General features: G+C 58.3%; 70 protein-coding genes (3 of these 70 cut by a window edge). 36 read left to right on the forward strand and 34 right to left on the reverse strand.

All coding sequences use genetic code 11. The annotated features are described in order from the left end of the window. The 4 genes from ACR0NA_RS14370 to ACR0NA_RS14385 form a co-directional block, all read right to left on the reverse strand. Positions 1-575 carry the 5' portion of an SDR family NAD(P)-dependent oxidoreductase gene (locus tag ACR0NA_RS14370; RefSeq protein ID WP_480729891.1) on the reverse strand. Its footprint begins 274 nt before the window's first position, so 575 of the gene's 849 nt are visible here — the first part of the coding sequence; its start codon is at positions 573-575; the stop codon falls past the left edge of the window. A gap of 224 nt (positions 576-799) precedes the next feature. Continuing rightward, complete coding sequence (locus ACR0NA_RS14375) at positions 800-1981, reverse strand: carbohydrate porin (protein ID WP_480729893.1); 1182 nt, start codon at positions 1979-1981, stop codon at positions 800-802. Next, positions 1978-2718 carry a DUF3299 domain-containing protein gene (locus tag ACR0NA_RS14380; protein WP_480729895.1) on the reverse strand — a complete coding sequence of 247 codons (741 nt, stop codon included), beginning with the start codon at positions 2716-2718 and terminating at the stop codon, positions 1978-1980. The genes ACR0NA_RS14375 and ACR0NA_RS14380 overlap by 4 nt, the downstream gene beginning before the upstream one ends. Before the next feature lie 51 nt (positions 2719-2769). Beyond that, entirely contained in the window at positions 2770-4167 is a 1398-nt protein-coding gene (locus ACR0NA_RS14385; RefSeq protein WP_480729897.1) for an amidohydrolase family protein, read from the reverse strand. Between the two features lie 144 nt (positions 4168-4311). Here ACR0NA_RS14385 and ACR0NA_RS14390 point away from each other — a divergent pair, with 144 nt between their 5' ends. Beyond that, positions 4312-5316: a helix-turn-helix domain-containing protein gene (locus ACR0NA_RS14390; RefSeq protein ID WP_480729899.1), complete on the forward strand. Its 1005-nt coding sequence runs from the start codon at positions 4312-4314 to the stop codon at positions 5314-5316. 153 nt (positions 5317-5469) lie between these two features. Here the strand turns inward: ACR0NA_RS14390 and rpmE are convergent, their stop codons facing one another. From rpmE to ACR0NA_RS14405, 3 genes are read right to left on the reverse strand one after another with little or no spacing between them, the layout of a single operon-like run. Further along, a complete protein-coding gene (rpmE, locus tag ACR0NA_RS14395; RefSeq protein ID WP_480729901.1) occupies positions 5470-5691 on the reverse strand; it encodes a 50S ribosomal protein L31 in 222 nt (73 codons plus the stop codon). A gap of 11 nt (positions 5692-5702) precedes the next feature. Continuing rightward, the gene (gene rplS / locus ACR0NA_RS14400) at positions 5703-6086 is read right to left on the reverse strand and encodes a 50S ribosomal protein L19 (RefSeq protein ID WP_170654109.1); all 384 of its coding nucleotides are present in this window, start codon (positions 6084-6086) and stop codon (positions 5703-5705) included. After that, the gene (locus ACR0NA_RS14405; protein WP_480729903.1) at positions 6064-6480 is read right to left on the reverse strand and encodes a hypothetical protein; all 417 of its coding nucleotides are present in this window, start codon (positions 6478-6480) and stop codon (positions 6064-6066) included. Before ACR0NA_RS14405 ends, rplS begins: the two co-directional genes overlap by 23 nt. On the opposite strand from ACR0NA_RS14405, the gene ACR0NA_RS14410 reads away from it, so the two are divergent. Beyond that, the gene (locus ACR0NA_RS14410) at positions 6480-7289 is read left to right on the forward strand and encodes a glycoside hydrolase family 25 protein (protein WP_480451914.1); all 810 of its coding nucleotides are present in this window, start codon (positions 6480-6482) and stop codon (positions 7287-7289) included. The genes ACR0NA_RS14405 and ACR0NA_RS14410 overlap by 1 nt on opposite strands. A gap of 22 nt (positions 7290-7311) precedes the next feature. Here the strand turns inward: ACR0NA_RS14410 and ACR0NA_RS14415 are convergent, their stop codons facing one another. The 10 genes from ACR0NA_RS14415 to ffh form a co-directional block, all read right to left on the reverse strand. Continuing rightward, complete coding sequence (locus ACR0NA_RS14415; RefSeq protein WP_170654103.1) at positions 7312-7734, reverse strand: hypothetical protein; 423 nt, start codon at positions 7732-7734, stop codon at positions 7312-7314. 180 nt (positions 7735-7914) lie between these two features. Then, positions 7915-8721 (reverse strand): tRNA (guanosine(37)-N1)-methyltransferase TrmD, encoded by an 807-nt coding sequence (trmD, locus tag ACR0NA_RS14420; RefSeq protein ID WP_480729906.1) that lies wholly within the window; start codon positions 8719-8721, stop codon positions 7915-7917. 42 nt (positions 8722-8763) lie between these two features. Beyond that, positions 8764-9267, reverse strand: coding sequence for a ribosome maturation factor RimM (gene rimM / locus ACR0NA_RS14425; protein ID WP_170654099.1), 504 nt, complete (start codon positions 9265-9267; stop codon positions 8764-8766). Then, on the reverse strand, positions 9260-9409 hold the full coding sequence (locus ACR0NA_RS14430; RefSeq protein WP_170654097.1) for a hypothetical protein: 150 nt from the start codon (positions 9407-9409) through the stop codon (positions 9260-9262). Before ACR0NA_RS14430 ends, rimM begins: the two co-directional genes overlap by 8 nt. A 6-nt stretch (positions 9410-9415) precedes the next feature. Continuing rightward, a complete protein-coding gene (gene bluB / locus ACR0NA_RS14435; RefSeq protein ID WP_480729909.1) occupies positions 9416-10051 on the reverse strand; it encodes a 5,6-dimethylbenzimidazole synthase in 636 nt (211 codons plus the stop codon). 13 nt (positions 10052-10064) lie between these two features. Further along, positions 10065-10451 carry a 30S ribosomal protein S16 gene (gene rpsP, locus ACR0NA_RS14440; protein WP_170654093.1) on the reverse strand — a complete coding sequence of 129 codons (387 nt, stop codon included), beginning with the start codon at positions 10449-10451 and terminating at the stop codon, positions 10065-10067. A gap of 67 nt (positions 10452-10518) precedes the next feature. After that, complete coding sequence (locus ACR0NA_RS14445) at positions 10519-10815, reverse strand: chorismate mutase (protein WP_074737903.1); 297 nt, start codon at positions 10813-10815, stop codon at positions 10519-10521. Then, on the reverse strand, positions 10812-11354 hold the full coding sequence (locus ACR0NA_RS14450; protein WP_480729911.1) for a GNAT family N-acetyltransferase: 543 nt from the start codon (positions 11352-11354) through the stop codon (positions 10812-10814). Before ACR0NA_RS14450 ends, ACR0NA_RS14445 begins: the two co-directional genes overlap by 4 nt. Further along, positions 11351-11905, reverse strand: coding sequence for a GNAT family N-acetyltransferase (locus ACR0NA_RS14455; RefSeq protein WP_480729913.1), 555 nt, complete (start codon positions 11903-11905; stop codon positions 11351-11353). The genes ACR0NA_RS14450 and ACR0NA_RS14455 overlap by 4 nt, the downstream gene beginning before the upstream one ends. Then, the gene (gene ffh / locus ACR0NA_RS14460) at positions 11906-13414 is read right to left on the reverse strand and encodes a signal recognition particle protein (protein ID WP_170654087.1); all 1509 of its coding nucleotides are present in this window, start codon (positions 13412-13414) and stop codon (positions 11906-11908) included. Positions 13415-13676: 262 nt separating this feature from the next. On the opposite strand from ffh, the gene ACR0NA_RS14465 reads away from it, so the two are divergent. Continuing rightward, positions 13677-14207 carry a prolyl-tRNA synthetase associated domain-containing protein gene (locus ACR0NA_RS14465; RefSeq protein WP_480729918.1) on the forward strand — a complete coding sequence of 177 codons (531 nt, stop codon included), beginning with the start codon at positions 13677-13679 and terminating at the stop codon, positions 14205-14207. Positions 14208-14272: 65 nt separating this feature from the next. Here the strand turns inward: ACR0NA_RS14465 and ACR0NA_RS14470 are convergent, their stop codons facing one another. After that, positions 14273-14854 (reverse strand): FMN-dependent NADH-azoreductase, encoded by a 582-nt coding sequence (locus ACR0NA_RS14470; RefSeq protein ID WP_480729921.1) that lies wholly within the window; start codon positions 14852-14854, stop codon positions 14273-14275. Positions 14855-14975: 121 nt separating this feature from the next. Here ACR0NA_RS14470 and ACR0NA_RS14475 point away from each other — a divergent pair, with 121 nt between their 5' ends. Together ACR0NA_RS14475 and ACR0NA_RS14480 are read left to right on the forward strand one after the other, a co-directional pair. Continuing rightward, positions 14976-15854, forward strand: coding sequence for a LysR family transcriptional regulator (locus ACR0NA_RS14475; protein ID WP_480729923.1), 879 nt, complete (start codon positions 14976-14978; stop codon positions 15852-15854). Further along, the gene (locus ACR0NA_RS14480; RefSeq protein WP_480729925.1) at positions 15851-16753 is read left to right on the forward strand and encodes a DMT family transporter; all 903 of its coding nucleotides are present in this window, start codon (positions 15851-15853) and stop codon (positions 16751-16753) included. Before ACR0NA_RS14475 ends, ACR0NA_RS14480 begins: the two co-directional genes overlap by 4 nt. A gap of 3 nt (positions 16754-16756) precedes the next feature. On the opposite strand, the gene ACR0NA_RS14485 is transcribed toward ACR0NA_RS14480, so the two are convergent. Both ACR0NA_RS14485 and ACR0NA_RS14490 read right to left on the reverse strand, forming a co-directional pair. Then, positions 16757-17104, reverse strand: coding sequence for an ArsR/SmtB family transcription factor (locus tag ACR0NA_RS14485; RefSeq protein WP_480451930.1), 348 nt, complete (start codon positions 17102-17104; stop codon positions 16757-16759). Between the two features lie 10 nt (positions 17105-17114). Then, positions 17115-17528, reverse strand: a complete 414-nt coding sequence (locus tag ACR0NA_RS14490; RefSeq protein WP_480729929.1) for an NUDIX hydrolase — start codon at positions 17526-17528, stop codon at positions 17115-17117. Between the two features lie 275 nt (positions 17529-17803). Between ACR0NA_RS14490 and ACR0NA_RS14495 the strand changes: the two genes are divergently transcribed. The 6 genes from ACR0NA_RS14495 to ACR0NA_RS14520 all read left to right on the forward strand — a co-directional run bounded on the left by ACR0NA_RS14495 (position 17804) and on the right by ACR0NA_RS14520 (position 21415). Further along, entirely contained in the window at positions 17804-18136 is a 333-nt protein-coding gene (locus ACR0NA_RS14495; RefSeq protein ID WP_480451933.1) for an AtpZ/AtpI family protein, read from the forward strand. Between the two features lie 2 nt (positions 18137-18138). After that, on the forward strand, positions 18139-18894 hold the full coding sequence (locus tag ACR0NA_RS14500; protein WP_170654070.1) for a F0F1 ATP synthase subunit A: 756 nt from the start codon (positions 18139-18141) through the stop codon (positions 18892-18894). A 48-nt stretch (positions 18895-18942) separates the two neighbouring features. Then, positions 18943-19167, forward strand: coding sequence for a F0F1 ATP synthase subunit C (locus tag ACR0NA_RS14505; protein WP_005981269.1), 225 nt, complete (start codon positions 18943-18945; stop codon positions 19165-19167). Between the two features lie 86 nt (positions 19168-19253). Beyond that, entirely contained in the window at positions 19254-19805 is a 552-nt protein-coding gene (locus tag ACR0NA_RS14510; RefSeq protein WP_170654068.1) for a F0F1 ATP synthase subunit B', read from the forward strand. A gap of 5 nt (positions 19806-19810) precedes the next feature. Beyond that, positions 19811-20371 carry a F0F1 ATP synthase subunit B gene (locus tag ACR0NA_RS14515; protein WP_170654066.1) on the forward strand — a complete coding sequence of 187 codons (561 nt, stop codon included), beginning with the start codon at positions 19811-19813 and terminating at the stop codon, positions 20369-20371. Between the two features lie 183 nt (positions 20372-20554). Further along, positions 20555-21415 (forward strand): glycosyltransferase family 2 protein, encoded by an 861-nt coding sequence (locus ACR0NA_RS14520; RefSeq protein ID WP_480729932.1) that lies wholly within the window; start codon positions 20555-20557, stop codon positions 21413-21415. 9 nt (positions 21416-21424) lie between these two features. Here ACR0NA_RS14520 and ACR0NA_RS14525 read toward each other — a convergent pair whose 3' ends face one another. After that, the gene (locus tag ACR0NA_RS14525) at positions 21425-22195 is read right to left on the reverse strand and encodes a FadR/GntR family transcriptional regulator (protein ID WP_480729935.1); all 771 of its coding nucleotides are present in this window, start codon (positions 22193-22195) and stop codon (positions 21425-21427) included. 158 nt (positions 22196-22353) lie between these two features. On the opposite strand from ACR0NA_RS14525, the gene ACR0NA_RS14530 reads away from it, so the two are divergent. The 4 genes from ACR0NA_RS14530 (at position 22354) to ACR0NA_RS14545 (ending at position 28026) form a co-directional block, all read left to right on the forward strand. Further along, entirely contained in the window at positions 22354-23580 is a 1227-nt protein-coding gene (locus tag ACR0NA_RS14530) for an aminotransferase-like domain-containing protein (protein WP_480729937.1), read from the forward strand. A gap of 23 nt (positions 23581-23603) precedes the next feature. Next, positions 23604-24011 carry a hypothetical protein gene (locus ACR0NA_RS14535; RefSeq protein ID WP_480729940.1) on the forward strand — a complete coding sequence of 136 codons (408 nt, stop codon included), beginning with the start codon at positions 23604-23606 and terminating at the stop codon, positions 24009-24011. A gap of 140 nt (positions 24012-24151) precedes the next feature. Further along, the gene (locus ACR0NA_RS14540) at positions 24152-27607 is read left to right on the forward strand and encodes a chromosome segregation SMC family protein (protein ID WP_480730057.1); all 3456 of its coding nucleotides are present in this window, start codon (positions 24152-24154) and stop codon (positions 27605-27607) included. Positions 27608-27660: 53 nt separating this feature from the next. Beyond that, positions 27661-28026: a hypothetical protein gene (locus ACR0NA_RS14545; protein ID WP_480729942.1), complete on the forward strand. Its 366-nt coding sequence runs from the start codon at positions 27661-27663 to the stop codon at positions 28024-28026. A gap of 27 nt (positions 28027-28053) precedes the next feature. Here ACR0NA_RS14545 and ACR0NA_RS14550 read toward each other — a convergent pair whose 3' ends face one another. The 4 genes from ACR0NA_RS14550 to ACR0NA_RS14565 are packed head-to-tail and all read right to left on the reverse strand — an operon-like array spanning position 28054 to position 31870. Then, positions 28054-28749 carry a hypothetical protein gene (locus ACR0NA_RS14550; protein WP_480729944.1) on the reverse strand — a complete coding sequence of 232 codons (696 nt, stop codon included), beginning with the start codon at positions 28747-28749 and terminating at the stop codon, positions 28054-28056. A gap of 47 nt (positions 28750-28796) precedes the next feature. After that, positions 28797-29963: a lytic murein transglycosylase gene (locus ACR0NA_RS14555; RefSeq protein ID WP_480729946.1), complete on the reverse strand. Its 1167-nt coding sequence runs from the start codon at positions 29961-29963 to the stop codon at positions 28797-28799. 24 nt (positions 29964-29987) lie between these two features. Beyond that, positions 29988-30908, reverse strand: a complete 921-nt coding sequence (cbiB, locus tag ACR0NA_RS14560; protein WP_480729948.1) for an adenosylcobinamide-phosphate synthase CbiB — start codon at positions 30906-30908, stop codon at positions 29988-29990. Continuing rightward, a complete protein-coding gene (locus ACR0NA_RS14565; protein ID WP_480729950.1) occupies positions 30905-31870 on the reverse strand; it encodes a threonine-phosphate decarboxylase in 966 nt (321 codons plus the stop codon). Before ACR0NA_RS14565 ends, cbiB begins: the two co-directional genes overlap by 4 nt. Before the next feature lie 182 nt (positions 31871-32052). On the opposite strand from ACR0NA_RS14565, the gene ACR0NA_RS14570 reads away from it, so the two are divergent. Beyond that, entirely contained in the window at positions 32053-32415 is a 363-nt protein-coding gene (locus tag ACR0NA_RS14570; RefSeq protein WP_170654047.1) for a response regulator, read from the forward strand. Here the strand turns inward: ACR0NA_RS14570 and ACR0NA_RS14575 are convergent. Further along, positions 32397-33386 (reverse strand): glutathione S-transferase family protein, encoded by a 990-nt coding sequence (locus tag ACR0NA_RS14575; RefSeq protein WP_480729954.1) that lies wholly within the window; start codon positions 33384-33386, stop codon positions 32397-32399. The genes ACR0NA_RS14570 and ACR0NA_RS14575 overlap by 19 nt on opposite strands. 212 nt (positions 33387-33598) lie before the next feature. On the opposite strand from ACR0NA_RS14575, the gene ACR0NA_RS14580 reads away from it, so the two are divergent. Continuing rightward, the gene (locus ACR0NA_RS14580; protein ID WP_170654043.1) at positions 33599-33952 is read left to right on the forward strand and encodes a hypothetical protein; all 354 of its coding nucleotides are present in this window, start codon (positions 33599-33601) and stop codon (positions 33950-33952) included. A 4-nt stretch (positions 33953-33956) separates the two neighbouring features. On the opposite strand, the gene ACR0NA_RS14585 is transcribed toward ACR0NA_RS14580, so the two are convergent. Both ACR0NA_RS14585 and ACR0NA_RS14590 read right to left on the reverse strand, forming a co-directional pair. Then, positions 33957-34484 carry a L,D-transpeptidase family protein gene (locus ACR0NA_RS14585; RefSeq protein ID WP_480729956.1) on the reverse strand — a complete coding sequence of 176 codons (528 nt, stop codon included), beginning with the start codon at positions 34482-34484 and terminating at the stop codon, positions 33957-33959. Between the two features lie 5 nt (positions 34485-34489). Then, positions 34490-35662, reverse strand: coding sequence for a MalY/PatB family protein (locus ACR0NA_RS14590; RefSeq protein WP_480729959.1), 1173 nt, complete (start codon positions 35660-35662; stop codon positions 34490-34492). A 94-nt stretch (positions 35663-35756) separates the two neighbouring features. Between ACR0NA_RS14590 and def (ACR0NA_RS14595) the strand changes: the two genes are divergently transcribed. From def (ACR0NA_RS14595) to speB, 7 genes are all read left to right on the forward strand, one after another. Further along, complete coding sequence (def, locus tag ACR0NA_RS14595; protein WP_480729962.1) at positions 35757-36275, forward strand: peptide deformylase; 519 nt, start codon at positions 35757-35759, stop codon at positions 36273-36275. Further along, entirely contained in the window at positions 36272-36769 is a 498-nt protein-coding gene (def, locus tag ACR0NA_RS14600) for a peptide deformylase (protein ID WP_480729964.1), read from the forward strand. The genes def (ACR0NA_RS14595) and def (ACR0NA_RS14600) overlap by 4 nt, the downstream gene beginning before the upstream one ends. Continuing rightward, entirely contained in the window at positions 36766-37260 is a 495-nt protein-coding gene (gene def / locus ACR0NA_RS14605; RefSeq protein ID WP_170654033.1) for a peptide deformylase, read from the forward strand. Before def (ACR0NA_RS14600) ends, def (ACR0NA_RS14605) begins: the two co-directional genes overlap by 4 nt. A gap of 22 nt (positions 37261-37282) precedes the next feature. Further along, on the forward strand, positions 37283-38188 hold the full coding sequence (gene fmt / locus ACR0NA_RS14610; protein ID WP_480729967.1) for a methionyl-tRNA formyltransferase: 906 nt from the start codon (positions 37283-37285) through the stop codon (positions 38186-38188). A gap of 15 nt (positions 38189-38203) precedes the next feature. Continuing rightward, positions 38204-38440 carry a hypothetical protein gene (locus ACR0NA_RS14615; RefSeq protein WP_170654029.1) on the forward strand — a complete coding sequence of 79 codons (237 nt, stop codon included), beginning with the start codon at positions 38204-38206 and terminating at the stop codon, positions 38438-38440. 1 nt (position 38441) lies between these two features. After that, the gene (locus tag ACR0NA_RS14620) at positions 38442-38678 is read left to right on the forward strand and encodes a GlsB/YeaQ/YmgE family stress response membrane protein (RefSeq protein WP_480729969.1); all 237 of its coding nucleotides are present in this window, start codon (positions 38442-38444) and stop codon (positions 38676-38678) included. A 63-nt stretch (positions 38679-38741) separates the two neighbouring features. Continuing rightward, positions 38742-39563 (forward strand): agmatinase, encoded by an 822-nt coding sequence (speB, locus tag ACR0NA_RS14625; protein WP_480729971.1) that lies wholly within the window; start codon positions 38742-38744, stop codon positions 39561-39563. A gap of 24 nt (positions 39564-39587) precedes the next feature. On the opposite strand, the gene rnhA is transcribed toward speB, so the two are convergent. From rnhA to ACR0NA_RS14645, 4 genes are all read right to left on the reverse strand, one after another. Then, a complete protein-coding gene (rnhA, locus tag ACR0NA_RS14630) occupies positions 39588-40055 on the reverse strand; it encodes a ribonuclease HI (RefSeq protein ID WP_170654023.1) in 468 nt (155 codons plus the stop codon). Further along, the gene (locus ACR0NA_RS14635; RefSeq protein ID WP_480729973.1) at positions 40048-40635 is read right to left on the reverse strand and encodes a class I SAM-dependent methyltransferase; all 588 of its coding nucleotides are present in this window, start codon (positions 40633-40635) and stop codon (positions 40048-40050) included. The genes rnhA and ACR0NA_RS14635 overlap by 8 nt, the downstream gene beginning before the upstream one ends. Continuing rightward, complete coding sequence (gene ispH / locus ACR0NA_RS14640) at positions 40635-41585, reverse strand: 4-hydroxy-3-methylbut-2-enyl diphosphate reductase (protein ID WP_480729975.1); 951 nt, start codon at positions 41583-41585, stop codon at positions 40635-40637. The genes ACR0NA_RS14635 and ispH overlap by 1 nt, the downstream gene beginning before the upstream one ends. Before the next feature lie 207 nt (positions 41586-41792). Further along, on the reverse strand, positions 41793-42386 hold the full coding sequence (locus ACR0NA_RS14645; RefSeq protein ID WP_170654018.1) for a LabA-like NYN domain-containing protein: 594 nt from the start codon (positions 42384-42386) through the stop codon (positions 41793-41795). A 139-nt stretch (positions 42387-42525) separates the two neighbouring features. Between ACR0NA_RS14645 and folK the strand changes: the two genes are divergently transcribed. The 10 genes from folK (at position 42526) to rnc (ending at position 50376) form a co-directional block, all read left to right on the forward strand. Next, positions 42526-43095, forward strand: coding sequence for a 2-amino-4-hydroxy-6-hydroxymethyldihydropteridine diphosphokinase (gene folK / locus ACR0NA_RS14650; RefSeq protein ID WP_480729978.1), 570 nt, complete (start codon positions 42526-42528; stop codon positions 43093-43095). A gap of 93 nt (positions 43096-43188) precedes the next feature. Beyond that, a complete protein-coding gene (gene rpoZ, locus ACR0NA_RS14655) occupies positions 43189-43542 on the forward strand; it encodes a DNA-directed RNA polymerase subunit omega (RefSeq protein ID WP_170654014.1) in 354 nt (117 codons plus the stop codon). A gap of 26 nt (positions 43543-43568) precedes the next feature. Beyond that, a complete protein-coding gene (locus tag ACR0NA_RS14660) occupies positions 43569-45701 on the forward strand; it encodes a RelA/SpoT family protein (protein WP_480729982.1) in 2133 nt (710 codons plus the stop codon). A 16-nt stretch (positions 45702-45717) separates the two neighbouring features. After that, positions 45718-46416, forward strand: coding sequence for a DUF2062 domain-containing protein (locus ACR0NA_RS14665; RefSeq protein ID WP_480729984.1), 699 nt, complete (start codon positions 45718-45720; stop codon positions 46414-46416). Then, on the forward strand, positions 46409-47155 hold the full coding sequence (locus ACR0NA_RS14670; protein ID WP_480729987.1) for a pyridoxine 5'-phosphate synthase: 747 nt from the start codon (positions 46409-46411) through the stop codon (positions 47153-47155). Before ACR0NA_RS14665 ends, ACR0NA_RS14670 begins: the two co-directional genes overlap by 8 nt. Continuing rightward, positions 47152-47775 carry a LysE family translocator gene (locus ACR0NA_RS14675; RefSeq protein ID WP_480729989.1) on the forward strand — a complete coding sequence of 208 codons (624 nt, stop codon included), beginning with the start codon at positions 47152-47154 and terminating at the stop codon, positions 47773-47775. Before ACR0NA_RS14670 ends, ACR0NA_RS14675 begins: the two co-directional genes overlap by 4 nt. Continuing rightward, positions 47772-48392 (forward strand): LysE family translocator, encoded by a 621-nt coding sequence (locus tag ACR0NA_RS14680; RefSeq protein ID WP_480729991.1) that lies wholly within the window; start codon positions 47772-47774, stop codon positions 48390-48392. Before ACR0NA_RS14675 ends, ACR0NA_RS14680 begins: the two co-directional genes overlap by 4 nt. Beyond that, positions 48389-48808: a holo-ACP synthase gene (acpS, locus tag ACR0NA_RS14685; RefSeq protein WP_170654003.1), complete on the forward strand. Its 420-nt coding sequence runs from the start codon at positions 48389-48391 to the stop codon at positions 48806-48808. The genes ACR0NA_RS14680 and acpS overlap by 4 nt, the downstream gene beginning before the upstream one ends. Positions 48809-48865: 57 nt before the next feature. Then, a complete protein-coding gene (gene lepB, locus ACR0NA_RS14690) occupies positions 48866-49702 on the forward strand; it encodes a signal peptidase I (protein ID WP_480729994.1) in 837 nt (278 codons plus the stop codon). Then, positions 49699-50376, forward strand: coding sequence for a ribonuclease III (rnc, locus tag ACR0NA_RS14695; RefSeq protein ID WP_480729996.1), 678 nt, complete (start codon positions 49699-49701; stop codon positions 50374-50376). The genes lepB and rnc overlap by 4 nt, the downstream gene beginning before the upstream one ends. An 11-nt stretch (positions 50377-50387) precedes the next feature. Here the strand turns inward: rnc and ACR0NA_RS14700 are convergent, their stop codons facing one another. After that, positions 50388-51152: a hypothetical protein gene (locus tag ACR0NA_RS14700; protein ID WP_480729998.1), complete on the reverse strand. Its 765-nt coding sequence runs from the start codon at positions 51150-51152 to the stop codon at positions 50388-50390. Then, positions 51149-51913, reverse strand: a complete 765-nt coding sequence (locus ACR0NA_RS14705) for a hypothetical protein (protein WP_480730000.1) — start codon at positions 51911-51913, stop codon at positions 51149-51151. The genes ACR0NA_RS14700 and ACR0NA_RS14705 overlap by 4 nt, the downstream gene beginning before the upstream one ends. A 255-nt stretch (positions 51914-52168) precedes the next feature. On the opposite strand from ACR0NA_RS14705, the gene era reads away from it, so the two are divergent. Then, positions 52169-53076 carry the 5' portion of a GTPase Era gene (gene era, locus ACR0NA_RS14710; RefSeq protein ID WP_480730003.1) on the forward strand. The gene runs 1 nt beyond the window's last position, so the window shows 908 of its 909 coding nt (coding positions 1-908); it begins with the start codon at positions 52169-52171; the stop codon is cut by the window's right edge — 2 of its three bases fall inside, at positions 53075-53076. Beyond that, positions 53074-53076, forward strand: partial view of a DUF1491 family protein gene (locus tag ACR0NA_RS14715; RefSeq protein WP_480730005.1) — the start only. Its footprint extends 327 nt past the window's final position; the window shows 3 of its 330 coding nt (coding positions 1-3); it begins with the start codon at positions 53074-53076; its stop codon lies off the right edge, out of view. The genes era and ACR0NA_RS14715 overlap by 4 nt, the downstream gene beginning before the upstream one ends.

The following is a 53076-nucleotide window of genomic DNA, read 5'->3' on the forward strand; positions in this document are numbered from 1 at the left end:
GGAACAAACAGGTGTACGGAAATCTGCGCGCCTTCTTTCCGCAGGTCATGGGCCAGTTGCTCGCTAAGGACTTTCACGGCGGCCTTCGTTGCATTGTAGCCCGGATTGCCTGGCGGAGTGGTTATCCCCTGTTTGGATCCCGTGTTGATCACCACAGCCGGGCGACCGGCCTGTATCATGCGGGGCAGAAAGGCATGAACCCCTCGCATCACGCCAAAGAAATTCACGTCGAACATCTTTTGCCAGTTGGCACTGTTCTGCCAGCTGCCGGTTCGCATTCCGATCCCGGCATTGTTCATCAGGACGGCGACAGGGCCTGCGGCAAACGCCGTGTCTGCCAAAGCTTGAACATCTTCATCGACACTGACGTCGGTTGGGACGGCAATCACCTTTGCGTCCGGGGACGCGGCCAAGCGTACCTCGTCTGCGGCTTCTTCAAGTTGCGCGCCAGGAAGATCGGCCAGAATTACACCAAGACCGGCCTGCGCAAAGCGCAACGCCGCGACACGCCCAACACCGCTTGCAGCCCCTGTGACGACAGCAATTCCACCCGCGTCCAAAGCTTCTTTGTACATGTCTCTGCATCCCGTTTGAAATCTCTGCATCTTCATCTTACCTGACGGTGCTGAGCATTGTACATCAGGCGAAATTCACGCCATTTTCCGGCTGCTGATGAATTGCTGCGCAAATGGGACAGTGTCGTTCAGGCAGGGTTTCGAAAGACATGTCCGCCGTCGCGAGCGCTAATACATGGCCGTTCGTACACTGCCGCTTGCCTTCGCGCCTTGAAACACAGACCTCAGAACACAACCCGCGTTCGCAATCCGAACAGCGTAATATTTTTCTGGTTCGGGTTTAGCAGAGGATTGGAAATGAACTGTATAGATGGCGTGATCTGCAGGCCCGGTGACACCGAAAAACGATAGAAAGCCTCGACCGTGAACTGATCTTCGTCAATGCCTCGCGCTTCGGCCCAATTGAGACCCAGCCCGGCAAGATCGGTGTTTCGGCCGTAGTACCCCAGACCGGTAGACACAGACCGTTTATAAAGCGCGGCCGTTCCTTTAGCGGCACCGGCGCGAAAGAACGGCATCCACTTGTTGTTCACAAACCACGCGGCCGAGAACGCTCCGCCATAGTCTTCGGGTCGGCTGCCGTCGTCGGCTGCATCCGCATGCCAGAGGGTCAGATGGATATTGTCAAAGTAGATGCGGTCAAAACCGGAAGTATATCCAAGCTCGAGCGACTTAAAGAGATTGCCGTCACTGAAAACGTCAAAGTTCGGATCGGACGGATCGGCGTTGGCATCGGCAATACTGGCTACGGCGTACAGATTGTTGTTGAGTTTAATGCCCCCTGCAATTCCCAGTCCTGGGTTAGGGGCGTTGATGGTTGGGTTGGTATTGAAGGCGAGATTCTGAAATCCGGAGTAAGGGCTGACAAGCCCGTAGACATCAACAAAGTCAGTCACATCAATCTGACCAAACTGTAGCGTCCATGCTCCATCATCGGCCCTCTGTGTCCAGAACAGGTTGGTTAGCAGCAAGCCGGAGTCGTTGAATGCCGTCCCTGTGATCGACAGGGCACCACCATTCAGGCCAAGAAACTGCGGGGCAATATCCGTATAGCTGTGCCGGTGTTCGATCTTGAATGTCAAAGATCCGCGTTCGGCTGCCTGCCAACTACCATAAAAGCGAGCAATACCGCTGGCGGCTTCGCCACTGCCCTGATCTGCATTCGTTGATTGGCCCAGTGCCAGATAATCAATATTGAACCGAAACCCGTCCTCGGCCAGCCGGTCTTTCCAGTCGAACCAACGCGGCGCGATATTGCGTGGGAAGTCTGAACGGAATTGTGGATCGGTCAACCCATCACCTGGTTCAAGATCAGCCTCGACGGAAGACGGGCCAGACAAACCCTGAGCCCAGGCTGCATCGACGGATGCAATCGCCAGAAGGGCGGCGATCAGAAGTCTTATCATTCGGAAGCCTTCGCGCCGCCTGTCTTGCGGCTGCCCGCCGCACGAAGGCGTTCGGCAATACTTTGCGTCCACTCAAGCCGCTCGCCTTGCGTTTCAAGTGTCTCGACACTGTCGGTGTCCAGCTGGAAGGTTGCGCGCATGGGCATAAGGCCATCAACGACCATCATTTTGTGATCCGAAGGTTCGATGGACAGCGTTCCCGTTAGCCGTACGGGCTCGTGAAAATAGCTGGGTGCCCAATCATCGTTCAGCCGCACCCGGATCATCTGATTGGGTGGCGGTGGCGGCATGTGACTGCACATACCACGCTCGGGCACCAGATAGGCCACGGGCCGACCATCGGCGTCAGGTGGCGCCGGAATGGCAAATCCAGCCACCGTTACCATCTGGCCGTCAAACAGCGGGTTACCCGCGGTACCGGCGCGTCTTCGGCGTTCGGTCACGATCTGTCGTTGCTCCAGCAGCCAGTCGACATCAATGCCATCCGCCGCCAAGGCGTCCAGTGTCTCGGTCAAAAGCTTTTGCCATTTCTGACGCTCTTCGACGGTGCCTGTGTCTTGCTGCAGCCTGCCACGCAAGCGAACGACAAAGATCAGGTCATCGAATTGCTCGGGGGAAAGGTCGCGATAAGGATCATCAAAAACCTGAACGGACGGGTCGGGCAAGTCGGACCAATCAAGGATCTGACCCGTCGCGGCCATGGCTGACTGTCCGCACAAAGCCAGTACTACGATCATCGCTAAACGGAACTTTCGGCGTATCAACGCGTCTCACCTTCTTTGTCCGGATCAATCCAGTGTGTTTTTGTATATCACACCATCTTTCATGATCAGCCTAATCGTTTCGGGACTCTCCGGTCTTGGATCAGCACCGAACCACTGATCCCCTGTGCCGACCACCGAGAAATCCTCAAGAGGGTTTCCGTCGATCAAAAGGATGTCCGCATAGGCGCCTTCCTCGATCACTCCAAGCTTACCAGCGGTATAAGGGTTCGTGAAATCCCCTGACATTGCGACGACCTCACCACCCGTCGAGGTCAGCGTCACCATTGATGTATATGGTCCGAAGAACTCGCTATTCAGATGCTTCTCATACGCAATCTGAATGTTGCATGCTTCAACTGAACCAACACAATCGGTCTGAAATCCCCGCTTGACCGGGCATTCTTTCATGTTGTCGATATAGCCTGCAAACGTGGACGAAGCCGATTTTGCTTTAGCAAGGCTTGCGGGCACACTGGCCACCGCTGGAATCTCGAGTAGGCCGGGATCGAACGCTGTTAGATTCGTTGTGATGTAAGCCCCTTTCTCATTCATGACCTCGGCGATTTCGCAGTCGAATGCAAACCCGTGCTCAATCGACATTACGCCAGCGTCAAGGGCACCCAATATTGCCTCTTTGCGATAGGAGTGTGCCATAACGTAAGTGCCATACTCACTTGCTACCTGTACAGCGGCTCTGATTTCTTCAGGCGAACCGGCCAGCAACTGCCATGGGTCGAAAGCCGATACGACGCCACCGGACTGCATGAATTTCAACTGCGTCGCACCCATACGGAAGTTATTGCGGCCAAATTTATAGACATCGTCAACGCCGCTAACCTCCTGCGCCATGTTCAGGCGGCTCATATTTGTCTCGGAACCCGGCGGCGCGGTGAAATTCGCAAAGTCTGCGTGACCACCGCGCGTTCCGATGAACGCCCCAGATGGATAGAAACGGGGTCCGATTATTTGGCCCGTTTCAATTGCCCTGCGAAGCCCGCCATTGGCGCCACCTGCATCCCTTACCGTGGTAAAGCCCTGCATCAGATACATCTCGGCCATCCGCGCACCATGGATTGCAAAATCTTCCCAAGTTGTGTTGGCCTCCATCGCGGGCAACGAAGGCCCCATCAGCATTAGGTGCGAGTGCAGTTCGATAAACCCGGGGGTCAGTGTCCGTCCTTCTCCGTCAATGACTGTAGCATTAGGTGCATCTATCGCATCGGTTGATACGGCCTTAATCAGGTTCCCCTCGACCAATACGCTGGCATTCTCGATGCGCTGTTCGTTCAAGCCATCAAAGACATGCACATTGGTAAAAAGCGTTTGAGAGGGTTCTTCATCTTGCGCCAGAGCAGGGCAGGCAAAAGAACTAACCACCGCAACGAAGGCCGCGGACAAAAGGGAATTTCGCAAGTCGGACATCAGATACCTCGACACATTCAGATATCTTTAATGCTAGCCCGAAAAAATGTGACATGGTTGCCAGTTTTTAATTAGGGTGGCCGAATGTGACGCAAAAAGTGGCAACATCCTTTGGTGGGCCGCTTGAAACGAAGGCGGACAACCGTGCCATTCAATTCCTCCACTCAAGACCATAGCGAGGGCTTTATCAGGCTGGCTTTGGCAGCGCCGTTTCTGCAGTACCTCACTGATCGCAAGATCGACCCGCGACCAGCCTTGGATCAGGTTGGGCTGAAAGCTGAACTGTTGGGTGACCCATCAGTCTATGTACATTCAGAATTGGTTTACGGACTTTTGAATGCCTTTGCGGAACTGGCGGGCGACCGGTACCTCGGGCTTCATGTTGGGGAAACATTCGATCTGGAGGGCTGGCCGCCCTTTGCGCAGGCCCGGCAATCCTCAAAGACGCTCTTTGAGTTCTTTGCCAACTTTGTTCGACTTGTACCTCAAGAGTCCAGCTCAGTTCGGCACCGGCTTATCATTGATGCTGACAAAGCGACCTATTGGATCGAGCGGCAACAGGAACCCGCCGTCTTGCCGGTACAGGTTACGGGTTTCGGAGCCGCAATTTATATGAGGCTTCTGCAATCCGTGGTCGGTAATGCATGGGACCCATCCGTTGTGCGATGGGAAAGCCGGTACATCAATGGCTTGCCGATTGACTACAAAGGGATTGAGGTTGGTCTTGGGACCGATCCCGGAATGCGGTTCAGCTTCCCTGTTGAATGGTTGAGCCTGGATCAGATGTCAGCGGTTGAGCCCAGGCACCAGGCCAGCGCCAGCCATGACGAGGAGGTAACCGTCGTTGCCGCAATGAGGTCCGTGTTACGCGACAAACTGGACGAGGCGGATTTGGGGTCGCAGTCCGTGGCCAGTTTGCTGGGCATACAACCGGATCGGTTGCTTAAGGCCTTGCAGCAACAAGGCACAACGCTACCCCGCGAGATCAAACGGCTGCGGGTCGATGTTGCCAAGGAACATCTAAAAGAGCGCCGAATGACAATATCTGAAATCGGCCTCATGCTGGGCTATTCAGACAAGTCCCACTTCTCTCGTTTCTTTCGAGGTCAGACCGGTATGACGCCGACAATGTTCCGGCAGCGGTCCTAATCGTGCGAAAGCACCGGGTGCGGCAGATGCAGGCTAATTGGAGTTGGTGCGGGGAGTATCGCCTGCATAACCTTACGAATTCTGATCTCATTCACCTGCAAAAAAAAGGCCACCCAGATGGGCGGCCTTCTTTGAAACCAGAAGGGGATAGGATCAGAAACCCAGACCTTCGTATTTCTTCTTGAACTTGGATACGCGACCACCGGTGTCCATCAGACGCGCGCCGCCGCCGGTCCATGCCGGGTGCGAAGACGGGTCGATTTCCAGGGAAAGCGTGTCGCCCTCGGAGCCCCAGGTGGATTTCATCTGAATTACGGTGCCATCGGTCAGCTTGACGTCGATGAGGTGGTAATCGGGATGGATGTCGTTTTTCATGGATCCGCTCCTTACGCCTCGGCGCCAGCCTTGGGCTTGTAGTTGGTGACTTCTGCGATACGGGCGGATTTACCGCGGCGCGAACGCAGGTAGTACAGTTTGGCGCGGCGAACGCGGCCACGGCGAACAACAGTGATGCTGTCAATGTTGGTCGAGTACAGCGGGAACACACGCTCCACGCCTTCGCCAAACGAAATCTTGCGGACGGTGAACGAACCGGCGATGCCGCTGCCGTTCTTGCGCGAGATGCAGACGCCTTCATAGTTCTGCACACGGCTGCGCGTGCCTTCGGTCACTTTGTAACCGACGCGGATGGTGTCACCCGCTTTGAAATCGGGGATGTCTTTCCCCAGGGCGGCAATCTGTTCCGCCTCAAGCTGTGCGATCAAGTCCATCGCAGTTTCTCCTATCTGCTCGTGGTTGGTCCACGAAGTTGGCACGGCCTGAGAGCTCTTGGTCTTCACCGGGTCCTGCATGCAGCCCGCCAGAGGTCAGATCGAATGTTCCTTTGGTCCGGTTTTTTTTCGCAACGCATCCATGGCAGAAGAAAGCCTGGCGTGTAGTCGCGAAACAAACCAAAACACCGGAGTCGCACAAAACGATTCCGGATTGCGCTCGTTTAGGAAAAAAGGGGGCAGAGATCAACCCCGGAATCCGTTCCTTTGCAGGCGCGGCGCGAAGCAGCCGGAAATTCGTGCTGATAGGTTCTGCCGTTGCCTTCTGCGACAGAAACAGCATTTTGGTCGTCAGAGCAGATTTGAACATAAAAATTGAGGTGGAGCGGTTCAATGCGTTTTGCGCTGTTATTTCTTGTGACTTTGACCGTGCTGGTTTCCTGTGGAAGGCGTGTGCCGGAACCCCGGCCTGAACCGCAGTCCGGCTATGTTGCGGCAGCGGCCAGTCTTGTTACTTATCCCAAGTTCGACGACGCCGACCCGCATGAATGGGAAGGGCGCGGACCGCGGTCCTATCCTATCCACGGCCTCGATATTTCCCGCTGGCAAGAACCAGTGGATTGGCCGGTGGCAAAAGCGGCGGGCGTGAACTTTGTGTTCATCAAGGCGACTGAAGGCGGGGATTTTGCCGATCCGAAATTCGACTTGCATCGTCGTGGGGCTCAGGCTGCCGGAGTGCCGTGGGGCGCCTATCACTATTACTATTTCTGCCGACCGGCAGAGGAGCAGGCACGGTGGTTCATCCGCAACGTTCCGAAAGGCGCCGACCTTCCGCATGTGTTGGACATGGAATGGACGCCCCACTCCAGAACCTGCACGCTACGCCCCGAAGGTTCCAAGGTGCGGTCCGAGGCCAAAAAGTTCCTCGATATTCTTGAGGCGCATTATGGGCGCAGGCCGGTTGTCTATTCGACTGTGGATTTCTACCGCGATACCGAAATCGGTCGTCTGAGAGGAACCGAATTCTGGCTGCGTTCCGTGGCCGGTCACCCCCGAAAGGTCTATCCGGGGGCACGCTGGAGGTTCTGGCAGTACACCGGCACCGGACTGGTGCCCGGTGTGAGTGGACCGGTCGATATCAACGTGTTCCACGACTCGCCGGAAACCTGGCTGCGCTGGAAGGCGGGTGTAATTGCGCGCTGATGCTCAGCGCGCTGCCCCACCATCAAGCGGATGGCCGGCCAAAGGTTTCAAGGGTACCGCCACCGATCAGGTGATCCAGCTTTTGTTCGCGTTCTGACGGGTAGCTGTTGTTGAGCCAGAAGATTTCTCCCTCGGTCAGATCCCGGCGCTGGAACCCGCGTTTGGAGAGGCAGCGATCAACCGAGTCCACTTCGCCGCTGGCGCGAATATCGTCTTCGGTCGATGCGACGACCAGTGGGCCGACGATGACACCTGCCAGAATAATGCCGGTCACGTAGCCACCGGCCACCGCCACGTTACCGCCCCGATACGCATTGGTCGAACAGGCCTGAACGGCAGATCGGGCGGAGTGCAGATTGTGACCGGCCTGCATGGGAACGGACGGGCCGGGCACCTGCCCGCAGGCCGCCATTGCCATCATTGCGGCCAAAGCAACTTTTTTCATAATTTCCCCTGGAACTTTCCTGCAGCTTCAGAGGGATTAGAGGACACCAAGCGCAGCTTCAAACTGTAGTCGGAACTTGAATCCGCCGGTGCGGCCCTGTGGCAACAGCCCGGTCAGTTTGCCTGTTTCCGCACCACGTCATCACTTGGGTTCGCAATAAAAATTCGGGCGGAATACCGTCTATTCGGAAGTGGTCTTTGCCTCTTCATAGCATTGCCACAAATCGGGCCTGCGCTCTTTGGTGAGCTTTTCCGATTGCTCGTGACGCCATTCCGCGATGCGCCCATGATGCCCAGACATCAGAATCTCAGGAATCGGTTTCCCTTTCCATTCGGCGGGCCGGGTATATTGCGGGTGTTCCAGCAAGCCGGATGAAAAACTTTCCTCTTCCGCCGAGGCCTGATTGCCAAGAACGCCGGGGATCAACCGGACGGTTGCATCTATCAACGCCTGCGCCGCTATCTCACCGCCGGTCATGACGAAATCGCCCAGCGACACCTCCTGAATGCCGTACTGTTCGATTACCCTCTCGTCGACGCCTTCGAAACGTCCGCACAACATGGTCACACCATCGCATCGGGCCAGATTGCGCATCATCGTCTGGTCCATTCTGCGCCCGCGCGGGCTAAGATAGATCAGCGGCCAGTTGCCTCGAATGCCCGACATTGCATGATCGATTGCCGGACCCAGAACATCCGCGCGCAGAACCATTCCGGCGCCCCCTCCGGCGGGCGTGTCATCCACGTTGCGGTGTTTGCCGATGCCGAATTGCCGAAGGTCGATCGTTTCAAGTTGCCAAAGACCTTCCTGCAGGGCTTTGCCCGTCAGGCTTTCGCCCAACACGCCCGGAAAGGCCGAGGGGAACAGGGTTATGATCTTTGCCTTCCATACGCCGTGAAGGTCCGGCGTTGGCGTCATCAACTCGCGTGGCTTTATCGTCGGGCGGATGGCCTTTCGACCGTGGGATTTGCTGGGTGGCTGCGTCATGACAATCTGTTCCGGGCTTTGGAGATCTGCGATGCTGCTGTTTCAGAACAGGCCTTCTGGCGGATCAGCGACGATGCGGCCCGCTTCGAGGTCCACGGTTGGTACGACCGCAAGGGTGAAAGGCAGCAGCACAGTGGATTTCATCCCTTGCCCGTGGATTTCAAGAAGATCCGACGCGCCGTGGTTTTGTACTGATTTGACGCGCCCCAGCAAGGCCCCCCCAGTGTCGTAGACCTCCAGACCGATCAGGTCCGCGTGATAGAATTCGTCGTCGGGCAACGACGGCAGCTGATCCCGGCGTGCATAAAGCCGCAGCCCCTTGATCTCGTCGGCCTGCTCCTTGGTCTCGATACCGCCGATACGCGCGGCAAACCCGTTTTTGATGGCTCGGGTAATGATCAGCGGGTAACGCTCTGCTCCGGTTTCGTCGGTCAGCGGGGAAAATTCCTCAATATCCTCGGGCACGGCGCAATAGCTTTTTAGGCGGACCTCGCCGCGCACTCCGAACGAACCGGCAACGGTTCCGACACAGATCAGATCAGTCATTTGGCAATTCCGTCGTCAGGCACACGCCATCCTGCCAGTCACCGGACGGCAGGCAGGCTTCGCGCTGATTGTTGCGCTCAAAGAACACGCCGGCAATGAATGCAATCAGCAATAGGACAGGCAATCGTATCAATCCGAACATGGTGCCTCAGCGCGTTTCGACCGGCAGCGCATCCAGTCGGGTTTCCCAGCCAACGCGCTCCAGCTCAGGGGTGTCTGATACATCTTTGGGCCAGCCAACACAAAAGTAACCGATCAGACGCCATTCGCCAGGTACATCCAGATCACGGTGCAATTGGTCGGGATTCAGGATCGAAACCCAGCCGAGCCCCAATCCTTCGGCCCTGAGCCGCAGCCAGAACAAGGCGATTGCGGTCACGACCGAATATCGGCGCATTTCGGGCATGGTGCCCGCGCCCAGTCCCAGCCCCTTGTCCGTGGCGTCATCGCAGAACACCGCCAGTTGTACTGGCGCTTCCTGCATGCCGGACAGTTTCAGGCGACTGTAAAGCAGGGCCTTGTCGCCCGAATAGCCCGAAAGGGCCTCGGAATTTGCGGACTGGAAATTCTTTAGCGCAGCGGCCCGGGCCGCCGGACTTTCGACGCGGATTACGCGCCAAGGTTCGCTCAGCCCCACGGAAGGTGCCAGGCGAAAGGCTTCGAGGCAGCGCATCAGCACTGCCTCGTCCACCGGATCGGTGCGGAACCGACGCACATCGCGCCGGAGCCGCATCAGCAGATCGAACTGCGTGCGGAAATCTTCGCTGAAGGTCTGATCCTGCACGCGCCCGCCTTGCTTATTCTTCAGCAGCTTCTTCTGCCGGAGCGGCAGCGGCTTCGGCAGCTTCTGCGGCCTTGGCGGCTTTTTCTTCAGCGCGTTCCTGAGCTTTCTTGCCCGGGGTACCCTTGTTGGGGTTGTTGCGCTCGGCCTTTTCACGGGTGCCGGCTGCTTCCAGCATACGTGCGATACGGTCGGTCGGCTGTGCGCCCTGATCCAGCCAGTACTGGATGCGCTCCATGTTCATTTTCACGCGCTCTTCGCTGTCTTTCGGCAGCAGCGGGTTGTAGGTGCCCAGTTTCTCGATGAAACGGCCGTCGCGCGGCATGCGGCTGTCAGCAGCCACGATGCGGTAGAAGGGACGCTTTTTCGAGCCGCCGCGGGCGAGACGAATTTTCATTGCCATGGTGGTATCTCCTTTGAATGGCATCACGCCAGAGGCGTGTCTTTGTTAGAGCCGGGATGTGCCCGGTTTAGTTCTGGTGTTTCTTGTGGTGTCGGATGACTTCCTGAATGATGAAATTCAGGAAAGCCTTGGCGAAGTCGGGGTCCAGATCGGCCTCTTTCGCCAGGTCTTCTAACCGTGCGATCTGCGCTGCCTCGCGCGAGGGATCGGACGGGGGAAGGTCGTGTGCCGCTTTCAGCTTGCCAACGGCTTGTGTGTGCTTGAACCGCTCGCCCAGCGTATAGACAAGGATCGCGTCCAGCCGGTCGATGCTTTCGCGATGCTCTTTCAACAGCGTGGCAGCCTGTGTCACGGGGTTGGTCATTGGCCGGTCCTCTTGTCGGTCGTTATGTCGATCTGCGGGTGGCGCCAGATCTGGGCGCGTTTGCCCAACAGTTCGGCATTTTCAAGCTCCAGAGCGGCGCCAAGGCGTTTTGCCAAAGCGCGCGAACGGTCATTGGCATGGGCGATGTATGAGATCACTCCATTCAGTCCCTGACGCCGTGCCGCATAATCGCGCGCGGCCTGTGCGGCCTCAAAGCCCAGCCCTTTGCCTTCGGCCTCAGCCATCAGGGTCCAACCCAACTCGGGTTCCGCCCAGCCGGGAGCGTCGATCATGCCCGCCCAGCCAACGAATGCGCTGCTGGCTTTCTCGGTCAGGTGCCACAGGCCAAAACCCTTCAGCGCCCAATGTCCAAGGCGGCTGGCAAGCGAACTCCAGCTGCCCAATTCGTCCTTGGGCCCGCCCACCATGTGGCTGCGCTCGGTCGCAAAGAATGCGGTCATTGCGGGCAGGTCGTCCAGATGCGGGGCCCGCAGGATCAGACGATCTGTCTCGACGGTGGGGATGGTGAAGGAGGTCATGCGTAGGCCTCCATCCCGCCATTCACCAAATCAGCGGGGGCAGGGTGCCGCCAGATTTCGGTGGTGCCGAACTTGGGGTGTTCGTAATGGTAGTCGAATTTTGCACCCAGTCGTGTGGCCACGGCCTTGCTGGCATGATTATCCGGGTCGATCAGAGAGATCGCCGTGTCCCAGCCCAGTATGTCATAGGCATGGGTCCGCGCGGCCAGTGCAGCCTCGGTCGCATAACCTTTCCCGGTCGCGCTGTTCATAAGGGTCCAGCCAATTTCCGGCTCGGGCCAGCCATGCGGGAACCACAGGCCGACATGACCGACATACGTGCCGGTGTCTTTTTCCTCGACGCCCCAGAACCCATATCCGCGCAACTCCCAATGCCCCAACAGCATGGCAATCGAGCGCCATGTTTCGTCGGGGCGCAGTGGCCCGCCGACAAATTTCGAGGCATCGGAGGCGAAGAATTCAGCCTCGGCCTCGAAATCGGCCTCGGACGGCGCGCGCAGGATCAGGCGCTCGGTCTCAAGCCGTGGGATATGATGCGCAAGGGCGGTCACTTACTTTTTCTTCCCGAAACCGCTCAGACCCGGGGGTAGGGCCATGCCGCCGCCCATTCCGGGCAGACCACCAGGCATCTTGCCGCCCATCGCTTTGGCCGCCTGTTCCAGCGCCTTGGGGTCCATGCCTGCGGCCATTTCCTCGGGGCTGGGGCCGCCTTTGCCGAACATGCCCTTCATGGCCTGTTTCAGCATCTTGCCTTTACCCATCTTGCCCATCTTCTTCATCATGTCCGACATCTGCCGGTGCATCTTGAGCAGCTTGTTGAGGTCGCTGACCTCCATCCCAGAACCCGCCGCGATGCGTTTCTTGCGGCTTGCCTGCAGCAGTTGCGGGTTGGCGCGCTCGCGTTTTGTCATGGATTGGATCAGGGCGATCTGCTGGCGCAGGATCTTGTCGTCAAGGCCGGCCTGATCCATCTGCTTGGCCATTTTGCCCATGCCCGGCATCATGCCCATCATGCCCTGCATGCCGCCCATCTGGATCATCTGTTCCAGCTGCATTTTCAGGTCGTTCATGTTGAACTGACCTTTGACCATGCGCTTCATCATGCGCTCGGTCTGTTCCATCTCCATCGTTTCCTGGGCTTTTTCGACCAGGGCAACGATGTCGCCCATGCCCAGAATACGACCTGCGATCCGGTCCGGCTCGAAGGTCTCCAGCGCGTCCATCTTCTCGCCCAGACCGACAAAGCGGATCGGCTTGCCGGTAACCGCACGCATCGACAGTGCCGCACCACCGCGTCCGTCACCGTCCATCCGGGTCAGGACCACGCCCGAGATGCCGACCTTGGCGTCGAATTCCTCGGCCACCTCGACGGCAACCTGACCGGTCAGGCCGTCGACGACCAGCAGTGTTTCGCGCGGGTCAACCGCGTTGCGGACCTGCTCGACCTCGTCCATCAGCACTTCGTCGATGTGCAGACGGCCTGCGGTATCCAGCATGTAGACGTCATAGCCACCCAGCGTCGCCTGCTGCTTGGCACGCTTGGCGATATCGACAGGCTTCTGGCCCGGGACGATCGGCAGCGTATCAACGCCAACCTGTGTGCCCAGAACTGCCAGCTGATCCATCGCCGCCGGGCGGTAAACGTCCAGCGAGGCCATCAGGACCTTCTTGCCTTCTTTTTCTTTCAGGCGCTTGGCCAGTTTCCCGGTAGTGGTCGTCTTACCCGAGCCTTGCAGACCAACCATCAGGATCGGCGCGGGCGGGTTGTCGATCTTCAGCTTGCCAGGGTCTTCTTCGCCACGCAGCACGTCGACCAGCGCGTCATGCACGATTTTGACGACCTGCTGACCCGGTGTGATCGACTTGGTTACTGCCTGACCGGTAGCCTGATCCTGTACCTTCTTGACGAATTCGCGGGCCACCGGCAACGAGACGTCGGCCTCAAGCAGGGCCACGCGCACTTCGCGAAGGGCGGTCTTTACGTCTTCTTCGGACAGGGCGCCTTGTTTGGTCAGCCGGTCAAAGACGCCAGAGAGGCGTTCGGATAGATTTTCAAACATGCCTTCGGCCTCCTTCGCCGGTTATCTGGTGGCGCCCTTTATCTAAGGGCAGACGGTTCAATGCACAAACGCCCCCACGGGCGTAACACGCTGGTGGGGGGCGATCCCTGAATGACTCAAGGGACCGGAAGGTCTGACGCTTCCGGATGTTGCGCAGTCGTTATGTTGGATTTCGACCAGAGTCAAGGCAGACACGACAGGCAGGTCTTGAACCCGATGGCCTTTCCCTGCAAGAGCGGCAACAGGATAGCAGGAGGCTCTCATGGATGCATCATCGGTCTTTCAGGACTCATTGCCGCTCAGTTCCGATACGCTGTTGGCGCAGATGGACGATTGGGGGCTGACCTATCGCCTGCATACGCATGTGCCGCTGCGCACAGTAGAAGAGGCCAAAGCGGTCGAAGATCAGTTCATGGTTCCCGGCGAAAACGCGCTGCGGGTGAAGAATCTGTATCTGCGCGACAGGAAGAAACGGAACTATCTGGTGACGCTGGAACAAAGCCGCGAAATTGACCTCAAGGCGCTGGGCGCAGAGCTTGGCGTCGGGACCCTGTCCTTTGGTTCGGCAGATCGTCTGTTTCAGAACCTTGGTATTCGCCCCGGTGCGGTCAGTCCGCTGGCGATGATCAACGGGGTTGAGAATAATGTGCGGTTTTTCATGGATGCAGCAGCCAAAGAGGCGGATGTCATTTACGTGCACCCCTTGGTCAATGACCGGACCGTTGCGCTGGGTCGATCCGATTTTTTTGCGTTTTTTGACCGGATCGGATGTGAGGTAAGCTGGATGCCTTGAGGGTACGCGCCTTGCGGCGCGTACCCGTGGTGGAAGGTATTTTGAACAGAAGAAGGCAGCCGGGATCAGGCGGCCAGTTCGGTCACTGCGTTGCGCGCAGTGGTCAATGCGGCCTCAGGATCTATTGCCATCTGGTCAGCGGCAACAACGTCGACATTCCGGATGCCAACAAAGCCCAGCACGTGACGAACGTAGCCGGTTGCGAAGTCGATTTCCGAGTCGACGGCGGTTCCGCCCGAAGCGATGGCCAGAATCGCCCGCTTATCTTCCAGCAGGCCCGCCGGCCCGTTTTCGGTATACGCGAAAGTCAGGCCCACGCGGGCGACAAGGTCAATCCACGCCTTGAACGCGGCTGGAACCGAGAAGTTGTAGATCGGCAGGCCAATTACAACGGTGTCCGCCTGCTGCAGCTCATTGACCAGTTCATCCGAAAGGGCCAGCTGATCACGCTGCACTTCATCGCGCTGATCGGCAGGGGTGAAGTTCGCGTTGATCCAGTCTTCGGTCAGCAATGGCAATGGCGAGGCCAGATCGCGGCGGATAATGCGACCTGCGCCCAGATGTTTCACAATGCTGTCGGACAGTTCGCGCGTGGCAGACCCTGCGCGACGGGCAGAGGCATCGATGTGGAGGATCGTCTTGGTCATATTTCAGGGTCCTTTGATCGGAGGGAATCTGTTGGTGCTGTCAATATGATTGTTGCGCCTGCGAACAAAACTCGGATATATCAACACTGATTGTTGGAATTTGCACAACGGTGACATTCACATGGACAACTGGGACGAAGTAAGGACGGCATATCAGGTTGCCCGAATGGGTACTGTCAGCGGCGCCGCCGAAGTTCTGGGTGTGCACCACGCCACAGTGATCCGCCATATCGACGCGATCGAAATGCGGCTGGGGGTCAAATTGTTCCAGCGCCACGCCCGGGGCTACACGCCGACTGAGGCGGGAGAGGACCTCTTGCGTGTTGCGCAGGCAACTGAGGATCAGTTCAATCAACTGGTCGGGCGTATGAAAGGCCGTGGCGATGACGTATCCGGCGAATTGGTCGTAACATCGCTGGCGTCAGTGGCACCGCTGGTTGTGCCCACATTGAGTGAGTTCCAGCGCATGCATCCCGATCTGATCGTGCGTTACCTGACCGGGGACCGGTTGTTCCGGCTGGAATACGGTGAGGCGCATGTTGCCATTCGGGCCGGTGCGGCACCGGATCAGCCGGACAACGTGGTCCAGCCATTCGTCGCGCAGGAAGTCGGACTATACGCCAGCAAGGAATATGTCGCCCGCCATGGCAAGCCAAAGGGCGTCGATGACTTTGCCAATCACCTCTTCGTCGGCAATGACGATGAAAATAGTCGTGCGCCTTTTGCCCAGTGGTTGCGTGCAAACGCGCCGTCCGAGGCCATTACGTTCCGGTGTACCAACAACTTTACGATGCGCGAAGCGGTGCTGGCGGGGGCCGGTATCGGGTTTATGGCGCGATGGGAAGCGGCGCGTCAGCCCGAGCTTACAGAGGTCATGGAGCCCTTGCCCGAATGGTCGGGCAAGCTGTGGCTGGTTACACATGTGGATTTGCATCGAACCACCAAAGTTCAAGCCTTTCTCAAGTACCTAAAAGAACAATCGCGGGACTGGCTGCCGTGAGTCCTCAGGCCCGCGGCCATCTGGCCATGCTTACATTTTCGGCGTTGGTGGCGGGAAGCTTTTCGCTTGGCTCCATGATCGCAAATGAGATTGCGCCCGCTGCGTTGAACGCGGCAAGATTTGCCCTCGCGGCGGTTGTGATCGGCGTGGCGGCTTTGGCTACGACTGGATTGCCCAAAAGTGCCGCGCAGGCACCGTGGCGGTATTTTGTTTTGGGGGGTCTGTTTGCCACCTATTTTGTGCTGATGTTCGAGGGGCTCAAGACCGCGCCGCCGGTCAGTGCGGCGGCCGTTTTCACCCTTACCCCCGTGATGTCGGCCGTTGCGGGTTGGGTGCTGCTCAGGCAGATCACCACCTGGCACATGGCGACTGCGCTGACGATCGGGGCGATCGGCGCGTTATGGGTGATTTTTCGGGCTGACTGGCAGGCTTTCCACGCGTTCGAGATTGGTGTGGGTGAGATCGTCTATTTCTGGGGCTGTGCCGCGCACGCGATCTATACGCCGATGGTGCGCAAGCTGAACCGGGGTGAACCCGCGGTCGTGTTCACCTTTGGGACCTTGCTGGCGGGGTGTCTGGTCCTGACTGTGTTCGGCTGGTCCGATATTCTGGACACCGATTGGGCGAACCTGCCGATGATCGTCTGGATCGGGCTGATCTATGTGGCGGTTTTCGCAAGCGCCGCAACCTTCGTGCTGCTGCAATACGCAACTCTTTGCCTGCCGTCAGCCAAGGTCATGGCCTATACTTATCTGACGCCCAGTTGGGTCATTCTCTGGGAGATTGCGCTTGGCAACGGTGCGCCGACAGGGTTCGTACTGATCGGAATTGCCCTGACAATCGTTGCGCTGCTTATGCTTCTCAAGCCCGAGGAAACGCAGCGCGCCAACGCGCACTGACGTTCACTTGGATGCTTCGGTCTCGTCGCCGCTTGGCAGTTCCACCGCCAGAAATCGCTCGAACGCGTCCAGATTGACGGGTTCGAATTGGCCAAAGCCTTGCATCCAGATGGACGCTGCACGCATCGCGTCCGGCTCCAGCTTGCACCACTTCACTCGCCCGCGCTTTTCCTGAGAAATCAGCCCCGCCTTGGTCAGAATGACCAGGTGCTTCGAGATGGCGGCCAGTGACATATCGAACGGCTCGGCCACATCTGTCACAGCCATATCATCCTCCAGCAGCATCGCCAGAATGGCGCGTCTGGTTGGATCGGCAAGGGCGGCGAAGACGGTATCGAGATCATTGGACATCATCAGCACATTAATCGTCGGCACACGCGTTGGAAAGGCGAGTGAACAGCGCCGGGTATTCGTTTAGGGCAAGATCCGGCAGCGCGGACGCCTGTGAAAATGGAAACCATCCTAACTCGGTGTGCTCGTGGTTACATATTGATGGACTGCCAACCCAGTCGTCGACAATGTAATAATGGTAGTTGGGCGGGGACGCAGGGTTGATCGCCTGATCTTTCAACGTCGTGAAATAGCGTCCCCGTTGTGGGTTAATGCCGATTTCCTCACCTAGTTCGCGCCTCAGGGTATCTTCGAGTGTTTCCCCATCTTCGACCTTTCCGCCAATCACATCCCATTTGTTGGGATAGGTTTTCCGATACGGCGCGCGACGGCCCAGCAGCACACATCCATTCTTGATTATCAAAGCGCAGGCATAGTCAGCCATGTCAGGTCTCCGGCCCGGAAATGTTTTTGCCGAGGAAACCTCATACTGCGGCAGCCGCAAGTGGAAACTTGAAAATCAACCATTTGGTTGAATATGCAGAATCCATGCATTTGGTCGTGCTGGCCGGAAGGCTTGGAATTTTGCGCGTAGAGCCTCAGGGTTAAAACGACTTAAAATCAACTGTTTGACCTGCGTCAATTCGGTTGTGCAACGGCGTTGACTCTGCGCCCCATGCCCCTTAGCACCCTACCCAAGACTGTACGAGGGAAACGCCCGTGACCGATGATGACCAAAAGCAGCGTATGGCGCAGCTGGAGGCCAAGATCGAAGCGGCGAAAAAGGCGAAAGAGCCGAAGCCTCGTGCGGATGCTGACGTGTCCGGGGGCGAGCTTGCCTGGAGGATGGTCATCGAAATGGTATCCGGTCTGGGGATCGGATTTGGCATCGGATACGGGCTGGACAGCCTGTTCGGGACGATCCCGATCTTTCTGGTGCTATTCACATTGCTGGGCCTTGTCGCGGGCGTGAAGGTTATGCTCCGCAGCGCGAAAGAGGTCCAAGAGAAACAAACGGCGGCTCAGGCCACCGATAAGGACGAGAGGGACTGAACGTGGCGACTGAGACCACCGCAGCAGAAGGCAGCAGCCTGGTTTTCCACCCGATGGATCAGTTTATCGTCAAGCCGCTGTTCGGCGGTGAGATGGCTTGGTACACGCCGACCAACGTGACCCTGTGGCTGTTCCTGGCGATTGCCGCAATCTTTGGCCTGCTGGTTCTCAGCACCTCAAAGCGCGCCATCGTGCCGACCCGCATGCAGTCGATTGCCGAACTGGCTTATGGCTTCATCTACAAGATGCTCGAAGACATCTGCGGGAAAGAGGGCGTCAAGTTCTTTCCGTATGTCATGACCCTCTTCATGTTCATCGTGACGGCGAACTTCCTGGGTCTGATCCCGACCTCGTTCACCACAACCTCGCACTTTGCGGTCACCATTCCGCTGGCTCTGGCCGTGTTCCTGACCGTGACCGTTCTGGGTTTCGTCAAGAACGGTGCCGGGTTCCTGGGCCTGTTCTGGGTCTCCAGCGCGCCGCTGGCGCTGCGCCCGATCCTGGCAATCATCGAACTGATCTCGTACTTCGTGCGTCCAGTCAGCCACTCCATTCGTCTTGCCGGTAACGTCATGGCAGGCCACGCGGTTATCAAGGTTTTCGCAGGCTTCGCCGCGATCTCGGTGATCTCGCCCGTGTCCGTTCTGGCGATCACCGCTATGTATGGTCTTGAGGTCCTGGTGGCCTTCATTCAGGCCTACGTATTCACCATTCTGACCTGTGTTTACCTGAAAGATGCGCTGCATCCTTCGCACTAAGGTCCGATACCCCAACATCGAAACTTCCAATTCGTAAGGAGATACATCATGGAAGGCGATCTCGCACACATCGGCGCAGGCCTGGCAGCAATCGGTTCCGGCGCAGCCGCAATCGGGGTGGGCAACGTTGCAGGCAACTTCCTGGCCGGCGCCCTGCGCAACCCTTCGGCGGCTGCTTCGCAGACCGCAACCCTGTTCATCGGTATCGCATTCGCAGAAGCCCTGGGGATCTTCGCATTCCTGGTCTCGCTGCTGCTGATGTTCGCCGTCTAATCTGCGGAACCTGATCCTTACGCGCAGGTGGGCCCAAGCCATAGCGGCCCACCTGTTGTAAAGACAACGTTCCGACGGAGGACATCATGGCGACTGAACCCATTTCAGAAGAAGTAGTTGGCTCGTGCGTCGACTCGCATGGCTCTGCCATTGGGATGCCGCAGCTCTGCTTCGATTGGTTCCCCAACCAGATTTTCTGGCTGGTCATTACGCTGGTCGTCATCTTTCTGGTCCTGTCCCGCGTGGCTCTGCCCCGCATCGCGGCAATCCTGGCTGAACGTCAGGGGACCATTACAAATGACCTGGCTGCGGCCGAAGATCTGAAGGCCAAAGCGGTCGAGGCCGAAGAGGCCTATAACAAGGCGCTGGCCGATGCCCGTTCTGAGGCACAGCGTATCGCTGCCGAAGCACGCGCCGAAATCCAGTCTGGACTGGATGATGCGATTGCCAAGGCGGATGCGGAAATCGCTGCAAAAGCGGCTGAATCGGAAAAGGCAATTGCCGAAATCCGTGCCGGTGCGCTGGAAAGCATTCAAGTAGTTGCCAAGGATACGGCGGCTGAACTGGTCACCGCACTGGGCGGCGAGGCGGATGCCGACGCTATCTCCGGTGCCGTCGAAGCGCAGATGAAAGGATAAGTGATATGCGGAATACTCTTGCCCTTATCCTGACCGTTGGCGCGGCCAGCCCGGCACTTGCCGCAAGCGGCCCGTTCTTCTCGCTTGGCAACACAGATTTTGTGGTCCTGCTGGGCTTTATCGTGTTCATCGCGGTTCTGTTCTATTTCAAGGTTCCGGGCATGATCGGCGGGGCTTTGGACAACCGCGCCGAAGGCATCAAGGCCGAGCTGGACGAAGCACGCGCCCTGCACGAAGAAGCCCGTGGCCTGCTGGCCTCGTATGAGCGCAAGCAGCGCGAAGTTCAGGATCAGGCTCAGGCCATCGTGGCCGCTGCCAAGGATGACGCGGTTCTTGCTGCCGAACAGGCCAAAGCCGATCTGGAACGGTCGATTGCCCGTCGTCTGGCCGCTGCCGAAGATCAGATTGCCTCGGCTGAGGCGTCTGCTGTGAAGGAAGTTCGCGATCAGGCTGCCAACGTGGCCGTGTCCGCAGCCAATGCTGTTCTCAAGAAACAGATGACTGCTGCGCAAGCCAACAAGCTGATCGATGCGGCTATTGCTGACGTTGGTGCCAAACTGCACTAACCGAGAATAATGCTTCAACCCGGCAGAAATTGCCGGGTTGAAACGTCTATTTGATCACCTCTGAACTTAGAGTGTGATCCGCAAGAAAAGCACGTTTGTGCTGTTTTGCTTTCAACCGATTAATTTTCGGCACATGCTTTACCCGGTGACGCCGGTGACTGACGGATTTGTTGAGAACGTTAAATGAAAAACCTACCAGTCATCAGTTTAGTGATTCCGAACCTGAACTGCGCGGAGTTTCTGGAACGTACAATCATGTCCGTACTCGCGCAGAATTATCCCCGACTGGAACTGATCATGTCCGACGGTGGCAGCACGGATGGTTCCATGGAAATCGTCAACCGCTATCGGGACGCCTTTGCACATGTAATATCTGCTCCAGATACCGGTCAGGCCAATGCGGTGAACAACGGCTTTGCGGTGGCAACCGGTGATGTCATGGGGTGGATCAATTCGGACGACATCCTCATGCCGGGTGGGCTTGATCTTGTCGGCTCTTTGTTTGCCGCCAATGACGATATGGAATGGTTGTCGGGCAGGGTCACCTGCATCGACGAGGAAGATCAGCAACTCAGCAATCACAGACCAAGAGTCGTTTCACACTTGCGGTTTCTGGCTGGTGATTATCAATGGATTCAGCAGGAATCCACTTTTTGGCGAAAAGACCTGTGGCAGCGCGCGGGTGGTGGCCTTGATGAGTCTCTGAAGCTGGCGGTGGACGGAGAGCTCTGGCTTCGGTTTTCCCGACATGCCGATATGATTCCTGTCCATGCCCAGATCGGTGCGTTTCGATACCGCAAGGGGCAACGCTCCGAAGCTCAGGACGCCTATCACTCCGAACTGTTGCACATGATCGAGCTGGAGCGGCAGAAAACCGAAGTCACAGATGAATTGACCAGGAAAATTCTGAGTACTCCTTTGAAACTCAGATCACGGAAAGAGACCAATAGCACTTTTCCCGAATTGCTGAAGTCTGATCCCAAGCCGCTTAAGCGATTGCAGCTTTGGAAACACAAACTGTTGCATGGTACGCGGAAAACCTGACCCGCTTCCCTAGTTCTGGCGGGTTTCATGCTCCAGCCGTTGCTGCGCAATAGCCTCGTTCTTGATTGCCTTCAGATGGTCGGCCATGCAGCGTTCAACAAAATTCAGATGTTCTTCGACCGCAGTTCTTGCTCCAACCGCATCGCGCGACTGCAGGGCGGTGTTGATCGCCTGATGCTGTAGAAGGATCGCGTTTCGTGTCGTGCGTTGGTGAAACATGATCTGCCTGTTGTAGAATACACCCTGCCGCAACAGATCGAACATCGAGCGCATCATGTGCAGCATCACGACGTTATGGCTGGCTTCGATTATCGCCATATGAAACTGGGCGTCCAGATGTGCCTCTTCATCGGTTGCCTGCCGGGAATGGGCACTTTCCATTTTGGTGAAAATGGTCTGGATCACCTGCAGATCACTGTCCGATCCCAACCGCGCCGCGCGTTCCGCTGCCAACCCCTCCATATCGCGGCGAAACGAGAGATAGTCGAACATGGCCTCGTCATGACTGCTGAACAGCCGGATCAACGCCGGAGAAAACGCAGACCCCAGAACTTCGGCCACGTAAATGCCCGAACCGGCCCTGGCGGCCAGCAGCCCCTGTTCTTGCAGCTCGGAAATTGCTTCACGCAGGGATGGTCGTGAAACACCCAGCCGCTCCGCCAATTCGCGCTCGGATGGCAGCCGCTCACCCGGCCGCAAAATACCGCGCAATATCAATAGCTCGATCTGGCGGATCACCGCGGTGGACAATTTTTCGGGTTGGACTTTCTGGAAAGGCATTTGTGCATTCGTTCAGATTGGTCAAATCATATGACCACGTATCCGGAATGGCTGCAAGATGGCCGGGTTGCGCAGAAAGGTTGAAACAAAAGGTCAGCAATATTGACATTAATGCACTTCTGCCTAGGCTGCTTCGTCAGGCAGCCAGAGGAGTAGCCATGTCGTTGGATCAGCTATTTGCAACGCGCGCATCGCGTATGAAGGCATCTGAAATCCGGGAGCTGCTCAAGCTGTTGGATCAGCCGGGGATCATTTCATTTGCAGGAGGGATCCCCGATCCCAATCTGTTTCCGGCCGAGGACTTTAGCAAAGCATTCACGCATGTTTTGGATCCGGCGCACCAATCCCAGGCCTTGCAATATTCGATAAGCGAAGGATACCACCCGCTGCGGCGCTGGATCGTTTCCGAAATGAAAAAGATTGGGGTGCCATGTGATGTCGACAATGTCCTGATAACCTCCGGGTCCCAGCAGGCGCTGGACTATCTGGGCAAGCTTTTTCTGACCGCTGGGGATACCGCGCTGGTGGGATGGCCGACCTATCTGGGCGCATTATCCGCATTTAACGCATATGAGCCCCGATTTGACCAACTGAGCGTGAACGGCAACCGGGATGCCGCCGAATATCAGGCTGCGGCAAAAGCGGAAGGAGGCAGGGTCAAATTCGCCTATCTCTCGGCCGATTTTGCCAACCCGACGGGGGAGACAGTAGATCGCCGCGGGCGTGAATACCTTTTGGATCTGGTGGATGAACTGGACTGTGCCTTGATTGAGGATGCTGCCTATCAGGCCCTGCGGTTTGATGGTGAAGATGTGCCACCCATTCTGGCGCTTGAGATCGAACGCAAAGGGTCGATTGAACATTGCCGCACGATCTATTGCGGGAGCTTCTCCAAAACGTTGTCTCCGGGGCTGCGGGTCGGATGGGTTGTTGCTGCGAAACCGGTTATCGCGCAGATGGTGCTGTTGAAGCAGGCCGCCGATCTGCATTCATCAACAGTCAACCAGATGGCCATTTTTGAAGTCGCCGACCGTTGTTTCCAAGACCACGTTCCAAAACTGCGCGCGGCCTATCGGCAGCGAAGGGATGCGATGTTGTCCGCCCTGTCTGAACACATGCCCGATGGTGTGCAATGGACCAGACCCGAGGGTGGCATGTTCATCTGGCTTACACTTCCTGCGGGGTGTGACGGCGCAGCACTTTTGGCGCGTGCGCTTGAGTCAGTGGGGGTCGCGTTTGTTCCCGGACAAGCGTTCTTTGCCGATGGGTCCGGTGCCAACACGGTTCGCCTGAGCTTTTCGTGCTCGGACGTGCCGACCATTCACGAAGGCATCAGACGGCTGGGCGAAGTTCTTGTACACGAACAGGACGAAAGGACCTGTTAACCAAATCCTGCCAAAGCTTGCGCATGGTGCGTGTTCTCCTTTTTCTTTTTCTGGCGGCCTGTTCTGCTGCAACGCCCGAGTTCAGGGGGGTACCTGCAACCCGGGTTGCTGTGAATGGCAGTGTGTTTGACGTGCGCGTGCGTGGCCATCTGGCCGAGGCCGTGCGCGTCAACACGCAATATGCGCCCCGACTGGGGCCAATCCGGGAGAGGGCGGCGCTTGCAATGGCGCAGGTGTCCGGGTGTCCGGTGCTGGATGTATTGGGGGATGCGGCGGTAACGACCGGAGTGTTGGGATGTGATCGCGCCGCCGGGGAAAGGCTGTTGCTGACCGCGATATCCGTACCGAATTACGAATGCATCGATTACGGCATTTTTGAAAACGGGGATCGCGATACCGGTTATCAGGTATTCGAGTGCTCGCCTTATTGAAAAGGGCGGGTTTGGCGCCTCATGTGGCAAGATATTGTGGATAACTCGCCTTGTTGGGCCATATCCTGCGCATCCACGTTGACTCGACCCCCATCCATTGCGCAGACTTCAAGGCCATAGGAATCACGGATGGCAGCCTTTTGCGGTTTTCCAAACTCAGACTGACCGGCTTCAAAAGCTTTGTTGACCCGACCGACCTGATTATTGCGGACGGGCTGACCGGAGTCGTCGGTCCAAATGGCTGCGGCAAGTCCAACCTTCTTGAGGCTCTGCGCTGGGTTATGGGTGAAAACCGCCCCAAGGCGATGCGTGGCGGCGGCATGGAAGACGTGATTTTCGCCGGTGCCGCTAGCCGACCGGCCCGCAACTTTGCCGAAGTGATGCTGACACTGGACAATTCCGAGAGGCTGGCACCCTCGGGGTTCAATGAAAGCGACCAGCTTGAGATCGTGCGCCGGATCACACGCGATGTGGGCAGTGCTTATAAAACGAATGGCAAGGACGTTCGGGCGCGCGACGTTCAGATGCTGTTCGCTGACGCGTCGACTGGTGCACATTCACCCGCTCTGGTCCGGCAGGGGCAGATTGCCGAACTGATCAACGCCAAGCCCAAGGCCCGCAGGCGCATTCTGGAAGAGGCGGCGGGTATCTCGGGCCTGTATCAGCGGCGGCACGAGGCCGAGCTGAAACTGAAGGGCACCGAAACGAACCTGACCCGCGTGGATGATGTGTTGGAGCAGTTGGGTGCTCAGCTGGCGCAACTGGCGCGTCAGGCACGGCAGGCGGCCCGTTATCGCGAGATTGGTGAGCAACTGCGCAACGCCGAGGGCATGTTGCTTTATCGCCGCTGGAAAGAGGCGGATATCGCCCGCCTGCAAGCCGAGGACAAGCTGCGCGAGCGGACAACCGAAGCATCGCGGGCCGAGGTTGAGGCCAGACAGGCCTCGACACAAAGAACGAAACTGGAAGAGGCCCTGCCGCCCCTGCGCGAGGAAGAGGCGATTGCGGCAGCAGTCCTTCAGCGCCTGCAGGTTCAGCGGGACGCGATGAACGATCAGGAAAGTCGTGCCCGCCAGACCATCGAAACCCTGACGGCACGAATTCAGCAGCTTGGCCGCGATATAGATCGTGAAACCGGCCTGAACCGCGACGCGGACGAGATGATCGAGCGGTTGGAATGGGAAGCGCGCGAACTAGCCAAGGCGGCGGAAGGCCACGGGGACAAACTGTCCGAAGCTGCCGAAATTGCACACGAAGCCGCTGCTGTCCTGCAGGAGCGCGAACAGCACCTGTCGCAAGAGACCGAGGATATGGCGCGGCTGGTTGCCCGCCACCAATCCGCTCAGCGTCTGGTCGAAGACAGCCGCAAGACACTGGCTCGTTCGGAAGGTGAAGAGGAAAAAGCCCGTGCGGCTGTGGACGAGGCCCGTGCCGCGGTGACCCGCGCAAGCGAAGGCTTCGAAACAGCGCAGGAGGCCGAGGAAGAGGCTCGTGAAGCGGCTGAAGCCGCCGAGGAAGCTCTGGCTGCTGCCGACGAGTTGCGCAATGACACCCAGGCGCGCGAGGCTGAAGCCCGTGCCAAGCGGTCCGAGGCCGAAGGTGAGCTGGGGGCGATCCGGGCCGAGACCACTGCATTGTCCAAGCTCGTCGAGCGTGACACGGCCGAGGGCGGGCAGGTTCTTGATCTGCTGCGGGTCGAACCGGGGTTTGAAAAGGCGCTTGGCGCTGCTCTGGCCGATGATCTGCGGGCACCTCTGGTCGAAGGCGACGGTCCGTCGGGATGGACGCAGGTTCCGGCCTATGACGCCGATCAGCCCCTGCCGGACGATGTACAGCCACTGGCGTTGCATGTCTCGGGTCCCGATCGGCTGAGCCGCAGAATTGCCCAGATCGGGCTTGTCGATGCCGATTTGGGTGCCCGTCTGCAGCAGCAGTTGAAACCTGGCCAGCGCCTTGTTTCCCGTTCGGGTGATTTGTGGCGGTGGGATGGTTTCAGGGCCTGGGCCGAGGATGCGCCCAGTGCTGCCGCATTGCGGCTGGAACAGTTGAACAAGCTGGAAGCGCTTAAACAGGAATTGACGCGGATCGAGGCACAGGCCGAAGGCGCGCGCGCTGCGCACGAGGCCCTGTCGCAGCAATTGGCGGATGTGACCGAAGCGGACCGCCGGGCGCGCGAGGCGCGTCGGACGGCCGATCAGCGCATGGCCGAGACGGCACGTGCGCTCAGCCGGGCCGAGGCGGACAGAAACCTTGCGCAGGGCAAGCTGGAAACGCTGACACTGGCAGTCGACCGTCACAAGGATGATGCGATGTCGGCGCGCATTCAGGTGCGCGAAGCCGAAAGTGCGCTTGCAGGGCTGGGCGACCTCGACAGTGCACGCGCGCATGTAGAGGACATCAAGCATACCGTCGAGGCCGCGCGGATCACCATGTTGACCCACCGGTCGAGCCATGACGAATTGCGGCGCGAAGGTGAGGCGCGGACACGGCGCGCGCAGGAGGTGACAAAGGACCTCAGTGGCTGGCGTCACCGTCTGGAAACAGCGGGCAAACGGATCGCGGAACTGTCAGAACGCAAGACCGGTTCCGAAGAGGAACTGACCGAGGCCATGGCGGCACCTGCCGAGATTGCCGAGGCGCGTGAGGAACTGAGCGAGCAGATCGAAACCGCCGAAGCTCGCCGTTCCGAAGCAGCGGACCGGCTGGCCGAAGCTGAAACGCATCACCGAGAAGCGGTTGTGGCGGAACGCGATGCCGAGCGTCTGGCCTCGGAGATGCGCGAGGCGCGAGCTGCTGCCGAAGCCCGGTGCGAAGCCGCGCGGGAAAGTGTCGTCGCCGCCGCAGAGCGGATCGCCGAGGATCAGCAACTGACGCCCAATCAGCTGCTGAACCAGCTTGATGTCGATCCTGACCGGATGCCTGCGGCCGATGCCCTTGAGGCCGAGGTCAACCGCCACAAGCGCCAGCGTGATGCGATGGGCGCGGTGAACCTGCGGGCCGAAGAAGACGCCAAAGAGGTTCAGGAGGAATTCGACGCGCTGAACTCCGAAAAAGCGGATCTTGAAGAAGCGGTCAAAGCCCTGCGCAGCGGTATCGCCAGCCTCAACCGCGAAGGGCGCGAGCGTTTGTTGACCGCCTTCGAACAAGTGAATTCCAACTTCGCCATGCTGTTCAAGCACCTCTTTGGCGGTGGTGAGGCCAATCTGGTCATGGTCGAGAGCGATGATCCGCTGGATGCGGGGCTGGAGATCATGTGCCAGCCGCCGGGCAAGAAACTGTCGACGCTCAGCCTGTTGTCGGGTGGTGAGCAGACGCTGACCGCCATGGCGCTGATCTTCGCCGTATTCCTTGCAAACCCCGCGCCGATCTGTGTGCTGGACGAGGTTGATGCGCCTCTGGATGATGCCAACGTGACTCGGTTCTGCGATCTTTTGGACGAGATGTGCCGTCAGACTGACACACGCTTCCTGATCATTACTCACCATGCGGTAACCATGGCCCGGATGGACCGTCTGTTTGGCGTGACGATGCAGGAACAGGGCGTCAGTCAGCTTGTTTCGGTTGATCTGAAAAAGGCCGAGGCTATGGTCGCCTGACCCCTCACTGCAAAGTGACACCTGTCGCGCGGCGGTCCGGGCTAGGGTGAGGCATGAACCGAATTCTGCTGATATTCGCGACTGTCATGTGGGCAGCACCTTTGGGTGCCGGGGAATGGCCCCTACGACAAGGCGACGTTCCGCTAAGCTCAGATGAACTGGATGCTCTGGCTGGGCAAACCCTGACCTTTTATGACGACGGACAGTCGCGATATTCGGCTGGTGGAGCATATTCCTATACCTACTCCGCCGCAAATGGTGGCGGAACCGCCTATGGCACTTATCACGTCGCCAGTGACGGCAGTGTGTGTACGGATTTTCGCAATGGATTCAGCCGATGCGACCTGTATGTGCGCAGTGGCGATCGTCTGGTTCTGATCGACGAGAAAGGGGATCGCTATCCGGTGAGACCGGAGTAGCTTTTGCAACTTCCGATTCAGTCCCCGTCAATTCAGATCGACTTCAAAGCTGTCGAGCAAATTAGCCGCAGATGACATGAACTGTGATACGTCCTCAGGGAATAACTCGATTTCTGCGGACGCGAAATAGACGTAGCTACCGCGTTTCCACTGACAACGATATTGACCGCCTTCAGGTAAACAGATCTCGGCGGGGGCGTCTCCGCCTTTGCCGAAATTATAGTCGGATGCTTTTCCGAAGGTGATTTCGTTGCCCTGAATTTCATACTTTGGGGTCAACTCTGGCCCGGAAACTCTTACAAGGAAGTAGGATCCGCCTCGTTCTTCTTGACCATTGTAGGGTCCATATTCCCACGGGATTTCATGTGGTTGATCCATGACCCAATAACGCTGTTTGTATCCACTTTCTATGCGAGGAATGAGCGGTAGCAAGCTCCCGAACGCCAAAGCAGATAGCCCAAGATAGTACACTTTGCGTGAAAGCGGTCGTTTCGAAAGCCACAGCAGCAACATGGAAACGGTGGTTAGAATTGGAATGAGTATGGCTGATTGCTTGATGGGAAATATCAAATCCCCACGTACTGACATCGGATGATAGAACGCGCCGACTGAGTAACCAATGTACATGTAACCGGTCCACAACATTGATAACACCGCAAACAGCCAAAAATAAATTGGTCTAAAACGCATTAGAAATCCAATTTCCTTGTAACGGATTTTCAAAGTCGTGTGGGTTCAGGCGCTTGTCAAATCTCGTGATTTTGTTTCCCTCACAACTGCTCTAGTAGTCTCACTGTTGGCCATGCATCTGCCGGAAGTCCAAGCCGTGCCTGCTCTGCCTGAACGGCGGCGCGGGTTCCGGCCCCGAGGATACCGTCGATCTTGCCAACATCGTAACCCCGGGACTGCAGTTTCGACTGCAGCTGTTTCATCTGCGAACCGGACAGGCCCGGCTCGGCTGCGCCTGCATCATAGATTGGCGCACCCTCCAGACGAGTTGCGAAATAGGCGGCAGTCAGCACATAGACAAAGCTCTGGTTCCATTCGAAATAGACGTCGAAATTCGGATAGGCGAGGAAAGCGGGGCCTTTGTGCCCCTGCGGTATAATCAGTGACGCTTGCATATTGCTGGGCAGCGAACTGTTCCGCGTCGTCACGCCCATGGCCTGCCATTCGGACACAGGGCGCGGTTTCCCGGGACCGGAGATTGACCAGTCCATCTGCGCAGGCACAGACACCTCCTGCAGCCACGGCTGACCGGGTTGCCAGCCCAGATGCGACAGCATTTTTGCCCCCGACAGCAACGCATCGGGTGCCGAGGTTTTTAGTGAAACGGTCCCGTCACCATCACCATCCACACCGTTTTCCAATATGTCGCGGGGCAGCATCTGAACCATGCCGATTTCCCCAGCCCAGGCACCGGTTGTGCGGGCGGGGTCAAAGTTGCCCTGCTTATACAGTTCGATTGCAGCAAAGATCTGCGGCCGGAACAGTTCAGGACGGCGGCAGTCATGTGCCAGCGTCACCAAAGCGTTCCGCGTGTTGAAATCACCCTGAAACGCGCCATAGTCCGTCTCAAATGCCCAGAAGGCCAGCAAAACGCCGCGCGACACGCCGTATTCGGCCTCGATCCGGTCAAAGACGGCATCATATTTCCGGGCCATCGCCTGCCCGCGATCAATGCGGTTTTTTGAGATCAGGTGGCGAGAAAAATCGATGAACGGTTTCTGAAAAACCCCCTGCGCCCGATCGGCTTTCAGAACCTTCGCATCCTGCTGTGTGCCCTTGAAGAACGCATTGACCGTTGCTTTGTCAAAACCTTGACCGACAGCTTCGGATTTCAGTCCTTTGACAAACTGATTAAATCCACCGCCGCATTGCGCAAGGGCAGGTGAGGACAGCAGGGCAAGGGCAAAAATGCCGGAAAGAAAACGCATGGTCTGGGTGATCCGTGTTGAACGTCAAAAGACAAGGCTGATGACAAACCACACTGACACGACGCCAAGCGCAAGCCCCCAAACCTTCCACAGCATCCCGGATGTGCGGAAAACCTCGTATGCACCAATCTCTTTGCGCGCATTTCCGTTCACCCAGGCCAGATCCCGCACCTGACCGTAATAGCTGCGTGGCCCGGCAAGTGCGACGTTCAGGGCCCGTGCCATCGCGGCTTCGGGCCAACCGGCATTCGGTGAGATATGGCGCCTCGCATCGGCTACGATGTTAGGCCAATTGTTCCATTGGCCGGACAGGGTAACGATCATCAGACAGGTCAACCGGGCAGGGACAAGGTTCAGCAGGTCGTCCAGTCTGGCCGAGGCCCAGCCGAATTCCAGGTATTTCTCATTGCGGTAGCCGATCATGCTGTCAGCGGTATTGATGGCCTTGTAAATCAGCAACCCGGGCAGCCCGGCGATCAGGAACCAGAACGCTGGTGCGATCACCCCGTCGCTGAGGTTTTCGGCGGCGCTTTCTATGGCGGATCGGGCAACCTGTGCCTGCGTCATGCCGGACGTATCGCGCGAGACGATCCGTGCAACCATGTCGCGGCCTTCGGGCAGCGACTGGCGCAGCGCATCGCCCACGTCGCGCACATGTTTCACCAGTGATTTCTGGGCAAGCAGAATGGCACAGATGATGATTTCGGCCACGGGTCCAAGCCGCGCAAGTAACGAGCCCAGGATGAGCCCGCCCGCTACCAGCAGGATCACCACTGCAACCCCTCTGAGGCGCCTGTTCGACCCGTGGTTCAACTGTTTGTCCAGCCATCCGATTACGTCACCGATCAGCACCGCGGGATGCCTGAGGCGCGACCACAACCAATCCGGTTCGCCCAGGGCTGCATCCAGGCACATGGCTATGGCCAGCAAGAGGGCCGTGCTCACAGCGCTTTCTCCAGCCGCGCCCACCCGTGGGTCGGCGGCAGGCCAAGGCGGAGGAATGTTTGCGAATAGGGGAAGATGCGGCTCCAGATGTGCGCTTTGGCCAGCCGCGTTTGCCACTCGATTGCTGACTCAACTTCGTACAACCGGAACAAGGTCGTTCCACCTACCGGCTTTGCCCTTTTGTCGATCATCAGGGCATCCAGCCGCGCTGCATCCCGTGCCAACCGCGCTCGGGTGGCGTCGGCCCAACCAGTGTCTGATAACGCGCGGGCGCCAACCCGCAATGCCGGTCCCGATACCGCCCACGGTCCGGTCAAATCGTTCAGCCGGGCAATCATGTCAGGACGGGCAATGGCAAATCCCAGCCGCAACCCGGCCAGCCCCCAGAACTTGCCAAAGCTTTTCAGAACAACCGTTCCAGGGCGTTCGGCCAGATGGATCAGTGAAGCATCAGGGGTGACGTCGCAAAAGCTTTCGTCGATTACCGTCAGGGGGGCCGCGGCATCAGCCTCGGTCCAGATGCGCCCGTCGGGGTTGTTGGGGTGAACCAGAACGCGGGCCTCGGCGGGGCCGGTATTCTGAACCTGCCAACCCTGTGCGGTGAATGCGGCGGCATGTTCATTGTATGTCGGCGGGGTTATTTCGACGCTGCCGAGTGCCGCCAATGCCGGAATACGCGCGATAAGGGCCGATGCGCCGGGGGCCGGCAGAATCGCAGCGCCATCGGGAACGCGCCAGAACCGGCGCGCAGCCTCTGCGAGTGTTTCGAATGCACCGTGATCGGGCAATTCCGCCCAGTCGGAATGGGTTAGGTCCGCGACATCATAGGGATGCGGATTGATACCTGTGGACAGGTCGATCCAATCGGACCGCACACCGCCGAACGCCTTCATCGCCCTGTCCAGGCCACCACCATGGTCGCGTCGGGCGCGGGGGTCTGTATCTTGGTCGTGATTGCTCATTCGAATTCTCAGTCAACGGCACCGGTGTTTCGCCTGCTTCAAGCGGATTTTCGCCGTCCGCACAAGCAAATCCGCGTGAGCAGGGTCACCAAAGAGCGACATTAACACTTTGTTAAGGAATTGGCGGGATGACCGATCATGGGGACGGTACCACTCATGCACGAGTACCGAGGTTGTTGCAAATGAAAGTTATGATTGTTGAGAGTAACCCCGAACTTGGTCGGGTCTGGCAAAGGCACCTTGAAAGGCAGGGCGCCGAGGTGACGCTTGTCGAGACGCAGGAGGCGGCCATTCTGGCCCTATACGGAACCGCCTTTGACATCATTGTTCTGGATCTGGTTCTAGAGGCTGGCAGCGCGCTGGCCGTTGCGGATTTCGCCAGTTACCGCCGACCAGAGGCGCGGGTGATTTTCGTCACCAACACGACCTTTTTCTCGGACGGATCCATCTTTGCCCACAGTCCAAATGCCTGCGCCTATGTGCAAAGCGGTACGCCGCCAGAGGATCTGGCGGCGATGGTCGAACACTATGCAGCAGGTCGATGATCACGCCTGTGTGGTGCGTGATAGTCGATCTCTGGGTTTATCGGAATGATGCGGTGCGGATTGATGCTGTCGTGGCTGTAGTGATAGTGCCTGACGATGTGGTTCATGTTCACCGTCGATGCCACACCCGGCCACTGATACAGCTCACGGGTATAGGCCCAGAGGTTCGGATAGTCGATCAGCCGCTTTCGGTTGCATTTGAAATGCAGGTGATAGACCGGGTCGAACCGGATCAGGGTTGTGAACAGACGCCAGTCTGCCTCGGTCAGTCGGTCCCCCATCAGATAGCGGTTTGACGACAGCCGATCCTCGAGCCAGTCCAAAGTGTCGAACAGCGGGTGCACCGCCGCATCATAAGCTTCCTGCGTGGTCGCAAAGCCGCATTTGTAGACGCCGTTGTTCACGGTTGAATAGATGCGCGCATTTACGTCTTCTATCTCATCCCGGATTGACGCGGGCCAGAAGTCGTCCGAATTGCCCGTGATGCCATCAAAAGCCGAATTGAACATGCGGATGATTTCCGAACTTTCGTTGGAAACGATGGTCTCTTTCTGCTTGTCCCACAAAATCGGAACGGTCACGCGGCCCGAAAAAAGAGGGTCAGCCTTGGTATAGATCTGATGCGCCCGCTCGAAGCCATGCAGCGGATCGCCGGTGGCGCCATGATCATCGGTTTCAAACGACCAGCCATCGGACAGCATGTCGGGATGCACGACGGAAACGGTAACGTAATCTGTAAGCCCCTTGAGTTCGCGGAAAATCAACGTCCGATGGGCCCATGGGCAGGCATAGCTGACATACAAATGGTACCGGCCCGACTCGGCCTTGAAACCACCGCTTCCGGACGGTCCTGGTGTACCATCCGCTGTGATCCAGTTGCGAAACTGGGCCTCGGAGCGCTTGAAGGCGCCCCCGGTGGATTTCGTGTCGTACCACGTGTCGTGCCACTTTCCTTCGACAAGCAGGCCCATACCGTAATCTCCTTGTTTCGGTTCAGTACGAAGATAATGCGCCAGCGCAATGTGTCCTACATCGCCCGCCGCGCATGTGACCTGCAAAATCGCACAGCGAAGCGGGAATTCCCGGTAGCTCAGATGCACAATGTTTAGAAAAGAACTGCTGAGTTTATTTGTTTTTTACAATTTCTGGCGCACACTGATACTGAGCCGAGGGGAGTGCGTTTATGAGTACCTATGTTTCAAAGGAAATGCGCGACGAACTGGATGCCGCGCGAATCGCCACGCTGAAGAAATCCAGCCGCCTTCGGGTGGAGTTGGGCGACAATCACTTCAAAATCCTGCGGTTGTGGAAAGACGGCTTCGCGGTCGAAGCGGCGTCGACACCGCGTTTGCGGGGGCTGGTCGACATCTATGATGGCGCGAACCATCTGTATCAATGCCTGATCGTCGCGGACGAAGAAGAAGCGGGCGAGATGCGCTATGAATTCAAGCGCAGCACGGTGGCAGCGGACAAGGCCCCACTGGATTTCTATCGCTCACCGGATGCACCAGTTGCCCTGTTGGGCTCTGACGGCTGACGGATCAAGGGCGAATTTCGACAACTGTCCCGTTGGCGGCAAGGCTCCACAGTCGGGCCATTTCCGCATTTGAGATGGCAATGCAGCCAGCCGTCCAGTCGCCCGGAAGGGTAAAGCCGACAATGGCATTTGGCTGCCCGTGAATGAAGATGTCCCCGCCGGGGTCAATGCCCTGTTTCGCGGCGCGTTCAGAATCTTCAGGCTTTGGATAATCGATACCCAGTGATAAGTGATAGGCGCTTTGTGGATTGCGCCGGTCGATGGTGAAGATGCCTTCAGGCGTTTTGCCATCGCCTTCCCGGGCCTTGTCACCTTGCGGAGAAAACCCAAGCGCGATGTCGGCCTGCATGACCACTGCGCCACCAAGCGTCGCTGTCAGCCGCCGGTCTGATTTTTCAATCAGGATGTGATCGACCCTTTGTGCTTCTGGTGCCAACGGCGGGGCTGGCGGTCGAGGCCGGTATTGATGCCAGCCGATCCAGGCGGCACCTACCGCCAGGACCAACAAGCAAAGAACCAAACCGCGCCGCATTGACGTTATTGCAGATCGGCGAATGCGGCACGCAGCCGGGCGCAGGCTTCGTCAACCTGCGCGCCTTGAGTTGCCAAATTGAACCGCTGGAAGGTTTCGCCGCCGGTTCCAAATCCGGGTCCGGGTGAGGTGGCGATCTTCGCGTCCTCGCGCAGCCGTCGGACGATTTCTTCCATTTCCATCCCGGTGCGTGAAAAGTCGACCCATGCCAGATAGGTCGATTGCAGGGGCATCGACCACAATCCGGGAATGGCCGCGATCGTATCGTCAAAGCGGCGCCGGTTCCCATCCAGATGCGCAACCTGCGTATCAACCCATTCAGCACCCTCGGGGCTGTAGGCCGCGGTAATCATCGAAACGCCCAGAGAGCTGGGTGAATAGTCCAGCGTATTCAGCCGGTGACGCATGGCCGCCCGCAGGGTCGGGTCGGGGATAATCATGTTGCCGGTGCGCTGCCCGGCGATATTGAACGTTTTTGACGCCGCCGTCAGCGTAACTGTCCACGGGCGCGCATCAGGCGCGGCAACATCCATCGGGACAAAGGTGTTCCCGGGATAGATCAGGTCATGGTGAATTTCGTCAGATACCAGTATCAGCCCGTTTCGCTCGGCAAATGCTGCGACCGCGCGCAACTCGTCCGGTGTCCAGATGCGGCCCGAAGGATTCTGAGGCGAACACCAAAGCAGCAGCTTTTCAGAGCCATCCAGACGCGACTGGGCGTCGTCCAGATCCAGCGCATAGGTGTCGCCGTCCCGTACCAGCGGACACTCGACCAATTTTCGGCCAGACTTGTTCACCTTATGGGCAAACTCATGATAAACCGGCGAAAAGATCACCACGCCATCGCCCGGCTCACTCCAGACATCCAGGGCCAGTGCAATGGCATTGCCCAATCCCTGCGTTGTCAGCACCCAATCTGTGTCGATCGACCAGCCATGGCGGTTCTTCATCCACCACTGTACGGCCTGCAGATATTGGGGGTGTTCCCACGAGTATCCAAATACCCCGTGCTCGGCGGCCTTGCGGACGGTTTCGATCACGCAAGGCGCGGTGGCATAATCCGAATCCGCTGTCCACATGGCCAGCCCGTCTTCGGGCGATACGCCGAACAGCTGCTCCATCTTGTCCCATTTGGAACTCTGGGTTCCCCGGCGGTCGATCAGGTCGTTAAAAGTCATGTGCACTCCGTTCTTCGGGCTGAAAGCTAAACGCAAATTGCGCAGGTGCAAGGGGGGCGTTGCGGCTGGGCGCGTGATGACCTAAATCAGCCCCATGAAACGCAATATCCTGATCCATCCCGATCCCCGTCTGAAAAAGGTCTGTGCGCCGGTGGGCGACCTTACCGACGAACTGCGCAAACTGGCCGATGACATGCTGGAAACGATGTACGATGCGCCCGGCATCGGCCTTGCCGCGCCGCAGATCGGTGTGCTAAATCGGCTGATCGTTCTGGATTGCGTCAAGGAAGAAGGCGAAGCACCGCGCCCGCTGGTGATGTTCAACCCCGAGGTCATATCGTCGTCGGATGAAACCAGCGTCTACGAAGAGGGATGCCTGTCAATTCCGGATCAATACGCCGAAGTGACCCGTCCCAAGGTGGTCGAGGTCGCGTGGATGGACCAACACGGCAAAGCGCAGCAAGAGGTGTTCGACGGCCTTTGGGCAACCTGCGTTCAGCACGAAATCGACCATCTGAACGGCAAGTTGTTCATCGACTATCTCAAGCCTCTCAAACGCCAGATGATCACCCGCAAGATGCAGAAACTGAAGCGCGAGCAGGCGCGGGCGTGAGCGTTCTGGAGATTCTCAAGTGGCCCGATCCCCGGCTGTCGCAAAAATGCGAACCGGTTGTGGGTGAAGTGCCCGAGGGTCTGATCCGCAACATGTTCGATACGATGTATGCCGCACCAGGCAGGGGGTTGGCCGCACCGCAGGTCGGTGTGATGCAACGGTTCTTTGTGATGGATTGCGGTTGGAAAGAGGGCACCCCCAGCCCAATGGTCATGATCAACCCGACGATCATGGCAGCGGAACGCGTGCCCTTCGTGATGGAGGAGGGCTGCCTGTCGATCCCCGGCATTCTGATCCCGGTCGAACGACCCAAGGCCATCACCGTGCAATGGACGGCCGCCGAAGGCGACATACACATGGCTGATTTCGACGGGTTCGAGGCGCGTTGCATTCAGCATGAATTCGATCACCTGAACGGGGTCGTGACTTTCGATCATCTGGACCCGGACGCCCGGGCAACAGCCGAGGCTGATTATCTGGAGAACAGACCATGACTGTACGCACCTGTCTTCCCTGGCCTGACAAGCGGTTGCGAACCCAAGCTGATGACGTTGATGAGATCACCGATGACATCCGGGCGATCTGGGACGACATGATCGACACGATGGAGGCGATGCCCGGTGTCGGATTGGCAGCTCCACAGATCGGTGTGATGCTGCGTCTGGCAGTTGTGGACGGTTCGACCGAACGGGGTCGGGCCGTACGCCTGGCAAACCCGGAAATCCTGCACAGTTCGATTGAACTGCGCGAGCATGATGAGGCCAGCCCGAACCTGCCCGGTGTTTCCGCCAAAGTGAAAAGACCCCGAGCTGTCACCGTCCGATACCTGAACGAACAAGGGATGATGGATCGGCGCGATTTTGTGGGCATCGAAGCCACCAGCGTTCAGCATCAGATCGATCACCTGAACGGCAAGATGTACTTTGATCGCCTCAGCAAGGTGAAACGGGATATGCTGCTGCGCAAGGCGCGCAAACAGGGATAACCCGCCATAAAGGAGCACTATCATGCGCGTCGTTTTCATGGGAACGCCCGAGTTTTCGGTTCCGGTACTGGATGCGCTGGTCGATGCCGGGCATGAGATCGCGGCCGTGTACTGTCAGCCGCCCCGCCCAGCTGGACGCGGGAAAAAGGACCGCCCGACTCCGGTTCACGCAAGGGCTGCAGCCTTGGGTCTGGAGATGCGGCATCCGGTGTCGCTGAAGTCCCCGCAGGAACAGCAGGAGTTTTCCGCGCTGCAGGCTGATGTCGCCGTTGTGGTGGCCTATGGCCTGATCCTGCCGCTGTCCATTCTGGATGCGCCAGCGCATGGATGTCTGAATATCCACGCCAGTCTGTTGCCCCGTTGGCGGGGGGCGGCGCCAATCCATCGGGCGATCATGGCAGGTGATGTTGAAACCGGTATCTGCATCATGCAGATGGAGGCCGGGCTGGACACCGGCCCCGTCCTGCTGCGGGATGCCACACCAATCGGCGTAGAAGAAACCACCGATCAGTTACATGACCGGCTGTCGGTCATGGGTGCGAAGCAAATCGTCGAAGCGCTGGGCCGCCTGCACGAACTTACCCCCGAGCCGCAAGCGCAGGATGGCGTGACCTATGCCGCCAAGATCGACAAAGCAGAGGCGCGGGTTGACTGGTCGCGGTCCGCTGCCGAGGTTGATCGTCAGATCCGGGGGCTTTCGCCATTTCCCGGTGCATGGACCGAAATTGAGGGCGAACGCGTCAAACTGCTGGCCTCCCGCCTGTCGGACGGGCAAGGGGCACCGGGCGAGGTTCTCGATGACGCTTTGCGCGTGGCTTGTGGGGATGGGGTTGTGGAGCTGCTGCGCTTGCAAAGGGCAGGCAAAGGCGCGCAGGATAAGCAAAGCTTTTTGCGGGGCTGGCCTGTTGCTGCCGGAACCCGCCTCTAGTCGGAGGGCCGCCGGATGTTCATGATCCTCATGGGCACAGTCGTTATTGCCGGGATCGTCGGATATCTGTCCGAGATCACAGGCTTTACCAAGAACGGCTATCTGCAATCCATCATCATCTGCGTCGGTGGCGCGTTCCTGTTCTATTTCATCCGCATCATGTTCGGAATCGGATTTGGCTCGCCGGGATTGGATGCGGTGCTTTCATCCATCGGTGCACTGATCATCGTGCCGACGCATTGGAGGAAATGAGATGCCCATCGTTGCCCTGATTATCATTGGCGCCGCTGCCGGGTTCCTTGCAACCCGCCTGATGCGAATCGAGGCGGACATCCCGACGACGATGCTGGTCGGGATCGTTGGTGCGCTGGTTGGCGGGCTGATCCTGCGCGCGTTGCTGACCGTTATGGGCTGGCTCTCGGGCTTTGTCGGCGCCGTTCTTGGCGCGCTTCTCGTTCTCTGGCTGTGGCAGAGATATTTTCGCCGCTGAGGCCTTGACCCCCTTCATGATAGAGGGCCAGATCGCCCGAAATCATATTCTGGGGCAACTCATATGCATCATGATCTGAAACCGGGCGATGTCGCCCTGATGGGGGTTCCGCTGGACCTGCATTCGTCGTTCCTGCAGGGCCCGGCCTTTGCTCCGGGTCGCATCCGCGAAGCGCTGCATTCGGGTGCTGCGAACCTAACCGCCGAAGATGGCACCGATCTGGGTGCAACCGATCGGTTTCGGGATACCGGCGATCTTGAAGTATTCGAAATGCGCGGCCAGGAACCGATCGACCGGATCGAGGCCGGTGCAGCGGAACGTTTGTCCAGCGGGGCGCGGTTGTTGTCGCTGGGTGGCGATCATTCAGTTGCCTATCCGCTGATTAAGGCCCATGCCGAACGGTATGAGGGGCTGAACATCCTGCACATCGATTCCCATCCCGACCTCTACGACACGCAGGAAATCGGCCCGCTGGGACATGGTTGCCCTTTTGCGCGGGTGATGGAGAACTGCCCGGTCAAGCGGCTGGTACAGGTCGGCATCCGCACCATGAATACGCATCAGCGCGAACAGGCAGACAAATTCGGGGTCGAGGTGATCGACATGCGCAGCTGGCGCCCGGACCTGCAGATTTCCTTTGATGGCCCGGTCTACCTTTCGCTGGATCTGGATGCGCTTGATCCGGCGTTTGCCCCCGGTGTTTCACATCACGAACCCGGCGGTCTGACGACGCGCGAGGTGATCGACCTGATCCACCGGTTCGGGGGGCAATTGGTCGGGGCTGATATTGTTGAGCTGAACCCGCATCGCGACCCCTATGGCATGACTGCGATGGTGGCGGCGAAATTCGTCAAGGAAATCGGCGCGCGCCTGCTTTCCAACTAATGCCAGCAACCAAAATGGGCCGGGTCAGACTTTGGCCTTGCCCGGCTTGAACGGGGCCATACCCGCGCGGGCCAGTTCATCGGCCCGCTCGTTCTCAGGATGCCCCGCATGGCCCTTGACCCATTCCCAGGTCACGTCATGACGGCTTTGCGCCTCGTCCAGTCGCTGCCAGAGTTCCACGTTCTTGACCGGCTTTTTGTTCGAGGTCTTCCAGCCATTTCTCTTCCAGCCAAAAATCCAGCCGGTAACGCCGTTCTTTACATAGGCGCTGTCTGTCACCACGGTGATCGTTGACGGTCGTTCCAGTGTCTCCAGTGCGTTGATCGCCGCCAGCAATTCCATGCGGTTGTTGGTTGTCTCGGCCTCGCCGCCGCTCAATTCGCGCTCTTTCAGAACAGCGCCCTTGTCCATGGCGCGCAGCAAGACACCCCAGCCCCCCGGGCCGGGATTGCCGGAACAGGCCCCATCGGTATAGGCGAATAGTTCAGGCATGGGCGAAAACCAGAATGAACCCGTCATACGACCCGGCCAGCCCCTTGCCCATTCCCGTCACGAAACGATCGAGCGTGAACCCGGCCTCGGTCAGAGCCGTCTCAATCTCGGTCTGGGAATAATAGGTGTAGTATCGGTCCAGATGATCACGGTGTTCTCCGGTGCCCAGTTTCATGCCCAGAAAGAGGATACCACCGGGTTTCAGCGCACCATGGATTGCGCCCAGATAACGCGGAAAATCCGCTCGAGGGGCGTGCAGCAGGGAAAAGCTGGCATAGACGCCATCATATTCCGCGGTTTCAGTGACATCATCGAACGTGCCTAGATGCGCATCTACGCCGTTTTCGCGGGCGTACTCGACAAAAGCGGGGGTGGCGTCCAGTGCCCGAACCTTCAGGCCCTGCCGCATCAGAAATGTGCTGTCCGATCCGGGCCCCGAACCCAGATCCAGCACATATCCTGCTGCGCCTACCGCATCCGCAAAGGCCTGCCGCGCCTCAAGCTGTTCGGCGGGCAGCGGCACCTTCAGATAATCCGCAACATGCGAGGTATAGGCGTCGATCGTTTTCCGGTCTGGCATCACGCAGATTGCCGCAGCACGCGCGGCACCTTGAATTCAACATTCTCGATCGCCGTTTCAACCATTTCGACAGTGACGTCAAAACGGGACTGAAACGCCTCGATGACCTCATTCACCAGCACTTCGGGGGCGGATGCCCCGGCGGTGACTGCGATGCTGGAAATACCTGTCAGCGCGCGCCAGTCGATATCCGTGGCGCGCTGGACCAGTTGGGCATAGTTGCAGCCCGCCTTGGAAGCGACCTCAACCAGTCGGCGGGAATTCGAAGAGTTGGGCGCGCCCACAACCAGCAGCGCATCAGATTTAGGTGCTACGATCTTGACCGCTGCTTGCCGGTTGGTGGTGGCATAACAGATGTCTTCCTTGTGTGGTCCGATAATCGCGGGAAAGCGGGCGTGCAATGCCGCGACGATGTCTCTGGTGTCATCGACCGACAGTGTGGTCTGCGTAACGAAAGCCAGTCGTTCGGGATCGCGGACCCGGACATTGGCAACGTCTTCCACGGTTTCCACCAACAGAACTTCGCCATCGGGCAACTGACCCATGGTGCCAACCGTCTCGGGGTGGCCCTTGTGGCCGATCATGATCATCTGCAACCCGGCATCCGCGTGCCTTTGGGCCTCGATATGCACCTTGGACACAAGCGGGCATGTTGCATCCACATAGATCATTTCACGCCGTGCTGCCTCGGCCGGAATGGCCTTGGGAACGCCGTGCGCCGAAAAGATGACAGGGCGATCATCGGGGCATTCGTCCAGTTCCTCGACAAACACCGCACCTTTTGCCTGCAGCCCGTCCACCACGAATTTGTTGTGCACGATTTCGTGTCGCACATAGACCGGCGCGCCCCACTTGGCCAAAGCCATCTCGACGATCTTGATGGCACGGTCCACGCCTGCGCAAAAACCCCTTGGGGCGGCGAGGTAGAGTGTGAGTGGCGGCTTGGTCATGTGGACATCTCCCTGACCCGGACAGGTAAGGTTTTTCGCAGCATTGGTCCAGATGTCATGATGGTGTCATGATCCTGACATCGTCGCGCATTAACGTGATTGGTGTTTAAGCACCGAATGCTAGTTAAAGAAGCGCGGTCAGAATCATAACGATCCTGACCGCGCAATTTCCCATCACTGCGGTTCATGCCAGATATTCCTCTGGCCTTAGCTACCGCCCGCTACCGCGACGCTGCGGGGCTCCCGAGGTTCCCGGGGCTCCATCGGCATTTCACGCGGTGGACGTCCGATGACGTCACGCAGATCTTCCAGCTCGATGAAGTTGTCGGCCTGACGGCGCAACTCGTCCGAGATCATGGGCGGCTGGCTGCGGATGGTCGAAACCACCGAGACGCGAACGCCCTGACGCTGAAGGCTGGCAATTAGCGGGCGGAAATCCCCATCGCCCGAAAACAGCACGATATGATCGACGCGCGGCGCCAGTTCCATGGCATCGACGGTCAGTTCGATATCCATGTTGCCTTTTACCTTACGGCGGCCCATGGAATCGGTATATTCCTTGGCCGGTTTCGTCACCATGGTGAACCCGTTGTAATGCAGCCAATCAACCAATGGGCGGATAGGCGAATACTCATCGTTTTCCAGCAGCGCTGTGTAATAGAACGCCCGAAGCAGTTTTCCCCTGCGCATGAATTCCTGACGCAGCAACTTGTAGTCGATGTCAAAGCCCAGAGCTTTGGCGGCCGCGTAAAGATTCGAGCCATCGATGAACAGCGCTAGCCGTTCGTCCTTATAAAACATAAATAGTCCCTTCCGGTATAACCCAGTGCGCCGTGAGGTTCCGTGAGTGAGTGCGTAATAAATCAGCGCAATGGTGCACCTAATGTAAGAATTTTGACATGTATCGCAAGTATTGTCTGTGCGGAATGAGAGGTGAAATATGGCCGAAACCCGGTCAAAAGCAGTGTTGGCGTTGGGTGCAAATCTCAGCCTGAGAGATAACGGGCCCGAAGTGACCCTGCGAAACGCGCTTGAGGTTCTGAAGGCGGAAAGCGTGGTGATTCGCTCTGTAAGCCGCTTTTTTGGCACTCCGTGCTTCCCGGCGGGGGCCGGGCCGGACTATGTGAATGCTGCTGCGCTGATTGAAACCGATGGTACGCCCGAAGCGTTGCTTGATCTGTTGCACCGGGTCGAGCACGAGTTCGGGCGCGCGCGCGCTCAGCGCTGGGGCATGCGAACACTCGATATCGATCTCGTGTGCTGGGACGACCGGGTTTTGCCTGATCAGGCTGAATATGAACGATGGCTGAGATTGCCTGCAGAAGATCAGGTAAAGCTGGCCCCTGACAAATTGATCCTGCCACATCCCCGTTTGCAGGACCGCGCATTCGTATTGGTGCCCATGGCCGATGTCGCGCCTGATTGGCGCCACCCGGCTCTTGATCTGACGGTAACCGAGATGCTTGCAAAGCTGCCTGAGGCCGATGTGGCCGCGGTTGTCCCGCTTTGATGCGGGCAGAACGGCATTTCCCGCTTGTCAAGGCGTAGAATCGCGCTTAGATAAACCCCTTCCTGACACGGATTCATTTACGGAGAGCGCCCCATGGCCCGCGTGACGGTCGAAGACTGTGTAGACAAGGTTCCGAACCGGTTCGAACTGGTGATGCTTGCCGCCCATCGCGCGCGCGAGGTGTCCGCTGGTGCGGCGATTACCGTGGACCGCGACAATGACAAAAACCCGGTTGTTTCGCTGCGCGAAATCGCTGAGGAAACCCAGAGCGCCGACGAACTGCGCGAGCGTCTGATCGAGGCCAACCAGACCCAGATCGAGGTTGATGAGCCCGAAGAAGATCAGATGGCGCTGCTGATGGGTGCAGAGTCGGACAAGCCTGCTGATGACGACATGTCCGAAGAAAAGCTCCTGCGCGCTCTGATGGAGGCACAGGGCCAGGGGTAATTCCCAAAGACGAAGGTGCGGACCGGATGATTTCTGCTGACGACCTGATTGCGCTGGTCCGCAACTACAACCCAAAAACCAATGCCGACCGCATCGCCCGGGCCTATGAGTTCGGAATGCAGATGCACGAGGGGCAGTTTCGCCACTCAGGCGAGCCTTATTTCACGCATCCTGTCGCTGTCGCCGCCATCCTGACCGAGCAACGGCTGGATGACGCCACCATCATCACCGCATTGCTTCACGATACGATCGAGGACACCAAAGCCAACTACGGCAAAGTGTCTGATCTGTTCGGGGACGAGGTGGCCAAGCTGGTCGACGGCGTAACCAAGCTGACAAACCTGCAGCTCTCCAGCCGTGAGACCAAGCAAGCCGAGAATTTCCGCAAGCTGTTCATGGCGATGTCCAAGGACCTGCGGGTCATTCTGGTGAAGCTCGCCGACCGTCTGCACAACATGCGCACGATCAAGGCGATGCGCCCGGAAAAACAGGTGATCAAAGCGCGCGAGACGATGGATATCTACGCGCCGCTTGCGGGTCGCATGGGTATGCAGTGGATGCGTGAGGAACTGGAAGACCTCGCGTTCCGTGTTCTCAACCCCGAGGGTCGCCAATCGATTATCCGTCGCTTTATCACCCTGCAGCGGGAAACCGGCGACGTGATCCATCGCATCACCGGGGATATGCGCCACGAGCTGGACAAGGCCGGGATCGAGGCCGAAGTCTTTGGCCGCGCCAAGAAACCCTATTCGATCTGGCGCAAGATGCAGGAAAAGGATCAGGGTTTTTCGCGCCTGTCAGATATCTACGGCTTTCGCATAGTCACCCGGTCCGAGGAAGATTGCTATCGCACTCTTGGTGCGATCCACCAACGCTGGCGCGCAGTTCCGGGGCGGTTCAAGGATTATATCAGCCAACCGAAATCGAACGGCTATCGCTCGATCCACACCACGGTGTCGGGGCGCGATGGCAAGCGTGTCGAAGTGCAGATCCGCACACGGCAGATGCACGATGTTGCCGAAACCGGCGTGGCGGCGCACTGGTCGTATCGCGATGGTGTCCGGTCCGAAAACCCGTTTGCCGTGGATCCGGCCAAATGGATTTCCAGTCTGACCGAGCAGTTCGACAACGAAGAAGATCATGACGAGTTCCTCGAAGCCGTGAAGCTCGAGATGTATTCGGATCAGGTCTTTTGTTTCACGCCCAAGGGCGACGTGGTCAAACTGCCGCGCGGGGCGACGCCGATCGACTTTGCCTATGCCATTCACACCCGCATCGGGCATGCTTGTGTTGGCGCCAAGGTGGACGGCATCCGGGTGCCGCTTTGGACACGCCTTAAGAATGGTCAATCGGTGGATATCATTACCGCCGACGGCCAGACGCCTCAGGTGACGTGGCTTGAGATCGCGGTTACCGGCAAGGCCAGAACCGCCATTCGCCGGGCCTTGCGCGAGGTGGATCGTGAACGGTTCATCAAGCTGGGCAAGGAACTGGCCCGTGCAGGGTTTGAACATGTGGGGCGCAAGGCGACAGACAAGGCGCTGGACGCTGCGGCCAAACATCTGCGCCTCAAGGATCGTCACGAATTGCTGGCACGTCTGGGCAGCGCCGAACTGACCGCGCATGAAGTGGTCGAGGCGGTCTATCCCGAACTGACAAAGGACGAGGGCGACGCCATCCCGCTGCGCCGCGCGGTGATCGGTCTGGAACCCGGTCAGAAGTTCGATCGTGCACCCTGCTGTCAGCCTCTGCCCGGTGAGCGCATCGTCGGAATTACCTATCGTGGCAAGGGCGTGGTCGTTCACGCGATCGATTGCGACCGTCTCAGCGAATTTGAGGATGAGCCCGAACGCTGGGTCGATCTGCACTGGCATTCGGGTACGCACCCGGCGGTCTATGCGGCAACGCTTGATCTGACCATCGGCAACGACGCAGGTGTGCTGGGGCGTATTTGCACATTGATCGGCGAGAAAAAGGCCAATATCTCCAATCTGGAATTCGTTGACCGCAAACCGGATTTTTACCGCCTGCTGATCAATGTCGAACTGCGGGATGTGGAACAGCTGCATTCGCTGATGTTGATGCTTGAGGCGGAAAGCGACGTGGCCGCGGTCGAACGGTATCGGGATACGGTGCAGGCGTCGGTAGCGGCGGGTTGAGAAAGGACGATCAGGAGTGGTTTTTAAGCGCCGAGATCGACGCTCACCTGTCCAGATCGCTTCGGAATTCGTTTATCCGCGCGGCGGCTGGACGCGTGCGTTTCACTACGTCAAACACCGGGTGCGTCGGTTACCTGACTCACCCGAACGGATTGCGCGCGGGATAGGCGCTGGTGTTTTCGCTTCGTTTACACCGTTTTACGGGTTTCACTTCTTTGTGGCCGTGGTGCTGGGCCGCCTGATTAACGGTAACATTCTGGCCGCACTCAGCGGAACGTTCTTCGGCAACCCGCTGACATATGTACCGATTGGCGTTGTGTGCCTGCAAACCGGGCATTTCCTTTTGGGCACCGAATTCGAAAAAGGTGAAACCAAGGGGCTCATGGGCAAATTCGCCAGTGCGCTGGGCGATCTCAAGAACAACTTTTTTGCGATGTTCACAGACCGGGTCGCCGACTGGCACGGGCTGAGCATCTTTTATCACGAGGTGTTCTTTCCCTATATGATCGGCGGCATCATTCCCGGGATCGTGGCCGGAACGATCTGTTATTTCCTCAGCCTGCCGGTGACGCGCACCTATCAACAGCGGCGGCGGGCGAAGATCAAAGCGAAATTCGAAGAAATCAAACGACTGGCCGAAGCAAAGGCTGACGTTCCCCAAGCAAACCCATTAGGCTCATCCCAAGGGCCGAAAAAGGATTCGAGCGATGTCTGATAACCATCTGCGTCTGGGTGTGAATATTGACCATGTGGCGACCGTGCGAAATGCCCGGGGCGGGGCCTATCCGGACCCGCTGCGCGCCGCCAAGATCGCCGAAGAGGCGGGCGCGGATGGTATCACCGCGCATCTGCGCGAAGATCGACGTCATATCTCGGACGCTGATATCGACCGCCTGATGGAGGTTCTGTCGGTGCCGCTGAACTTTGAAATGGCTGCGACCGAAGAAATGCAACGGATCGCCCTGCGCCACAAACCACACGCGGTGTGCATCGTGCCGGAAAAGCGCGAGGAGCGCACGACCGAGGGTGGATTGGAAGTGGCGCGTGAGGAAAACAAGCTGGCCCATTTCATCGCCCCGTTGCGTGATGCGGGTTGCCGGGTTTCGATCTTCATTGCTGCGGACAAGAAACAAATCGAAGCGGCCCATCGCATTGGCGCTGAGGTGATCGAGCTTCACACAGGCGCTTACTGCGACGCCCACGCCGAAGGGCACAATGACGACCGCGACCGCGAGTTGGAAGCGCTGCGGGAAATGTCGGCCTTTGCGCACTCGCTGGGGCTCGAGGTTCATGCGGGCCACGGTCTGACCTATGACACGGTCCAGCCTGTCGCCGCCTTCCCCGAGGTGAAAGAGCTGAATATCGGACATTTCCTGATCGGCGAGTCGATCTTTCGCGGCCTCACTCCGGCGATTGCCGAGATGCGCCGCCTGATGGATGAGGCGCGGGCATGATCACGCCCGCCTTCGTTGCCATCTGGTTTGCGTGGCTGATGGCCGGGGGTTCGCCGGGGCCGGCAACGATGGGTATCGCGGGCACCGCCATGAACGAAGGCCGCCATGCCGGTCTGGTTTTCGCCTTGGGCATCTGCGCCGGGTCCGCCGCCTGGGGCATCGCCGCCGCTTTGGGACTGTCGGCGATCATGCTGGCAAATGTCTGGGTGTTCGAGGTGATCCGCTATGTTGGGGTGGCCTATCTGGGCTGGTTGGCGCTCAAGGCGCTGCGCCGTGCCCTGACGTCGGACGAGGTGGCGCTGGGCAAACCTGTCAGCGGTTCGCTGAGAGCCATTTTCGCCAAAGGCGCGGCCATTCACCTGACCAACCCCAAGGCGATCCTGAGCTGGGGCTCGATCTATGCCATCGTGGCCCCAAACGACGCCAGCCTGTCGATGTTGCTGGGCTATTTCGCGATGCTTTATGCGGGCTCGCTGCTCATCTTCATCGGCTACGCGTTCCTGTTTTCATCAGAACGCATGGTCCGCGCCTATCGCCGTGCGCGCAGATGGTTTGATCTGGCCTTTGCCGGGTTCTTCGGAGTGGCGAGCTACAAGATACTGACGGTGCGATTGTCATGATGGATTACGCAGCACTGATCTCAACTGCAGTGGCGTTCTTTGTAGTGGCTGTTTCACCCGGTCCTGCAAATATTTCTAATGCCGCAGTAGCGATGAAATATGGGCGTAAAACCAGCTTGATCTACGGCGCTGGCTTGTCCTGTGGTCTGGTTTTTTGGGGGCTGGTCGCCGCCAGTGGCATGGGTGCAGTTCTGCAATCTTCCTTCTATTTGTTGATGCTGCTCAAAGTTTTGGGCGGGATTTATCTGTTGTGGCTTGCGTGGCAATCTTTCAAGTCGGCCAGATTGCCAAATGGGGAGGCACCAGGCCCAACCAATGGCGGGCGCTGGTTTCTGCGCGGGCTGATACTCAACATGTCAAACCCAAAATCAGTGGTCGCATGGATGGCGGCTTTGGCGATTGGGATTGGCCCCAATGACAGCCTGCTGAACGTGGCTGCTGCGACTCTGGCCTGTGTCATGGTTGGATTTTTGAACAACGCGCTGTATTCGTTGCTGTTCTCAGTTGATGGTATGATGCAGGCTTATCGCCGTTGCCGCCGTTGGATAGATGGCGTCGCGGCCGGGTTGTTTGCATTAGGCGGTGTTGGATTGATCAGGTCGGCGTTCTCCAGATGATTTTAGGAATTGGCACAGACCTCGCAAATATCGACCGTATCCAAGGTACGCTTGACCGGTTCGGCGACCGGTTCCGCAATCGTGTTTTCACTGATATCGAACAGCGCAAGGCTGAACGTCGTCACGACACCGCCGGTACCTACGCCAAACGCTGGGCCGCGAAAGAGGCGTGTTCCAAGGCGCTGGGAACCGGTCTGCGCATGGGCATCGCGTGGAAGGACATGGCCGTCACAAATCTGCGCACCGGTCAGCCGGTGATGCACGTGACCGGTTGGGCGGCGGAACGCCTGAAAGAGATGACGCCCGATGGGCATGAGGCGATCATCCACGTCACCCTGACCGACGATCATCCCTGGGCGCAGGCATTTGTGGTGATCGAGGCGCGGCCCATTCACGAAGCGCCGTCCCGGCCTTGACTTGCCCCCATCAGCCCCGCATGTAGCACCGCAACGACGCAAGGACCGGAGAGCAGCATGGCCGAGGAAGCCAAAACAGGAAACGCCTTTTGGGAGACGATCAAAACCGTCGTCTATGCCCTTCTGATTGCGGGCGTTTTCCGCACGCTGTTCTTTCAGCCATTCTGGATTCCCTCAGGCTCGATGAAGCCTACCCTGTTGATCGGTGACTTTCTGTTCGTCAACAAGATGGCCTATGGCTATTCCTACGCCTCCTGTCCCAGCCTGATCGTCCCCAGCCTTGGGCTGAATATTGATGCCGAGGATATCTGCGGCTGGATGAAAGGCGACAATACCCGCATCATGGGTGGTGAACCCGAGCGCGGCGATGTCATCGTGTTCCGCCATCCCGTGACCGGGCGTGACTATATCAAGCGTGTCATCGGGTTGCCGGGGGACAAGGTGCAGGTTCGCGACGGCGTGATCATTCTGAACGGCACACCTGTCAAACAGGTTCCGGATGGCCTCTTTACCGAGATCGCCGAACCTCAGGGGCCGCAACGCCTGCGTCCGCGCTGCGAAAACGGCCCGGTCGGGATCGGGGGTATCTGTGAGAAATCGCGCCTGATCGAAACGCTGCCCAGCGGCCTGTCCTATGATATCCTGAACATCGGAAATCAGGCTGCGGACAATACCGGCATCTATGTCGTTCCCGAAGGCCACTATTTCTTTATGGGCGACAACCGGGACAACTCCAGCGACAGCCGCGTACCGCAATCGGTCGGCGGAGTAGGGTTCGTTCCGTATGAGGATCTGCTGGGTCGTGCGGATCGCATCATGTTCTCGTCCGCGGGCCGGTCGATGTTCTTCTTTTGGACATGGCGCGGCGATCGCTTTTTCAAGGCGATCAATTGAAGATCTCGGCCGAGATAAAAGCCTTTCAGCAGCGGCTCGGGTATGAGTTTTCCGACCCTGCACTGCTGCTGCGGGCGTTGACCCATGGATCGGTATCGTCCTCTACCAGGCCCGACAATCAGCGACTGGAGTTTCTGGGCGATCGGGTTCTGGGGCTGGTGATGGCGACGGCACTGCTGGAAGCCGACCAAAAGGCCACCGAAGGGCAGCTGGCACCACGCTTCAATGCATTGGTGCGCAAGGAAGCCTGCGCTGACGTGGCGCGGCAGATCGATCTGGGTGCCGTCCTGAAACTGGGCCGGTCCGAGATGCTGTCAGGCGGGCGGCGCAAGTTGGCGCTTTTGGGTGACGCGATGGAGGCGGTTATCGCCGCCATCTACCGCGATGCAGGGTTCGAGGCCGCAAGAGAAGTCATCCTGCGTCTGTGGGGCGACCGGATCTACAATGTCGAGGCCGACGCGCGTGATGCCAAGACCGCATTGCAGGAATGGGCTCAGGCGCGCCGACAGAGCCCGCCCTCATATGTCGAGGTTTCGCGCAGCGGCCCCGATCATGCGCCTATCTTTACCATCGCGGCCAGATTGCAGGACGGAACCGAGGCACAGGCGACCGCAGGCTCGAAACGTCAGGCCGAACAGGCCGCCGCAAAGGCCCTTCTGGACCGGTTGGGCTGATCCGGATCAGGTCAGGGTTTCGGGGGAAGAACCCCCTTGGCCTGAAGCACGGCAAGTACATCCAGTATCGTGGCTGTACTGACATCGAATGACCCGTTAAGGCGGACACCCGCCCCGCCATCGCCGATCTCATACGTCCCGCCAGAGCTGTAATCCGGATCAAGTGAAGCCAGATCCGTCGGAAGTTCAGGGCAAATCGGAAACCTGTCGGAGACAGCCGCCCCGGCCCGCAGGAAAACCGAGCGGGCGGTTTGCAGGAACTCTTCCTGATCCTCCGAAAGGGAAGGTGGGTTGTTCAGGGTCATATCCACATCCGCCAATTCGAAATAGATGCACTGATCGCGCAGCTCAGCTGAGGCTGAGGTCGTAAACTCAATGCCTCCTGTGGCCAACAGTGCTTCGCGCTCCGGAGGCTGTCCGATGCTTCTGCGGCACTTGTAGGTGTTCAGTTCAAACCGGCCCGTCACGGTCAGGACTTTGTCATCCGCCCGGGCACTCAGCGCATCCAGCGATATCTCTGCGTTGCAGGCATCGGTAAAGGTTGCGCCTGTCAGAAGAACGGGAAGCTGCCTTTGAATATCCCGAAGATCGACTGTGGCATCGACGCCAATACGCGTGGTCGCGACTTCTGCCAGTTCAAGTTTGATGTGATACGGTACATCCGAATTGCCAATCGTCACATCACGCGAAAAATCAAAGGACACCGGCTCTGCACCGGCATGGGTACACAGCAAGGTCAGGGTCGCAGCGGCAGTTCGCAGAAATAGGTTTTTCATTCTCCGCCCTCCGCGTCGCCTTTTTCCTGCAGCAACCGCAACAGATCCAACAGCGTTGCCGCACTGGTATCGACTGATCCCGACAAACTCGAGCCGACCCCGCCGCTGCCAATTTCGCGTGTGCCTCCGGACGTGAACCGGGGATCAAGGCTGGCCAGCTCTTCGGGCAAGGTTGGGCAAACCGGATTGTCGGCCAGAACCTCTGCGCTTTTTTCGACAATCAATGTCTCGGCTTTTTCCGTCAATCCGATCCAATCGGACACGCTGCCGACAAATCCCTGCGGATCCAGGTCCAGATCGACAAGGCGAAACTTAACGCAATTCCGGCTGACATCAGCGGTGGCTCTGACCTGAACATCGACGTTTTGCCCGAACAGCAACACGCCCCGGTAATGCACCTTGGGGTCTTTGGTGTTGCAGGCATAGAATTTGGCCTGAAACTGCCCGCGCAGGATGACAGCGTTCTGTTCGGCCTGAACGTCCGAGACCGCCAGCGCGAATTTCTGTTTGCAGGTCTCCTCCAGCACGTTCGACAGCAGCGCAGGCGCAAGCTTCTGAACCGTGCGCAGATCCAGAAACGTATCGACCCCAAGACGTGTTTCCGAGATTTCGCTGAGCGAGACATAAAGTGAATACGGAAGCTGCCTTTCTTTGACAGGCAGAGAATCCTGAATTTTGAACTCAACGCTTTCAGCGGCCAGACTGCTGGCCGCCGTGGCCAGCCCAAGACCAAGCGACACAAGGCGGAATAGTCGCGCCAAACTGAAATTTGTCCTTTTGCCCGAAATTTCGGTCACTTTCACCCCCGCCTCGCGTTCGTGGGCACACTGTAACAGCATTTGGTTCTTTGGTTTCAACAATTTACACGGGCCTCAATTCTGGCGGGCCGCCCGGATTCCTCGATGGCCCGGGTACTTGGTGCAGAAATGCCCAACCCCCTGTTGCAGGGCAAATCCCTCTGGCCCGGGACGCCATTCTGCTATAGGGATGCTGGCCTGCAAACAGGATCGCAAAACATGACCACAAGCGCCGGATTCATCGCCCTGATCGGAGAGCCCAATGCGGGCAAATCAACGCTGCTGAACCGCATGGTCGGGGCCAAGGTCTCGATCGTGACGCATAAGGTGCAGACCACGCGCGCGCGCATCCGTGGCGTGGCTATCGAAGGGGACGCGCAGCTGGTGTTTGTAGATACGCCCGGTCTGTTCAAGCCCCGTCGTCGACTGGATCGCGCCATGGTGGCAGCAGCATGGGGCGGAGCGGCCGACGCTGATGTCGTCGTTCTGATGGTCGAGGCCCATCGCGGCGTGACCGAAGGTGTCGAACGCATTCTGGAGGGGCTGAACGAGATAGGGCAGGACCGCAAGGTGGCGTTGGCAATCAACAAGATCGACAAGGTTCCGTCCGAGAAACTACTGGCGCTTACCAGCGACCTCAACGCGCGCTACCCGTTTGCCGAAACCTTCATGATCTCGGCCGAACGTGGCTATGGCGTCGATGACCTGCGCAAGTGGCTGGCCGCAGAATTGCCCGAGGGCCCGTGGCTGTATCCCGAGGATCAGATAGCCGATCTGCCGATGCGTATGATCGCGGCTGAGATGACGCGCGAGAAACTGACCCTGCGCCTGCATCAGGAACTGCCCTATCAGTTGACTGTTGAAACCGAAAACTGGGAAGAGCGCAAAGACGGCTCGGCCAAGATCGATCAGGTGATCTACGTCATGCGCGACGGCCACAAGGGCATCGTGCTAGGCAAACGTGGCGAGACCATCAAGGCCGTCAGTCAGGCCGCCCGCGCCGAACTGGAAGAGTTCCTTGATCGCAAAATCCACTTGTTCCTGCAGGTGAAAGTACGGCCCAACTGGCTGGAGGAATCCGAGCGGTATTCGGAAATGGGTCTGGATTTCAAAGACGGCAACGCATG

The organism is Ruegeria sp. C11 (assembly GCF_056537725.1).

Bases quoted from the DNA above. Each gene is read 5' to 3' on its own strand.
- ACR0NA_RS14375 (WP_480729893.1), bottom strand. From the start codon at position 1,981: ATGATAAGACTTCTGATCGCCGCCCTTCTGGCGATTGCATCCGTCGAT.
- ACR0NA_RS14380 (WP_480729895.1), bottom strand. From the start codon at position 2,718: ATGATCGTAGTACTGGCTTTGTGCGGACAGTCAGCCATGGCCGCGACG.
- ACR0NA_RS14385 (WP_480729897.1), bottom strand. From the start codon at position 4,167: ATGTCCGACTTGCGAAATTCCCTTTTGTCCGCGGCCTTCGTTGCGGTG.
- rpmE (WP_480729901.1), bottom strand. From the start codon at position 5,691: ATGAAAAACGACATCCATCCCGATTACCACCTCATCGACGTCAAGCTG.
- rplS (WP_170654109.1), bottom strand. From the start codon at position 6,086: ATGGACTTGATCGCACAGCTTGAGGCGGAACAGATTGCCGCCCTGGGG.
- ACR0NA_RS14410 (WP_480451914.1), top strand. From the start codon at position 6,480: ATGCGTTTTGCGCTGTTATTTCTTGTGACTTTGACCGTGCTGGTTTCC.
- ACR0NA_RS14415 (WP_170654103.1), bottom strand. From the start codon at position 7,734: ATGAAAAAAGTTGCTTTGGCCGCAATGATGGCAATGGCGGCCTGCGGG.
- trmD (WP_480729906.1), bottom strand. From the start codon at position 8,721: ATGACGCAGCCACCCAGCAAATCCCACGGTCGAAAGGCCATCCGCCCG.
- rimM (WP_170654099.1), bottom strand. From the start codon at position 9,267: ATGACTGATCTGATCTGTGTCGGAACCGTTGCCGGTTCGTTCGGAGTG.
- ACR0NA_RS14430 (WP_170654097.1), bottom strand. From the start codon at position 9,409: ATGTTCGGATTGATACGATTGCCTGTCCTATTGCTGATTGCATTCATT.
- rpsP (WP_170654093.1), bottom strand. From the start codon at position 10,451: ATGGCAATGAAAATTCGTCTCGCCCGCGGCGGCTCGAAAAAGCGTCCC.
- ACR0NA_RS14445 (WP_074737903.1), bottom strand. From the start codon at position 10,815: ATGACCAACCCCGTGACACAGGCTGCCACGCTGTTGAAAGAGCATCGC.
- ACR0NA_RS14450 (WP_480729911.1), bottom strand. From the start codon at position 11,354: ATGACCTCCTTCACCATCCCCACCGTCGAGACAGATCGTCTGATCCTG.
- ffh (WP_170654087.1), bottom strand. From the start codon at position 13,414: ATGTTTGAAAATCTATCCGAACGCCTCTCTGGCGTCTTTGACCGGCTG.
- ACR0NA_RS14465 (WP_480729918.1), top strand. From the start codon at position 13,677: ATGGATGCATCATCGGTCTTTCAGGACTCATTGCCGCTCAGTTCCGAT.
- ACR0NA_RS14470 (WP_480729921.1), bottom strand. From the start codon at position 14,854: ATGACCAAGACGATCCTCCACATCGATGCCTCTGCCCGTCGCGCAGGG.
- ACR0NA_RS14475 (WP_480729923.1), top strand. From the start codon at position 14,976: ATGGACAACTGGGACGAAGTAAGGACGGCATATCAGGTTGCCCGAATG.
- ACR0NA_RS14485 (WP_480451930.1), bottom strand. From the start codon at position 17,104: ATGTCCAATGATCTCGATACCGTCTTCGCCGCCCTTGCCGATCCAACC.
- ACR0NA_RS14490 (WP_480729929.1), bottom strand. From the start codon at position 17,528: ATGGCTGACTATGCCTGCGCTTTGATAATCAAGAATGGATGTGTGCTG.
- ACR0NA_RS14505 (WP_005981269.1), top strand. From the start codon at position 18,943: ATGGAAGGCGATCTCGCACACATCGGCGCAGGCCTGGCAGCAATCGGT.
- ACR0NA_RS14510 (WP_170654068.1), top strand. From the start codon at position 19,254: ATGGCGACTGAACCCATTTCAGAAGAAGTAGTTGGCTCGTGCGTCGAC.
- ACR0NA_RS14515 (WP_170654066.1), top strand. From the start codon at position 19,811: ATGCGGAATACTCTTGCCCTTATCCTGACCGTTGGCGCGGCCAGCCCG.
- ACR0NA_RS14520 (WP_480729932.1), top strand. From the start codon at position 20,555: ATGAAAAACCTACCAGTCATCAGTTTAGTGATTCCGAACCTGAACTGC.
- ACR0NA_RS14525 (WP_480729935.1), bottom strand. From the start codon at position 22,195: ATGCCTTTCCAGAAAGTCCAACCCGAAAAATTGTCCACCGCGGTGATC.
- ACR0NA_RS14530 (WP_480729937.1), top strand. From the start codon at position 22,354: ATGTCGTTGGATCAGCTATTTGCAACGCGCGCATCGCGTATGAAGGCA.
- ACR0NA_RS14535 (WP_480729940.1), top strand. From the start codon at position 23,604: ATGGTGCGTGTTCTCCTTTTTCTTTTTCTGGCGGCCTGTTCTGCTGCA.
- ACR0NA_RS14545 (WP_480729942.1), top strand. From the start codon at position 27,661: ATGAACCGAATTCTGCTGATATTCGCGACTGTCATGTGGGCAGCACCT.
- ACR0NA_RS14555 (WP_480729946.1), bottom strand. From the start codon at position 29,963: ATGCGTTTTCTTTCCGGCATTTTTGCCCTTGCCCTGCTGTCCTCACCT.
- ACR0NA_RS14565 (WP_480729950.1), bottom strand. From the start codon at position 31,870: ATGAGCAATCACGACCAAGATACAGACCCCCGCGCCCGACGCGACCAT.
- ACR0NA_RS14570 (WP_170654047.1), top strand. From the start codon at position 32,053: ATGAAAGTTATGATTGTTGAGAGTAACCCCGAACTTGGTCGGGTCTGG.
- ACR0NA_RS14575 (WP_480729954.1), bottom strand. From the start codon at position 33,386: ATGGGCCTGCTTGTCGAAGGAAAGTGGCACGACACGTGGTACGACACG.
- ACR0NA_RS14580 (WP_170654043.1), top strand. From the start codon at position 33,599: ATGAGTACCTATGTTTCAAAGGAAATGCGCGACGAACTGGATGCCGCG.
- ACR0NA_RS14585 (WP_480729956.1), bottom strand. From the start codon at position 34,484: ATGCGGCGCGGTTTGGTTCTTTGCTTGTTGGTCCTGGCGGTAGGTGCC.
- ACR0NA_RS14590 (WP_480729959.1), bottom strand. From the start codon at position 35,662: ATGACTTTTAACGACCTGATCGACCGCCGGGGAACCCAGAGTTCCAAA.
- def (WP_480729962.1), top strand. From the start codon at position 35,757: ATGAAACGCAATATCCTGATCCATCCCGATCCCCGTCTGAAAAAGGTC.
- def (WP_170654033.1), top strand. From the start codon at position 36,766: ATGACTGTACGCACCTGTCTTCCCTGGCCTGACAAGCGGTTGCGAACC.
- fmt (WP_480729967.1), top strand. From the start codon at position 37,283: ATGCGCGTCGTTTTCATGGGAACGCCCGAGTTTTCGGTTCCGGTACTG.
- ACR0NA_RS14615 (WP_170654029.1), top strand. From the start codon at position 38,204: ATGTTCATGATCCTCATGGGCACAGTCGTTATTGCCGGGATCGTCGGA.
- ACR0NA_RS14620 (WP_480729969.1), top strand. From the start codon at position 38,442: ATGCCCATCGTTGCCCTGATTATCATTGGCGCCGCTGCCGGGTTCCTT.
- speB (WP_480729971.1), top strand. From the start codon at position 38,742: ATGCATCATGATCTGAAACCGGGCGATGTCGCCCTGATGGGGGTTCCG.
- rnhA (WP_170654023.1), bottom strand. From the start codon at position 40,055: ATGCCTGAACTATTCGCCTATACCGATGGGGCCTGTTCCGGCAATCCC.
- ACR0NA_RS14635 (WP_480729973.1), bottom strand. From the start codon at position 40,635: ATGCCAGACCGGAAAACGATCGACGCCTATACCTCGCATGTTGCGGAT.
- ispH (WP_480729975.1), bottom strand. From the start codon at position 41,585: ATGACCAAGCCGCCACTCACACTCTACCTCGCCGCCCCAAGGGGTTTT.
- ACR0NA_RS14645 (WP_170654018.1), bottom strand. From the start codon at position 42,386: ATGTTTTATAAGGACGAACGGCTAGCGCTGTTCATCGATGGCTCGAAT.
- folK (WP_480729978.1), top strand. From the start codon at position 42,526: ATGGCCGAAACCCGGTCAAAAGCAGTGTTGGCGTTGGGTGCAAATCTC.
- rpoZ (WP_170654014.1), top strand. From the start codon at position 43,189: ATGGCCCGCGTGACGGTCGAAGACTGTGTAGACAAGGTTCCGAACCGG.
- ACR0NA_RS14660 (WP_480729982.1), top strand. From the start codon at position 43,569: ATGATTTCTGCTGACGACCTGATTGCGCTGGTCCGCAACTACAACCCA.
- ACR0NA_RS14670 (WP_480729987.1), top strand. From the start codon at position 46,409: ATGTCTGATAACCATCTGCGTCTGGGTGTGAATATTGACCATGTGGCG.
- ACR0NA_RS14675 (WP_480729989.1), top strand. From the start codon at position 47,152: ATGATCACGCCCGCCTTCGTTGCCATCTGGTTTGCGTGGCTGATGGCC.
- ACR0NA_RS14680 (WP_480729991.1), top strand. From the start codon at position 47,772: ATGATGGATTACGCAGCACTGATCTCAACTGCAGTGGCGTTCTTTGTA.
- acpS (WP_170654003.1), top strand. From the start codon at position 48,389: ATGATTTTAGGAATTGGCACAGACCTCGCAAATATCGACCGTATCCAA.
- lepB (WP_480729994.1), top strand. From the start codon at position 48,866: ATGGCCGAGGAAGCCAAAACAGGAAACGCCTTTTGGGAGACGATCAAA.
- ACR0NA_RS14700 (WP_480729998.1), bottom strand. From the start codon at position 51,152: ATGAAAAACCTATTTCTGCGAACTGCCGCTGCGACCCTGACCTTGCTG.